Source organism: Streptomyces sp. NPDC003023, assembly GCF_042888225.1.
GTDB lineage: Bacteria > Actinomycetota > Actinomycetes > Streptomycetales > Streptomycetaceae > Streptomyces.
Genome location: NZ_JBIAPL010000009.1, coordinates 1 through 56,836 on the forward strand (window position 1 = coordinate 1; position 56,836 = coordinate 56,836).

Below are 56,836 nucleotides of genomic sequence, written 5' to 3' on the forward strand. Positions count from 1 at the left end.
CAGCGCGCACGCCAAGCCATGCACCCACCGGGACCGAGAGGTCACAACCCTACCCGTGAGGGCTGCAGAAGGGATGGTCCTCTAATGAGCACGCCCGTCATCCACGACCCGGCGACGCTGCCGAGCGACGACAACGTCAACGCGTACACCTTCTGCGTGGAGCTCAAGGGCTCCCAGTGGTTCCTGCAGAAGGGCAAGATGATCGCCTACTACGGGAACATCGACTTCAACGGAATCGGCCACGGACGGCTCGACCGGCTGATGCGGACCTCGTTCCACTCGCCGCTGCACGCGAGCGACTGGGTGGTGGCCGAGGGCAGCGGCAAGATGCTGCTGGCGGACCGCGCCTTCGACGTGAACTCGTTCGACCTCGAGGACGGCAATCTGACGATCCGGTCCGGCAACCTTCTGGCGTACCAGCCGACCCTCGCACTGAAGCAGTCGATCGTGCCGGGCTTTCTGACGCTGATCGGCACGGGCAAGTTCGTGGCCGCGTCGAACGGTCCCGTGGTGTTCATGGAGCCGCCGATCCGGGTGGATCCGCAGGCCCTGGTGGGCTGGGCGGACTGCCCGTCGCCCTGCCACCACTACGATCACAGCTACATGACCGGCGTCATGGGCGGGATGCGGGCGCTGACCGGGATCGGCGGGGCCTCCGGCGAGGAGCACCAGTTCGAGTTCGTCGGCGCCGGCACGGTGCTGCTGCAGTCGAGCGAGGCGCTGATGCCGGAGCAGCCCACCGGGACGGTGGGCGCGGAACCAGGGGTTCCGGGCGGTCACGGGCCGGCCGGGAGCGCCGGTCAGCACGGATCCGGACCGCGCCTTCCCGGCCAGCTGGGGGACCTCCAGCGTCGCTTCGGGCTGTGAGCGGTAGTCTGCGGAGTGTGACGTCGAACGTCTGCGCCCCTGTGCACCCCCGGGTGCGCCGGGTGCCAGACGTCACACTCCCCAACTTCGTCCGCTTTTCAACTTCTTAGGTAGAATCCATACATGGAGACCGAGACGGCCACTCGCTGGCTTACCGATGACGAGCAATGCACCTGGCGCACGCATCTGGAAGTCAACAAGCTGCTGATGCACCAGCTCGAGAAGGACCTCCAGCCGTTCGGCCTGACCAACAACGACTACGAGATCCTGGTCAACCTCTCCGAGTCCCCCGACCGGCGGATGCGGATGAGCGACCTCGCCGCGGCCACGTTGCAGTCCAAGAGCCGCCTCTCGCACCAGGTCACCCGCATGGAGAGCGCCGGGCTCGTCCGGCGCGAGAACTGCGAGTCCGACCGGCGCGGGCTGTACGCGGTCCTCACCGACGAGGGCGTCGTCACCATGCAGAAGGTGGCCCCGCACCACGTCGCCTCCGTGCGCAAGCACTTCATCGACCTGCTGTCGTCCGAAGCCCTCGCCGAACTGCGGGACTCGCTGACCCCGATCGCCGACCACCTGCGCGGGCGGCGCGGCAAGCTCTAACACCCAGGGCCCCGCCCCAGGGCGCCGCCGCGGGCCGCGTCGTCCGGCAGGGCCAGTTCGAACAGCGCCCCGCCGGACGCCGAACGGCCGACCGTGAGCGTCCCGCCGTGCCGCAGTGCCACGTCGCGGGCGATGGCCAGGCCCAGACCGACACCGCCCTCGTCCCTGGTGCGTGCGTCGTCGAGTCGTACAAACCTTTCGAAGATCCGCTCGCGCTCCTGCTCCGGTACGCCCGCACCGTCGTCCGCGACGGCCAGCACGATCCGGCCGCCCTCCGCGCGCACCGACGCGGTGACCGAAGTGGCCCCGTGCCGCTGGGCGTTGTCGAGCAGATTCCCGATGACACGGGCCAGCTGGCCGCGCGATCCGGACACCTCCGGCCCCTCGGCCGCGGCCACCTCGACCGGCAGACGGTCGCCGGCCCTCCGGGCCGCCTCCTCCGCCAGCAGCTGCGCGAGATCCACCCGCTCGGAACCGGGCCGCTCCCCCGCGTCCAACCGGGCCAGCAGCAGCAGGTCCGCCGCCAGCTGCTGCAGACGTACGGTGTCCTCCACCGCACCGGGAACGTCCAGCAACTCCGGATGCGCGGCGCCCACTTCGAGCTGGGTGCGCAGCGAGGCGATGGGACTGCGCAGCTCGTGCGACGCGTCCGCGACGAAGCGTCGCTGCCGTTCGACGGAGGCTTCCAGAGCGGCAAGCGTCTCGTTGGTCGTACGGGCGAGCCGGGCGACCTCGTCCCGTGAACCCGGTTCCGGCACCCGTCGGGACAGGTCCTCGGAGCGCGTGATCGCCGCCATCTCGCTCCTGATGCCCTCGACGGGCCGCAGCGCCCGCCGGGTGACCAGCCAGGTCACACCGCCGACCACCGCCAGCAGCAACGGCAGGCCGATGAGCATCGCGTCGCGCACAGTGGTGACCGCGTCCTGTTCGGTGGCAAGCGGGGCACCCGCGTGAACGGTCACCGTACGGTCGTCGTCGAAGCCGACCACCAGGGTCGCGAACCGGTAGTCGGCGCGGTCGCCGTCCACCGTGGCGGTACCGGAGACGAAACGGGGGTCGTCGGAGGAGACCTGGCCGCGGCCGGAGTCGTCGTCATCGTCGTCGTCGCGCGTGGGCGCGGGCCGCGGGCGGACACCCGTGCTGCCGGTGCCTTCGACCGCCTCCAGCCGCTCGCTGACCGCGAGGACACGCCCGTCGTCGCCGACGACCTGGACCGGGCGCTCGTCGTCCTCGTCGGGCAGCTCGAGCCCGTCGTACGGCACGCCGAGCGCGATCTGCGACGCCACGTCGCGCGCGGCGACCTCCGCCTGCAGATCGGTCTGGTCGATCAGGTTCGCACGCAGGGAGAGCAGTACGGCCGTGCCCGCAGCGATCAGCGCCACGGCGACCACGAGGGTGGCTCCGAGGGCCGCTCTGGCCCGTACGGATCTCATGGGGCCTCCGCCGAGATCGATTCGAGCCGGTAGCCGGCGCCGCGCACGGTCAGGATGCGGTCCGCGCCGAGTTTGCGGCGCAGAGCGCTGACGTAGACCTCGACGATGTTCGGGTCGCCCTCGTAGGCGAAGTCCCAGACGTGCTCGAGGATGTCGGGCTTGCCGACGACCTCGCCGGCGCGGATCGCGAGCTGCTCCAGCACCGCGAACTCCTTCGCGGTCAGGGTCACTTCCTCCTCACCGCGGTGGACACGGCGGGCGGCCGTGTCCACCCGCAGGTCGCCCGCCGTCAGCACCGGCGAGCCGCCGCCCCTGCCGCGGCGGCGCAGCAGCGCCTTCACCCGCGCGACGAGGACGACGTACGAGAACGGCTTGGTGAGGTAGTCGTCCGCCCCGGTGTCCAGGCCCTCGGCCTCGTCGTACTCACCGTCCTTGGCGGTCAGCATGAGGATCGGCATGTCGTGACCGGCGGCGCGCAGCGCGGCACAGACGCGGTAGCCGTTCATGCCGGGAAGCATGATGTCCAGCACGACGAGGTCGTGAACGCCCTCGCCCGCGCGGTGCAGGCCCTCGATCCCGTCGTGGACGACGTCCACGGCGTAACCCTCGGCGGACAGCCCCGCGGCGAGGGACCGGGCGAGCCGCTTCTCGTCCTCCACGATCAACAACCTCATGCGCTCAGGGTCGCAAACCGATGCTGAAGAACCCTTCAGGTCGCTTCAGGCTGCGTTCAGCATGGCGCGGCAAGAGTGGTTCCCGTTGCCGAACGAACAGCCCGAAGGGGAGGAACCATGATGAAGCGCAACCTGGTGATCGCGACGGTGGCGGCGGCGGTGCTGGTGGGAGGCGGTACGTACACGGCGGCGGCCCTGTCGTCCGACGACACGTCGCCGGCGCGCGTGTCGGCCCCGTTGGCCCGCGACGACGACCGCGACGACCGCGACGACCGCCAGGATCGGGCCGACGCCGCGCCCTCGGGGCCGATCACGGCCGCGCAGGCGGTGACCGCCGCCCTGAAGCACACGCCGGGCACGGTGGAGTCGGTGGATCTCGACGACGACGGCGCGGACCACTGGGAAGTGGACGTCATCGGCAAGGGCGGCGACCGCGAGCACGAGCTCGAAGTCGACGCGAAGACCGGTGCGGTGCGGGAGGACGCGGACGACGACAGGAACGACGACAGGAACGACGACGACCGGGACGACGACGACCGCGCCGCGCTGCGGGCCGCGTCGGTGGACGCCCGTGAGGCCGCGGAGACGGCGCTGAAGGCGCACCCCGGCACGACGGTGACGTCGGTCGACCTCGACGACGACGGAGCGGGCTGGGAGGTGGAACTCCGCGACGGCAAGGGGGCGGAGCGCGAGCTGACGGTCGACGCGAAGTCCGCGGCGGTCGCGGACGAGCGCGCGGACGACTGACGCGGCACCCCTCCGTACGGCCGCCCCGCCCCCGCGCCGGCAGACCGAACCTGGCCACCCGCCTGGCCGGCTGCCGCCACCCGCACAGCGGCGGTTCCGGTCAGGTCGGGGCCACGCGGCGTCGGCCGCCGTGGAGCTCGCTGCACCGCGTTGAGCACTGGAACGGGGCCGAGCGCAGCCGCGCACGCCCCGAGGGCGAACGGGGGCCGGACGGGCCCCTGGCCGACGCACCCAGCCGGCACGGGCCCCCGGCCAACGCACGCAGCGCAGCCCAGGCCCCCGGGACCGAAGGCGGAGGCACAACGTGAGCGACGAGTACCGGCCCACGCCCCGGGACACAGCACGCCGAGCGCACCACCGGAACGGGCCGAGCCCAGTGTCGCTGCCCTCGGCCGGGGCAGCGGCGGTTCCGGGATCGGCGTGCCCGGTCACGGGGACGGACGGCGGTGGGGGCGGCCCGCAATCGGGCGAGCCGTCCCGGCCGGTCCGGCCCCGGCTACGACTGCGTCAGGCCCGCGACCAGTTCGTCCGCCGCCCGGTACGGGTCCAGCTCGCCCGCGACGATGCGCTCCGCCAGGGCGCCCAGGCGCCGGTCGCCGTGCAGGTCGCCGATGCGTTCCCGCAGCGCCGTGACCGCGATCGTCTCGACCTCCGTCGCAGCACGCCGGGCCCGGCGCTCGGCGAGCACGCCGTGCTCCTCCATCCACGCCCGGTGCTTCTCCAGCGCCTCGACGACCTCGTCGATGCCCTCGGCCCGCGCGGCGACCGTCTTCACGATCGGCGGGCGCCAGTCGCCCGGCCCGCGGGCCTCGCCGAGGCCCAGCATGTGGTTGAGCTCGCGGGCGGTGGCGTCGGCCCCGTCCCGGTCGGCCTTGTTCACGACGTACACGTCGCCGATCTCGAGAATGCCCGCCTTCGCGGCCTGGATGCCGTCGCCCATGCCGGGCGCGAGGAGCACGACGGAGGTGTCGGCCTGCGAGGCGATCTCCACCTCGGACTGGCCGACGCCCACCGTCTCGACGAGGACCACGTCGCAGCCGGCCGCGTCGAGGACGCGGATGGCCTGCGGCGCGGACCAGGCCAGGCCGCCCAAGTGGCCGCGGGTGGCCATCGAGCGGATGTAGACGCCCGGATCGGAGGCGTGGTCCGACATGCGGACGCGGTCTCCGAGGAGCGCCCCGCCGGAGAACGGCGAGGACGGGTCGACGGCGAGCACACCGACCCGCTTCCCGGCCTTCCGGTAGGCGGTCACCAGCGCGGATGTCGACGTGGACTTGCCGACGCCCGGCGAACCCGTCAGGCCCACCACGTAGGCGCCGCCGGTCAGTGGCGCGAGCGCCGCCATGACCTCACGGAGCTGCGGCGACGCCCCCTCCACGAGTGAGATCAGCCGGGCCACGGCCCGCGGCCGGCCCTCCCTCGCCTGGGCGACCAGTTCGGGGACGTCCACCATCGTGCTGCTCCGATCCTCGTCAGACTGCTACTTGCCCGGGACGCGGACGATCAGTGCGTCGCCCTGACCGCCGCCGCCGCACAGCGCCGCCGCGCCGACGCCGCCGCCACGGCGCTTGAGCTCCAGCGCCAGGTGGAGCACCACGCGCGCGCCGGACATGCCGATCGGGTGGCCGAGGGCGATCGCGCCGCCGTTCACGTTCACCTTTTCCGGGGTAACGCCGAGGTCCTTCATTGACTGGTGCGCGACAGCCGCGAACGCCTCGTTGATCTCGATGAGGTCCAGGTCGGAGACGTCCAGGCCCTCCTTCTTCAGGGCGTGCCTGATGGCGCCGGACGGCTGCGACTGGAGCGAGTTGTCGGGGCCGGCCACGTTGCCGTGGGCGCCGATCTCGGCGATCCACTCCAGGCCCAGCTCCTCGGCCTTGGCCTTGCTCATCACGACGACGGCCGCGGCGCCGTCAGAGATCTGCGAGGACGTGCCCGCGGTGATCGTGCCGTCCTTCGCGAACGCGGGGCGCAGCTTGCCCAGCGACTCCGCGGTGGTCTCGGCGCGGATGCCCTCGTCCTTGGCGAACAGGATCGGGTCGCCCTTGCGCTGCGGGATCTCGACGGGCGTGATCTCCGCCTCGAAGAGGCCGTTCTTCTGGGCGGCCGCGGCGCGCTGGTGGGAGAGCGCGGCGATCTCGTCCTGGATCTCGCGCGCAATGCCGAGGCGGGTGTTGTGCTTCTCCGTCGACTCACCCATGGGGATGCTCTCGAAGGAGTCGGTCAGGCCGTCGTGGGCCATCGCGTCGAGCATCTCGATCGCACCGTACTTGTGGCCCTCACGGGACTTGGGCAGCAGGTGCGGCGCGTTGGTCATCGACTCCTGGCCGCCGGCGACGACGACGTCGAACTCGCCGGCGCGGATCAGCTGGTCGGCGAGCGCGATGGCGTCGAGGCCGGACAGGCAGACCTTGTTGATCGTGAGCGCGGGGACGTTCATCGGGATGCCCGCCTTGACGGCGGCCTGGCGTGCCGGGATCTGGCCCGCGCCGGCCTGGAGCACCTGGCCCATGATCACGTACTGGACCTGGTCGCCGCCGATGCCGGCCCGGTCGAGGGCGGCCTTGATGGCGAAGCCGCCGAGGTCGGCGCCGGAGAAGGACTTGAGCGAGCCGAGCAGGCGGCCCATGGGCGTACGGGCTCCCGCGACGATGACGGAGGTGTTACCGGTCGTTCCTGACATGAGGACGATCCCCTTTCAGCCGCGGCTGAGGAGTGAACGAGGGTTTACTTCAATGTACTGAGCGGTACTGCCCCGGGTCACCGGGCGAATGGTGTGATCGCGCGCACGTTGCGTAACCACCCCTGGTGGCGCTGCACTGGTCGCATGCTGACGCGAATCGACCACATCGGGATCGCCTGCTTCGACCTCGACACGACTGTCGAGTTCTACCGGGCCACATACGGCTTCGAGGTCTTCCACTCCGAGGTCAACGAGGAGCAGGGCGTGCGGGAAGCCATGCTCAAGATCAACGGGACGTCCGACGGCGGCGCCTCCTACCTCCAGCTGCTGGAGCCGACCCGCGAGGACTCCGCGGTCGGGAAGTGGCTGGCGAAGAACGGGGAGGGCGTCCACCACATCGCCTTCGGCACGGCCGACGTGGACGCGGACGCGCAGGACATCCGCGACAAGGGCGTACGAGTGCTGTACGACGAGCCGCGGATCGGCTCGATGGGCTCGCGGATCACCTTTCTCCACCCCAAGGACTGCCACGGTGTACTCACCGAACTCGTCACGTCCGCGACGGAGCACTGACCTCACGACCTGGGGAGCGACTGGGAGCGGATGGAGGAGCGGCGTCCGGCGCGGTCGACCGCAGGGCGCCGGAAGGTCCTCGCAGCAAAGCCGCCGGGGCGTTCCGGTGACGCCGCGAGCGGCAGTACCGGGCATCGCGACGCCGCTCTGTGTTGCTTCCCAGGTTGCAAGGATTCCCGGCCCGGTAGAGTGGGCCGCTCCGGGCCGGGGCCGGGTCGGGGCCGTGCCGCGTCTCCGTCGTTGATCTGTCACCATTCCCCGGGGGGCCGTTCGCCGGCGAACGGTGCTCGTTTGGAGACAGTTGCGACCAGGGGACGGATGGGACCGCGCAGTGCGGGGCTACGAACGCCAGGAGAGCCACCGAGCTGACGACGACCACCTCTCGCGGTTCGAAGCCGAGATGGACCGGCTGAAGACCGCGCGGGAGAAGGCCGTCCAGCATGCCGAGGACCTCGGCTACCAGGTCGAGGTATTGCGTGCCAAGCTCCACGAGGCACGCCGCAGCCTGGCCTCCCGTCCGGCGTACGACAGCGCCGACATCGGTTACCAGGCCGAGCAGTTGCTGCGCAACGCCCAGGTCCAGGCCGACCAGCTCCGCCAGGACGCGGAGCGCGAACTGCGCGAGGTCCGCGCGCAGACGCAGCGCATCCTTCAGGAGCACGCCGAGCACCAGGCCAGGCTCCAGGCGGAGCTGCACGCGGAGGCCGTCCAGCGCCGGCAGCGTCTCGACCAGGAACTCGCCGAGCGCCGCCAGACCGTCGAGTCGCACGTCAACGAGAACGTCGCGTGGGCCGAACAGCTGCGTGCGCGCAGCGAGTCGCAGGCCCACCGGCTTCTGGAGGAGTCCCGCGCCGAGGCCGAGCAGGCCCTCGCCGCCGCTCGCGCGGAGGCCGCCCGCATCGCGGAGGAGGCCCGCAGACGGCTCGGCTCCGAGGCGGAGACCGCCCGTGCGGAGGCGGAGGCGATCCTGCTCCGGGCCCGCAAGGACGCCGAGCGGCTGCTGAACGCCGCGTCCAGCCAGGCGCAGGAAGCCACCAGCCACGCCGAGCAGTTGCGCTCCTCCACCACCGCCGAGTCCGAGCAGGCCCGCCAGCAGGCCGCCGAGCTCAGCCGCTCGGCCGAGCAGCGGCTGCAGGAGGCGGAGGAGAGGCTCCGCGAGGCACGCACGGAGTCGGAGAAGCTGCTCTCGGAGGCCAAGGAGTCCGCGGCCAAGCAGCTCTCGTCCGCGGAGTCGGCGGGCGAGCAGCGCACCCGTACGGCCAAGGCGCAGGTCGCACGGCTCGTCGAGGAGGCGACCAAGGAGTCGGAGACCCTCAGGGCCGAGGCGGAGCAGGCGCTCGCCGATGCCCGCGCCGAGGCGGAGAAGCTGCTCGAGGCCGCGACGGAGAAGGCCAGGGCCGCGGTCGCGGAGGACTCCGCGGCGGCCCTCGCGAAGGCCGCCCGCACCGCGGAGGAGGTGCTGACCAAGGCGTCGGACGACGCCAAGGCCACCACCCGCGCGGCGAGCGAGGAGGCCGAGCGGATCAGGCGCGAGGCCGAGGCGGAGGCGGACCGGCTGCGCGGCGAGGCCGCGGAGCAGGCCGACCAGCTCAAGGGCGCGGCGAAGGACGACACCAAGGAGTACCGGGCCAAGACGGTCGAGCTCCAGGAGGAGGCCCGCCGGCTGCGCGGCGAGGCCGAACAGCTGCGCGCCGAGGCGGTCGCGGAGGGCGAGCGGATCCGCGGCGAGGCCCGCCGCGAGGCCGTCCAGCAGATCGAGGAGGCGGCGAGTACCGCTGAGGAGCTGCTGACCAAGGCGCGCACCGACGCCGACGAGCTGCGCTCGAAGGCGAGCGGTGACAGCGAGAAGGTCCGCACGGAGGCCATCGAACGGGCCACGTCCCTCCGTAAGCAGGCCGAGGAGACGCTGGAGCGCACCCGTGCCGAGGCCGAGCGGCTGCGCGCGGAGGCGGAGGAGCAGGCCGAGGGCGTACGGACGGCCGCCGAGGCGACAGCGGCCGAGCTGCGCGAGGAGAGCGAGCGCGCCATAGCGGCCCGTCAGGCCGAGGCCGCCGACGAGTTGACCCGTCTGCACACCGAGGCGGAGGCACGGCTCGCGGCCGCGGAGGAGCGGCTGACGGAGGCCCGCGCCGAGGGCGAGCGGATCCGCCGGGAGGCGGCGGAGGAGACCGAGCGGCTGCGCACGGAGGCCGGCGAACGGCTGCGCGCTCTGCAGGAGCAGGCCGAGCAGGAGACGGAGCGGCTGCGCGACGAAGCCGCGTCCGACGCGTCCGCGGCCCGCGCGGAGGCCGAGGCACTGGCCGTACGGCTGCACAGCGAGGCCGCCGCGGAGGCGGAGCGGCTGCGCAACGAGGCGCAGGAGACCGCCGACCGGGTACGGGCCGAGGCGGCCGCCGCGGCGGAACGTGTGGGCACGGAGGCCGCGGAGGCGCTGGCCGCCGCCCAGGAGGAGGCGGCCCGCCGCCGCAGGGAGGCCGAGGAGACCCTCGACGCCGCCCGCGCGGAGGCCGAGCAGGAGCGCGAGCGCGCCCGCGAACAGAGCGAGGAACTGCTCGCGTCGGCCCGCAAGCGGGTCGAGGAGGCGCAGACCGAGGCGCACCGGCTGGTCGAGGAGGCCGACCGGCGTGCCACCGAGATGGTGTCCTCCGCCGAGCAGACGGCTCAGCAGGTACGGGACTCCGTCAGCGGGCTCCAGGAGCAGGCCGAGCAGGAGATCGCCGGACTGCGCAGCGCCGCCGAGCACTCGGCCGAGCGCACCAGGACCGAGGCGCAGGAAGAGGCGGACCGGGTCCGCGCCGACGCCTACGCGGAGCGGGAACGCGCCGCGGAGGACGCCGGGCGGCTGCGGACCAGGGCGCAGGAGGAGACGGAGGCCGCGCAGGCCCTCGCCGAGCGGACCGTCGCCGAGGCGATCACGGAGGCGGACCGGCTGCGGACGGACACCGCCGAGTACGTGCAGCGGATGCGTACGGAGGCGTCGGACGCCGTCGCGTCCGCCGAGCAGGACGCGGCCCGCACCCGTGCGGAGGCCCGTGAGGACGCCAACCGGATCCGTTCGGAGGCGGCCGCGCAGGCGGACCTGCTGATCGGCGAGGCGACGGGCGAGAGCGAGCGGCTGCGGACGGAGGCCGCCGAACTGCGGGCCTCCGCCGACGCGGACGCCACACGGCTTCTCATGGAGGCCGAGCAGATCAAGGTCGACGGCGAGGCCGAGATCGAGCAGATGCGGGCGGCCGTGCGGGCCGACCGCGAGCAGGTGCTGGACGAGGCGAGGCAGGCGGCGGACAAGCGGCGTGCCGACGCCGCGTCCCAGGCCGACCAGCTGATCGGCGAGGCGAGGAGCGAGGCCGAGCGGATCGCCGCGGAGACGGCCGAGGAGGCCGAGCGGCTCCGGACGGAGGCCGGCAGCGACGCCGAGCGTCTGCGGACGGAGGCGAACAGCGAGGCCGAGCGGCTCCGGGCGGAGGCCGCGGAGACGGTGGGCTCCGCCCAGCAGGCGGCGGAGCGCATCCGGGCGGAGGCCGAGCGGCTGCGTGCGGAGACGGAGGCCGCGGCCGAGCAGCTGCGCGGCGAGGCCCGCGCGGAGGCGGACCGTCTGCTCGACGAGGCGCGCGAGGCGGCCGCCAAGCGCCGCGCGGACGCCGCGGAGCAGGCCGACCAGCTCATCCGCAAGGCCCAGGAGGAGGCGCTGCGCGCCGCCACAGAGGCCGAGGAGCAGGCCGACACGATGGTCGGCGCGGCCCGCAGCGAGGCGGAGCGGCTGGTGTCGGAGGCCACCGTCGAGGGCAACTCGCTGGTGGAGAAGGCCCGTACGGACGCGGACGAACTGCTCGTCGGGGCGCGGCGCGACGCGACGGCCATAAGGGAGCGCGGTGAGGAGCTGCGTACCCGTGTGGAGAGCGAGATCGAGGAGCTGCACGAGCGGGCCCGCAGGGAGACCTCGGAGCAGATGAAGACGGCCGGCGAGCGGGTCGACAATCTGGTCAGGGCCGCGGAGGAGCAGCGGGCCGAGGCGGAGGCGAAGGCCAAGCAGCTGCTGTCCGAGGCCAATTCGGAGGCGAGCAAGGTCAGGATCGCCGCCGTGAAGAAGGCGGAGGGGCTCCTCAAGGAGGCCGAGCAGAAGAAGGCCGAGTTGATCCGCGAGGGCGAGCGCGCGAAGGCCGAGGCCGACCAGCAGGCGGGCCGGACGGTCGACGAGGGGCAGCGGGAGCTGGACGTGCTGGTGCGCAGGCGCGAGGACATCCAGGCGGAGATCTCCCGTGTCCAGGACGTGCTCGAGGCCTTGGAGTCGTTCGAGGCGCCGTCCGGTGGGAAGGGCACGGCGAACGGCGGCTCAGCCGGAGGGGTGAAGGCCGCTGCGTCAGCAGGGGTGACACGTTCGGGTGGCAAGCCATCCGACGGCTAGCCACTCAAAAGGCTGGACATTCTCCAGATCAAACCGGCATCCGCTCGATGACACGCCGCTTCGGCCCCTAGGATTCCCTCTAACACCTCACCGGTCTCATTGACAGGAACCCCATGAGCGACACTTCCTCCCCCTTCGGCTTCGAGCTCGTGCGGCGTGGTTACGACCGCGGTCAGGTGGACGACCGCATTACCAAACTCGTCGCCGACCGTGATAGTGCTCTGGCCCGAATCACCTCTCTGGAAAAGCGCATCGAGGAGCTCCACCTCGAGACCCAGAACGCCCAGGCCCAGGTCAACGACGCCGAGCCGTCGTACGCGGGCCTCGGTGCCCGTGTCGAGAAGATCCTCCGTCTCGCCGAGGAGGAGGCGAAGGACCTGCGCGAGGAGGCCCGTCGCGCGGCCGAGCAGCACCGCGAGCTCGCCGAGTCCGCCGCCCAGCAGGTCCGCAACGACGCCGAGGCGTTCGCCGCCGAGCGCAAGGCGAAGGCGGAGGACGAGGGCGTCCGCATCGTCGAGAAGGCGCAGGGCGAGGCCCAGACGCTGCGCAGCGAGGCGCAGAAGGACGCCCAGTCCAAGCGCGAGGAGGCGGACGCGCTCTTCGAGGAGACCCGCGCCAAGGCCGCCCAGGCCGCCGCGGACTTCGAGACCAACCTGGCCAAGCGCCGGGAGCAGTCGGAGCGCGACCTGGCCTCGCGTCAGGCGAAGGCCGAGAAGCGTCTCGCGGAGATCGAGCACCGCGCGGAGCAGCTGCGCCTGGAGGCCGAGAAGCTGCGCACCGACGCGGAGCGTCGTGCCCGGCAGACGGTGGAGACCGCGCAGCGCCAGGCCGAGGACATCGTGGCCGACGCGAACGCCAAGGCCGACCGTATCCGCAGCGAATCGGAGCGCGAGCTGGCGGCGCTCACCAACCGCCGCGACTCGATCAACGCCCAGCTGACCAACGTCCGCGAGATGCTGGCGACGCTGACCGGTGCCGCGGTGGCCGCGGCGGGCTCGCCCGCCGACGACGAGCCGATCTCCCGCGGGGTCCCGGCGCAGCAGTCCCGCTGACGCTCCCTCGGACAACCGTCCACAGGTGCCCGGTGCCGTTCAGGCGCCGGGCACCTGCGCGTCCCAGGGCTCTTCGTGGTCCCGCCGCGACGCCGGCGGCGGGCGATGCGGAACGGGCCTGTTCCCTTGGTGGAACCCGGTGGCGAGAGCCTCCCGGCGCCCGTAGCGTGAACGCATGATCGAGCTCGAGGGTCTCACCAAACACTTCGGTACGAAGGTCGCCGTCGACCATCTCTCGTTCAAGGTCCGGCCGGGGGTGGTGACCGGTTTCCTCGGCCCCAACGGCGCGGGCAAGTCGACGACGATGCGCATGATGCTCGATCTGGACAACCCGACCAGCGGCACGGTCCGCATCGACGGCAGGCACTACCGGGACCTCGCGGAGCCGCTGAATCACATCGGCGCCCTGCTGGACGCGAAGGCGATGCACGGCGGCCGCAGCGCGTACAACAACCTGCTCTGCCTCGCGCAGTCCAACCGGATCCCGGAGCGACGCGTCGGCGAGGTGCTCGATCTGGTCGGTCTCGCGTCGGTGGCGAGGAAGAAGTCCAAGGGCTTCTCGATGGGTATGGGCCAGCGGCTGGGAATCGCTTCGGCGCTGCTGGGCGATCCGGAGATCCTGATGTTCGACGAACCGGTCAACGGCCTGGACCCGGAGGGAATTCACTGGATCCGCAATCTGATGAAAACCCTCGCGCAGGAAGGCCGGACGATCTTCGTCTCCTCGCACCTCATGAGTGAAATGGCCCTGACGGCGGATCACTTGATCGTGATCGGACAAGGCCGGCTGCTTGCCGACACGTCGATGGCCGATTTCATTCAGATGAACTCCCGGAGTTACGTGCGGCTGCGTTCACCGCAGCCGGAACAGCTGCGGGACGTGCTGCACGGGGCCGGGATGCCGGTCGTGGAGACGGGCGGCGGCACGCTGGAGGTCGACGGCGCGAGCACGGAGCAGCTCGGCGAACTGGCGGCCGAGCACCGGATCGTGCTGCACGAGCTCAGCGCGCAAAGGGCCTCGCTCGAGGAGGCGTTCATGCAGATGACCGCGGGCGCGGTGGAATACCACGCGCACTCCGCCGATGCCGCGCCGCCACCCGATGCCCTCGCCCCACCCACCGATGCCGTGGCCCCGCCCGCCGGCCGGGACGCACCGCGGTGGACCCCTCGTGACAAGGGAGCCTGACCGATGGCATCGACCCCCGCCGTCCTCCGCTCCGAGTGGACCAAGATCCGTACGGTCGCCTCGACGCGCTGGACGCTGATCTGCGCGCTCGCCGTGACGGTCGCGATCAGCGCCGCCCTGTGCGCCCTGATGAACGCGACCTTCGACGACCTGCCCGACGCGGAGCGTCTGACGTTCGACCCGACGCTCATCAGCTTCTCCGGGCTGGTGCTCGGGCAGCTGGCGATGGTCGTCTTCGGAGTCCTCGTCATCGGCACCGAGTACAGCTCCGGCATGATCCGCACCTCGCTCGCCGCCGTTCCGCAGCGCGCCACCTTCATGTTCAGCAAGATCGCCGTGGCCGGCCTGCTGGCGCTCGCCGTCGGCATGGCGACCAGCTTCCTGACCTTCTTCCTCGGGCAGGCGCTGCTCGGCGAGCACCGCACCACGATCGGCGAGGAGAACGTGCTCCGTGCCGTGGTCGGCGGCGGCCTCTACATGGGACTGATGGCCGTCTTCTCGATGGGTGTCGCCACGATGCTGCGCAGCTCGATCCTGGCGCTGGGCATCCTGATGCCGTTCTTCTTCCTGGTTTCGCAGATCCTCTCCGCGGTGCCGGGTGCGAAGGACGTCGCGCGCTACTTCCCCGACCAGGCCGGCGCGAAGATCATGCAGGTGGTGCCGAACGCGATGAACAGCGGTGACTCCCCGTACGGCCCCTGGGGCGGGCTGGGCATCATGCTGCTGTGGGTCGTGGCGGCGCTCCTGGGCGGCTACCTCGTGCTGAAGAAGCGGGACGCGTAGGACCCACCCGGCGCGGGCGCCTTCGCACCGGCCGCCACGGAGTCCGAGCCGTTACGGCTTGGCCGGAACCGACGCGGCACGGTTATCCTCCTAACACTTACGGGGGCGTACGGCTGGACCGCCTGTGCCCCGACGACCCGAAAGTCGATGGGGCTGGGCAATGATCGAGGCAGTCGGCCTGACGAAGCGCTACGGCGCCAAGACGGCCGTTCACAACCTTTCCTTCCAGGTGCGGCCCGGGGCCGTCACCGGGTTCCTCGGCCCCAACGGCGCCGGCAAGTCCACCACGATGCGCATGATCCTCGGCCTCGACCGGCCGACGTCGGGCCAGGTCACCATCGGCGGGAAGCCGTTCCGGCAGCTGCCGAACGCACCCCGGCAGGTCGGGGCCCTGCTCGACGCCAAGGCCGTGCACGGCGGCCGCAGCGCACGCAACCACCTGCTGTCCCTGGCGCAGCTCTCGGGCATCCCGGCGCGCCGGGTCGACGAGGTGCTCGGTGTCGTCGGTCTGCACGAGGTGGCCAAGAGGCGCTCCAAGGGCTTCTCGCTCGGCATGGGGCAGCGGCTCGGCATCGCCGCGGCACTGCTCGGCGACCCCCAGGTGCTGCTCTTCGACGAGCCGGTCAACGGCCTCGACCCCGAGGGCATCCTGTGGGTGCGCAACCTGATGAAGCAGCTGGCGTCCGAGGGCCGTACGGTCTTCGTCTCCTCGCACCTGATGAGCGAGATGGCGCTCACCGCCGACCACTTGATCGTGATCGGCCGCGGCCGGCTCATGGCGGACATGAGCGTGAAGGACTTCATCTCGCACAACTCGGCCGACTTCGCCCGGGTCCGCACCCCGCAGACGGAGCCCGAGCAGCGCGAGAAGCTGCTCGCCGCGCTGACCGAGGCGGGCGGGCAGGTCATGCCGGAGCCGGACGGCGCACTGCGCGTGACCGGTCTGGCGCTGCCGCGCATCAGCGACGTGGCGCACGGCGCGGACGTACGGCTGTGGGAGCTGTCGCCGCATCAGGCCTCTCTGGAGGAGGCGTACATGCGGATGACGCAGGGCGCGGTGGACTACCGCTCGACCGCGGACCAGAAGTCGGGGCTGATGCAGCAGCAGCCGATGGGACACGTCCCGCCGCAGCCGCACATCCAGGAGGTGCCGCAGCAGGGCTTCTACGCCCCGCCGCCGCCCCAGCCGGGCCAGAACCCGTACGCGGCCTTCGTGCCGCCTGCCGGGCCGGCAGCGCCCGCCGCCCCCGCCGCTCCCCCGGCGGCACCGCCCGCCGCCGCTCCCGCCGACCTGACCAAGCCCGAGGACGCACGATGAGCACCCCGTACCAGCAGCCCGGCGCCTACGCCTCCCCGATCCCGGTGCGCGGGGCCCATCTCGGTGACGCGCTCGCCTCCGAGTGGACGAAGATCCGTTCCGTGCGCTCCACGATGTGGACGCTGGGCGTGATGATCGTGCTCGTGCTCGGCATCGGTCTGGCGGTCGCCTCGCTCGTCTCCGCCGCCGGCGAACAGGCCGGCATGGGTGAGGCCTCCGCCCTGGGCATGGGCTTCTTCGGCATCCTGCCCGGCTCGATCTGTGTGATGACCCTGGGCGTGCTCACCATCGCGTCCGAGTACGGCACGGGCATGATCCGTACGACCCTCACCGCCTGCCCCAGCCGGGGCCGGGTCCTCGTGGCCAAGGCGATCGTCTTCTTCCTGCTGGTCCTCACCATCACGACCGTCGTGACCGGGCTGGTCGCCGTCATGCAGAACGCGATGGTGACGGCGGCCGCGGAGCCCACCGGTGACGAGTGGCTGCGCGCCACCGTCGGCGTCGGTCTCTACCTCGCCTCGCTCGGGCTGCTCTCGCTGGCCGTGGGCGCCATGATCCGGCACTCGGCCGGTGCGATCACCACCATGATCGGCCTGATGCTGCTGCCGCTCGTGGCCGCCATGTTCATGTTCTCGGACTCGCTGGAGGACGTGCAGCAGTTCCTGCTGGAGTGGGCGATCCCCAGCCAGCTCATCGGCATCTACGGCGAAGCCGCGGCGGGCGGGTCCTCCGGTCCGCTCGGCTGGGAGCCGGTGTGGATCATGCTCGGGGTCGCGGTCGTCGCGCTCGGCGGCGCGTACGCGACGATGAGCAGCCGGGACGTGTGACGCGGCTGCGCTCCGCGGCTCAGTGTCTCGGCGCGTTCCTGGACCGCTGCACCTTCGAGGTGCGGCGGTCCTTCGCGTTCCAGCACGCCTTGTGCCAGTGCCGGCGGTCCTCGACTCCCCCGTGCTCCGGCCAGGCCACCACATGCGGCATCCCCGAGGGGATCTCCTGGTCGCAGCCGGGGCAGCGGTACCTCTTGCCGACGGAACTCGCGCCCGCCACATGGCGCACCGACCACTCCTCGCCCTGCCAGGACTCGCTGCTGCCGAAGCCGCCGTACCGGTCGGAGGCGTCTCCTGCTCGCTCGGTCGGCTTCTCGCCGCCACGGGGGCGGTTGCGGCGCGGGGACACGTGACACCTCACGGGGCATGACCGGACAGTTGCCCGTCCAGCGTAAGGGGCCCGGAGCCGACGGCTGTCGCGCGGCGCCACGGAAGGGTCTGCTGCATCAGGGGCAGTTACCGGAAAATCGCAACAACTTCCCGATGGGCCGTGCCTTTGGCACGTGTCAGGCGTTGTTGCCTGTGGGGGAGACGCGTCGGCCGCAAGGAGGCAGAAGGCGATGCGCGTTGGAACTTTCGTACTCGCGGCACAGTTCCCCGGTCAGGGACAGGGGGAGGCGCTGCATCGCGCGGTGCGCTCCGCGGAGGTGGCGGAGGAAGCGGGCCTCGACGCCGTATGGCTGGCGGAGCACCACTTCGTCCCGTACGGCGTGTGCCCGTCCGCCGTGACCCTCGCCGCACTGCTCCTCGGCCGCACCCGCCGGATCCAGGTGGGGACGGCGGTGAGCGTACTGCCGAACGCCCACCCCGTGGCACTCGGCGAACAGGCGGCGCTGCTGCATCTCACCTCCGGTGGGCGTTTCGTCCTCGGTGTGGGCCGCGGCGGACCCTGGGTCGACCTGGAGGTCTTCGGGGCGGGCCTCGACTCCTACGACAGGGGTTTCCCCGAATCGCTCGACCTCCTGCTGCGCTGGCTGCGCGAGCCCCGCGTCGGCGCGGAGGGTGAACGGTTCGCCTTCCGGGAGGTCGCCGTCGTCCCCCGGCCGGACGAGCTCATCGACGGACCGCCGAACGGCCCCGAGGTCGTCGTCGCGTGCACGTCCCCCAAGAGCGTCGGGCTGGCGGCGGAGCGCGGTCTGCCCATGCTGCTCGGCATGCACTGCGGAGACGAGGAGAAGGCGGACATGATCACGCTCTGGCGCAGGCACGCGCTCGCCGCGGGCCACAGCCCCGAGCGGATCAGGGCAGCGGGGCACGTCTCCGCCGGCGTCGTCCAGATCGCCGACCGCACCGACGAGGCCACGGAGACCCTCGTCAAGGCGATGCCGGGCTGGCTGAAACAGGGACTCGACGCGCATGTGACCGTCGACGGACGGCACCGCGCCATGCGGGACCCCGTCGCGTACACGGAACTCCTGTGCTCCCTGCACCCGGTGGGGCCGCCGCGCTTGGCCGCGGACCGTCTGGCGGCGACCGCGGAGCGCACCGGGATCACCCGCTTCGCTCTGCTCGCCGAGGGCTCCGGCGACCTCGCCACCACCGAGGAGAACGTACGGCGGCTGGGCACCGAAGTGCTGCCCCGGCTCGGCTGAACCGTTCGTCGCCGAGGCCGGACCTGTCAGGTGCCGCCGCTCCGACACCGTGGAGATCACGGGTCGGGAGCGGCAGCAGAAGACTTCAGCAGTCGCGCATTTCGGGCGACTGATTGAGCAACTGGCCCCGGACCGAGGTGAAGCGGGCAAGCCGCTCGTCGACCGAGGCGTCCAGCGGGAACACCGCGACGCGGTGGCAGTTCTGGAATGCGAGGCGCACTCCGAAGTGCCGCTGAAGCGCTCCGCGAATCGCGTCACTCGCGAGCGCGCGCAGCAGCTGACCACGTGCCTGCTCGTCCGGCGGAGGCGTCTGGTTGTCGGCGAACTCGCCGCCGTCCACCTTCAGCTGAGCCACCAGAGAGCTGATCATCTCCCATGCGTAGGGCAGGGAGGTCCGGACGCAGTCGACGAAAGCAGCTTCATCGACCTCGCCTCGCTCGGCCTGTTCCAACAGCGCCGGTGAGACGTCGAGCGACATGGGTTCTCCTCTCGCGGCCCCACACAATGGGGCCTTACGGGCAGGGAGGGAGGAAGTGGACGATACGACGTCATACGTGTGCTGTACGGCGACGCAGAGTGCACGGCCGACGACCTCCCGTCTCCACGGTAAGTGCGGCGACTTGAGCGCACCAGGAGATTGGGAACACAACCGGCCAAATAACGAGGGGCGCTTCCGGGGCGAATCGCGCAGCGCGGTGTCCGTCGAGTAGCGTTGCCGACCATGCGTCTCGTCATCGCCCGCTGCTCCGTGGACTACGCCGGCCGGCTCACCGCCCACCTGCCCTCCGCCCCTCGTTTGATCCTGGTCAAGGCGGACGGAAGCGTCTCCATCCACGCCGACGACAGGGCGTACAAACCGCTGAACTGGATGTCGCCTCCCTGCACGTTGAAGGAGGGTGACGACAGCGTCTGGACCGTGGTGAACAAAGCGGGCGAGAAACTGATCATCACCATGGAGGAAATCCTCCACGACTCGTCGCACGAACTCGGCGTCGATCCGGGCCTCATCAAGGACGGCGTGGAAGCACACCTCCAGGAGCTCCTCGCCGACCGTATCGAGACACTTGGCGAGGGATACAGCCTCATCCGCCGCGAATACCCCACGGCCATCGGCCCGGTGGACATCCTCTGCCGCGACTCCGACGGCGCGACGGTGGCGGTGGAGATCAAGCGGCGCGGCGAGATCGACGGCGTGGAGCAGCTCACCCGCTACCTCGAACTGCTGAACCGCGACCCGCACCTCGCTCCGGTGAAGGGCCTCTTCGCGGCCCAGGAGATCAAGCCCCAGGCCCGCGTCCTCGCGACGGACAGGGGTATCGGCTGCGTCGTCCTCGACTACGACGCCCTCCGCGGCATCGAGGACGACAAGCTCCGCCTGTTCTGATCCCGGCACGGCCCGCGCGACGCGTACGGGGCGCGCACGCCCCCGACGGGGCCGCGGACACGGCGGAGCGGCCGAACGCACCCTCTGCCGGCCGCCCCACGCCCCCCGCCCCACGCCCCCCGCCGAACGCTCCACCGCCCGGACGGGTTGCGTCCGGGCCGCTCGGTGACCGCCGCCGCCGGCGCCGCCCCGCCCCACGTCGGCAAGCGCCCTGCTGGACGGTACGGACGTCACCGCACTGCCCGGACGTGATGTCGCCCGACGACTCGCGGTCGTGGCCCAGGATGTCGCGGCCGACGTCGAGATGGCGGTGTCGGACGTCGTCGAACTGGGCCGTGCCCCGTTCCGGGGAGACCCGTCGGGCAGCCGCGACGACGCGGGAGCCGTCGCTCGCGCCATGGCCACGATGCGTGTGTCGGCCCTCGCCCGGCGAAGCCGGTCCACGTTGTCCGGTGGCGAACGGCAGCGAGGGAACATCGCCCGGTCCCTCGCTCAGGAGACACCGGCCCTGTTCCTCGACGAACCGACCGACCATCCGGACGTCAGCCATCGTCTGGACCTCATGGAGATGCTGTCGCGGACCGGCGCCACCGTCGTCGCGGCCCTGCGGGACGGCGGACGTATACCTGGCCACCCTTCCGCCGCCAGTACTGGCGGCGCCACGCAGCGGGCCCCGGAGCCCACAAGTCGACGCGGCGCCGTCCTCTTCGACGCGCTCGAACTTCCCGGCACGGCAGCCTCGCCGCCGATGTCGCGGGTGTCGTCCCGCAGTTCGCCGAACTGCTCCGGCAGCCGAACACGACCTGTGGCCCTGAAGCGGTCCCCAGGACCCACAACGCACAGCGCCGCCGGGTGCCGAGGCGCGGGCCCCGGCTGCCGTCACGCCCCGGAGAGGGTGCGGACACCGTCCGACCCGGTGCGCGCTGGGCGCACCGGGAATCCGGCGCGTCAGATGACGCCGGTGCTCGACGAGTCGTCGGCAGGCGCGCTGTTCGTGGTGGGGGCCTCGGACGTCCCGGTGGGGGCCGCGGCGGAGTCGCTCTCCGACGGGGCCGAAGTGTCGCTCTCCGACGGAGACGGACTGGGGCTCGTGGTCGGCGTCGGGTCCGGCGAGGAGGACGGCGGCTTCGAGCTCGTCGGGGGCTTGGAACTCGTCGAGGGCTTGGGAGCTGTCGGCGGCTTCGGATCCGAAGGGTTCTGAGACTCCGACGCGCTCGGCGACGGCCTGCTCCCCGGCATCGACGGGCCGTCCGTCGCGGCGGGCCTGGTGTCCTGTGTCGAGGAGGTCGACGGCGTCGGCTTGTCGTCCTTCTCGCCGTCCTCCTCGTCCGAGGAGGCGTCGGCCGCCGGTTCCTCGTCCGGCCAGTCGTCGCCGAGTCCGTCCTCGTTCACCGGCTGACCGTTGCGCACGTCGTCGCCGGGCGGCTCTTCCTGGTCCGAGGTCATGCCGAGTGTGACCACGGTGCCGAGGACGGCCGCGAGCAGCGCACCCGCTCCCGCCGCGACGACGTTGCGGCGGGCTCCGCCGAGGAGGGCGGCGCGGCGGCTCGTCGGGCGGTCGGCAGGGGTGGTCGCGGCGGCCGCCCGCGTCGTGGAGAGGCCGCCCGTCGCCGCGAGGGTCGCGCCCTCGGGCTTGGTCCGCGGCAGTCGCTTCGTCAGCGCCGGCGCCGGTACGCCCCGCGCCGGCGACACGGGACCCGCCGAGGCGAGGGACAGGGCGGGCGCCGGCGCGGACTCGCGGTCGGCGACGAGCGCGAGGGCCCGCCGTCCCGCGACGGTGCCGCTCTTGTCGGCGAGCGCGCCGCGCATGCCGACGGACGTCTCGAGCTCGGCCCGGGCCCGGTCCAGGTTGCCGGTGATCAGCGCGAGGACGCCCAACTCGTGGTGGAAGTAGGCCTCTTCCGCGACCTCGCCGGCGATCCGGGCGGCCTCGGAGCCCACCCGCAGGACCCGCTCCCAGGCGGCCCACTGGCGGCCGGCCGCGAAGACGGGCGCGGCGCTGCGGGCCAGCAGCACGGCCGTGCTGGAGTGGCCGGTCTCCCTGCCGGGCACCAGCGCGCTCAGGGCGGCCAGGATGGCGTCCGCCTCGGCCGCGGCCCGCTCGGGCGTGACGGAGGGGTGCCCGGTCCACCAGGCGTAGTGCTGTGCGGCGGTGTGGGCGTGGCCGACGGCGTCCTCGTCGTAGCCCTTCTCGCGGAGCTGGGCCATCACGCCGGCGGCCAGCCGGTAGCGCGGGCCGGCCGGGGAGAGCAGGCCGCAGCTCATCAGTTCGCCGAGTGCGGCGTCGGCGTGGGTGTCGCCGACCATGGCCGGCAGGTGCGCCTGGTGCGGGACCTCACCGCCGAGGGCGACGGCGAAGCGCAGGGTCTGGCGGGCACAGTCGCCGAGCCGCGAGGCGAGCAGCGAGGCGGGTGCGGCTCCCTCGCCGAGCGTCGGCAGGGGTACGTCCTTGCCGCCGGCTGCCGCGAAGGGCGCGAACTCCTCGAACGCCTCCGGGTCGGCGCGCAGTTCGTCGCACTGGCGCAGCAGGGCCGCCGCCTGTACGAAGCGCAGGGGCAGGCCCTCGGACTCGAACCAGAGGTCGCCCGCCCAGTTGGACTCCTCCTCGGTCAGCGGCCGGTCCACCGACTGCTGCAGCAACTCGAGCGCGGCGGCGCGGCCGAGGCCGCCGAGGAAGACCTCTTCGAGGTGCGAGTCGGCGGTGGGCGCGGCGACGTCCGGGGTGGCGGCGACGAGGAAGGCGCATTCGGGAGCGGCGTCGAGCAGTTCGTCGAGGGACGAGCCGCCGAACTCGAGGTCGTCGAGGATGACGACGGCTCCGATGTCGCGCACGAATCCGGCGAGCGCGTTGCGGTCGGGGCGGTGTCCGGGAGCGTCGTAGACGACCGTGAACAGCTCGTGGAGCAGTTCGGCGGACGTGCGGTGGTGGCCGCCCAGCCGTACGACTCCGTCGGGAGCGAAGTCGCCGCACTCGGCGGCGACGGCGTCGAGCAGGGCGCTGCGGCCGGAGCCGGACGGTCCGGTGAGCCGGACGGAGCGGCCGCGGCCGAGCAGCCGTACGAGGCGCTCCCGCGTCTCGTCGCGTTCGAGGAGCGGCGGCCGGGGCGCGGCCGGGCCGGGCGGGAGCGGCGGCCGCGCGGCCCGCAGGAGTTCCGCGCGATCCGTCGCGCTGCGGCGGGCCGGGCGGCCCGGCTGCTCACCGGGCGGGCAGGGTTCGATCTCGCTGCCGTCGACGGGGTTGACGGTGAGGAGGAGATCGCCTGAGACGAGTTGGACCGTGCGCCGGGGCGGGGTCGGGGACTGTCCGAAGTCGGGCGTGATGGCGTCGCGCGGCGGCCGCTGCGGTCCGACGCCCTCGCCGAAACTGTCGTTGTCCATGGTCAAAGCTCCCAGTCAAGGTTCGCTCGGCCTTGCCGTCGCCAAGATCAGAGCTCTTGGTGCCGAAGCCGCGTGCGGTGCCCTCCCGGCCTTCCTGCACGCCATGTCGCCTCGGTCCGGAGCCCACCTCATGGGTCCGTCGAAAGGGCGGGCGATCGAACCCTAGACGTTCGCCACGCATCGCGAAACCTGCGGGGTGCCGCCCGGTCCCTGACGTCACGGTCTCAGGAGGATTGCACTGCTCGCCCCGTTCGTGCCCCCGTCGCACCTGACGGGGCGATTCATCCGGCGCGGGCACCGCCCGCCGTCGTCGCCGCCTTTGAGGACGGCGACCGATGTCACACCCGCGGAAGCGATTCGGCTGCGAGGCCGCCCTCGATGGCGAGGATGCGGTGGAGCCGGGTGGCCACGAGGAGGCGCTGCATCTGTGGCGGCACACCGCGCAGCACCAGCCGGCGTCCGCATCTGCCCGCCCGCCGGTGCGCGCCCATGATGACGCCGAGCCCGGTGGCGTCCCAGGAGTCGAGCTGGGTCAGGTCCAGCACCAGGTCGCCGGCTCCCTCGTCGACGGCCGAGTGCAGGACCGTACGGGCGTCCGCCGCGCTGCGGACGTCGAGGCGGCCCCCGACGACCAGCTCGGCGTGGTCGCCCCTGATGTGCATATGCGCTCCCCGAGTGTGCTGACAGTGCCCCGTGTCGACTGTGTCGCTGACTGTTCTTGTTCTGTTCTTCTCCGTCTTGCAACAACTGACTGCCGCACAGGCGGAGGGGTTGCTACTTGTAAGCGAACCGATACCGAATTCACCCCGGCGGGTGATACCGAACCGGTCGATACCGCCAGAGGCGCCGTCAGTGCTTGTAGAAGCCCTGCCCGCTCTTGCGGCCGATGTCACCGGCGTCCACCATCCGGCGCATCAGCTCCGGCGGGGCGAACTTCTCGTCCTGGGACTCGGTGTAGATGTTGCTCGTGGCGTGGAGCAGGATGTCGACGCCCGTCAGGTCGGCGGTGGCGAGCGGCCCCATGGCGTGCCCGAAGCCGAGCTTGCAGGCGATGTCGATGTCCTCGGCGGTCGCCACGCCCGATTCGTACAGCTTCGCGGCCTCGACGACGAGCGCCGAGATGAGGCGGGTGGTGACGAAGCCGGCGACGTCGCGGTTGACGACGATGCAGGTCTTGCCGACCGACTCGGCGAACTCCCGCGTGATGGCGAGCGTTTCGTCGCTGGTCTTGTAGCCGCGCACCAGCTCGCACAGCTGCATCATCGGCACGGGCGAGAAGAAGTGGGCGCCGACGACACGCTCCGGGTGCTCCGTCACGGCCGCGATCTTGGTGATCGGGATGGCGGAGGTGTTGGAGGCGAGGACGGCGTCGTCCCGTACGAGCTTGTCGAGCGCACGGAAGATCTCGTGCTTGACCTCGAGCTTCTCGAAGACGGCCTCGACGACGATGTCCGCGTCGGCGACGGCGTCCAGGTCGGTCGTGGTGGTGATGCGGGCCAACGCCGCCTCGGCGTCGGCCGCTTCGAGCCTGCCCTTGGAGACGAACTTGTCGTAGGACGCCTTGATGCCGTCGGTGCCGCGGGTCAGAGCCTCGTCGGTCACATCACGCAGTACGACGTCCCAGCCCGCCTGGGCGGAGACCTGCGCGATTCCGGAACCCATGAGTCCGGCACCGATGACGGCGAGCTTCCTGGCCACTGCGGCACTCCTTAACGGCCCCGAAGGCCTTAACGACTGTTTACATGTGCGCTCTCTGCCGGAGGTTAGCGTCCGTGAGGCACCCCTGTGACCGCGAAGAGATGCGCGTCACGTCCCACATGGCGGACATCACACCGGCAGGGGCCGTCAGGCGTCACGGACGGAGTACGTGAGCACCTTTTCGCCGAGCAGCGCCTCCATCTCGTCGATGAGGTCGAGGGCGTCACGTGAAACTTCGTCGGCTTTGCGCCCCTTGACCATTTCCGCACCGATCCATCCCATGACGGTGCCGTGCATCCAGGCGAGTTGCCCGGCGACGAGATCGGGCAGCACGTCACCCTCGGCGGCCCCGGCCTCCCTGCGCATGGTGGCCGTCAGGTCGAGCAGGCTCTCCTGCTGGATGGCCCACAGACGGGAGCGCAGGGTCTCCGCCTCGGTGATGACCTTCATGAAATCGGCGTAGCCGTCGAAGAGACCGACGACCGGGGAGCAGCCCTCGACCGCCTCGCGCAGCTCACGCAGCACGGCGTCCGCGGCCGACTCCCCCGCGCGCCGGCCGCGCACCCACCGGGAGAGCCGGTCGACCACGTCCTTGCCGCGGTCGAGGAAGAGGTCCTCCTTGGCCGGGAAGTAGTTGTAGACGGTGTTGACGGAGACGTCCGCGGCGTCCGCGACCTCGGCGATCGTCACGGTGACGAAGCCGTGCTCGACGAACAGCCGGGTGGCCACATCCGAGATGTGCTGCCTCGTCTGCCGCTTCTTGCGCTCACGCAGTCCCTCCGCCATGCCCTCATCGTAGCTTTCCTGCACTCTACGAAAGTTTGGGGTCATTGCAAAAATTAAGTGTCTCTGTTTTTCTTGGGCCATGGCAATCATCAGCACCGCCGGGCTCTCCCGGACGTTCCGCACCAAGAACGGTCAGGTCGAAGCCGTGCGCGGCATCGATCTGACCGTGCGACGCGGCGAGATCCTCGGTTTCCTCGGACCGAACGGAGCGGGCAAGACCACCACGCTCCGGATGCTCACCACCCTCCTCCCGCCCACCGGCGGCGCGGCCACGGTGGCCGGCTGCGACCTCGTCCGCGACCCGGCGGGGGTCCGCCGCAAGGCCGGTTACGTGGCACAGTCCGGCGGCGTCGACCCGACCGTGAGCGTGCGGGAGGAGCTCGTCACCCAGGGACGGCTGTACCGGCTCGACAAGGAGGAAGCGGCGGCCCGCACGGAGGAGTTGGCGAAGGACCTCGGCCTGACCGAACTCCTCGACCGCAGGGCCGGCGCGCTCTCCGGCGGACAGCGGCGCCGGCTGGACATCGCCATGGGGCTCATGCACCGGCCCGAGGTCCTCTTCCTCGACGAACCGACCACCGGCCTCGACCCCGGCAGCCGCGCCGACCTGTGGGACCTGATCCGCAGGCTGCGCGACGAGCACGGCACCACCGTCTTCCTCACCACGCACTACCTCGACGAGGCCGACGAGCTCTCCGACCGGCTGGTGATCGTCGACAAGGGCGTGGTCGTCGCGGAGGGGACCCCGGCAGCACTCAAGGAGCAGTACGCCGGCTCCGCCGACGCAACGCTCCAGGAGGCGTTCCTGGCCGTCACCGGGCGCGGCCCGGCTCCCGTCGACGCCGCTCCGGTCGCCGTCTGATCCGTAAGGACTCCGTGATGCGTGAATTCCTCTCCGACACCGCACTGATCTTCGGGCGGTACGCCCGGCAGACACTGCGCTCCCGTTTCCAGATCTTCTTCGGCACACTCATGCCGCTGCTCTACCTGCTCTTCTTCGGTCCGCTGCTCACCGACCTGACACTGTCCTCCCGAGGCGACTCCTGGCAGGTCCTCGTACCCGGACTGCTGCTGCAACTCGGCCTCTTCGGCGCGTCCTTCGCCGGCTTCGCCGTCATCATCGAGAAGAACCACGGCGTCGTGGAGCGAATGCGCGTCACACCCGTCAGCCGGCTCGCGCTGCTGCTCGGACGAGTGCTGCGGGACGCGGCGCTGTTCGTGTTCCAGGCCGTGCTGCTCGTACTGGCCGCGCTGGTGATGGGGCTGCGGGCGCCGCCGGCCGGTCTGCTGATCGGCTTCGCCTTCGTGGCGCTGCTGACCGTGTCGCTCGCGTCCCTGTCGTACGCGCTGGCGCTGAAGGTCCGCACCCCGCAGGAGTTCGGCCCGGCGATCAACGCGCTCGCGATGCCGTCGATGCTGCTGTCCGGGCTGATGCTGCCGATGACGCTCGCGCCGGGATGGCTGGACGCCCTGTCGCACCTGATGCCGTTCCGCTATCTGGTGGACGCGGTGCGGGACGCGTACGTCGGCGAGTACGCCACCGCGGCCATGCTGTACGGCGTGCTCGTCGCCGTCGGTTTCGCGGCGCTGGCCGTGACGGTCGGCACACGCGTCTTCCGGCGGGCCGGAGCGTAACTAGGCTGGCCACATGGTCAACCTCACGCGCATCTACACCCGTACCGGCGACCAGGGCACCACCGCCCTCGGCGACATGAGCCGCACCGCCAAGACCGATCTGCGGATCTCCGCGTACGCCGACGCCAACGAGGCCAACGCGGTCATCGGCACGGCCGTCGCACTGGGCCGGCTCGACGAGGAGGTCGTCAAGGTCCTCGTCCGCGTGCAGAACGACCTGTTCGACGTGGGCGCGGACCTCTCCACCCCGGTGGTCGAGAACCCGGAGTACCCGCCGCTGCGGGTCGAGCAGTCGTACATCGACAAGCTGGAGGCGGACTGCGACCGCTTCCTGGAGCAGTTGGAGAAGCTGCGCAGCTTCATCCTTCCGGGCGGTACTCCGGGCGCGGCGCTGCTGCATCAGGCGTGCACGGTCGTACGGCGGGCCGAGCGGTCCACCTGGGCGGCCATGGAGGTGCACGGCGAGACGATGAACGCGCTGACGGCGACGTACCTCAACCGCCTCTCCGACCTCCTGTTCATCCTCGCCAGGGTGGCGAACAAGGAGGTCGGGGACGTGCTGTGGGTGCCGGGCGGGGATCGCTGACCTCGTACTCCGCGGATCACCGACACGGCTGGACGGCGGGGCCGGGAAGGGCTGTCGCACGGCCCGATGATCGAGGGGTCGGCGGCCGACCGGGAGCTCGACAGGAGCTGCACGACGCGGCGATGAGTCTTCCCGGCCCGGCCGGTCTACCGTTCGTTCGTTCAAGTGATCAGAACGCGCGAAGCAGGAGGTGCGACATCAGCCAGTTGCTGAGGGTCCAGAACTTCACCGTCTCGAGCGACGGGTTCGGCGCCGGCGAGGGCCAGAGCCTCGAGAAACCGTTCGGTCATGCCGATCCCGGGACAATGTTCGCCTGGGCCATGGCCACCGACCACCCGCCCGTCAAGCGCTCCGAACCCGGTGGCAGCCGAGGTCTGGACGACTACATCACCCGGGACTACGCCCGTGACATCGGCGCCGAGATCATGGGCCGCAACAAGTTCGGGCCGCAGCGCGGGCCCTGGCAGGACCACGAGTGGCAGGGGTGGTGGGGTGACGAGCCCCCGTTCCACACGCCGGTGTTCGTCATGACGCACCACAAGCGCCCGTCGTTCACGCTCCTTGACACCACGTTCCACTTCGTCGACGGCACCCCGGCCGCGGTGCTCGCCCAGGCGAAGGAGGCGGCGCAGGGCCAGGACGTCCGGCTTGGCGGTGGGGCCACGATCATCCGGCAGTTCCTCGAGGCCGACCTCGTCGACACCCTCCATGTGGCGGTCGTGCCGACGAGGCTGGGCTCCGGGGCCCGGCTGTGGGAGTCCCCCGACGAGCTGCTCGACCGGTTCCACCAGGACGTCGTGCCCAGCCCGAGCGGCGTGACGCACCATCTGTTCTGGCGGAAGTGAGGCCGGACGGCCCCGCTCTCCAGCCGCATCAGCGACCTCGACACACCGGGCGGCACTCGACGCGGGTCAGCGCGCGACGCATCGGGTCAGCGCTCTACGCGGACCGGTTCGCGGTCGGGCTCCCCGGCCGGGGCCTTCTTCGGCCAGATCGCGTACGTGAGCGCGATCAGGCCGTGGATGCCGGCCACGCGCCAGGCGCCGTACATCCAGCTGCGCAGGGACTCGGTCCGACCGGCGTCGCCCACGTACCAGATCGCGATCTGCAGCAGTCCACTCGCGACGGCCGCCCCCACCAGCGTGCCGAGCCAGACCCTCCCCTCGTACCGGGCACGGGCCATGCCGTGGCGCGGCGGCTTCCGCGGGGGCGGGCCGCCGGCCAGGCGGTGCGCGGCGTGGCCGTCGAGCCATTTGACGGTGCGGTGGCCGTGGCCGACGGTGTAGCCGATGTACAGCGCGGCCAGCCCGTGCGTCCAGCTCGGCTCGGCGCCGTTCTTGAGGTCGATCGCCGTGACCACCAGCAGCAGCACTTCCAGCAACGGCTCGCACAGCAGCAGCGCCGCCCCCGTGCGGGGCATCTTCAACAGGTAGCGGACGCCGAGTCCGGCGGCGAGCAGCACCCAGAAGCCGACCTCGCAGATCACGATCAGCGTGACGATCACGGCAGTTTCTCCCTTCGTACGTCTCAAGCGTGTCGGCCGGCGGGCGCCGGCGCGTCGTCGGCTGTGAGGAACCGCCACTGCATCCTCCGATGTACCGCGGGCTCACCCCGTGCGGGGACGCCCGTCGGCACGGTGCCGTGTTTCATTGGACCGGTGACCTTCCCGCGCCCCCACCGTGACGACGTCCTCATCGCGGTCTTCGGCCTGATCGGCGGCCTCGTGATGTGGGCGCTCGGCCTCCACACCAACGGTCCGGAGGCGCCGCTGCCGTCCTGGGTGACGCCGGTGCCCCTCGTGGTGATGGCAGGGCTGGAGCTGTTGCGCCGCACGATGCCCCGCACGGCGCTGGCCGCCGGCACGGCCGCGGTCCTGGTCGACCCCCTGACGCCCGGCAGCCTGGCCACGCTCCTGATGTTCGCGGACCTCGTCTACGCGGCGGTGGTGTACGGGACCCCGGCCTCCGCCCGCCGTGTCCCGGTCACCACCGGCATGATCACGCTCGCTGTGACGATCGGCTTCCTGGCCTGGCTGCGGGATCCCGTCGCCCTGCTGATCGGCGTGGTCACCGGGCTGCTCTCCTTCGGCCCCGCCACCACCGGTGCGATCGTCCGCAACCACCGGGAGGCGGCGAACGCCGCGCGGCTGCGGGCCGAGCAGACCGCGCTGCTCGCCGAGATGGACCGCACTCAGGCGATCACGGCCGAACGCGCCCGGATGGCCCGTGAGCTGCACGATCTGGTGGCGGGCCACCTGTCGGCGATCGCGATCCACTCGACGGCCGCCCTCTCCCTCGACGACGACGCGACGACCAAGCAGGCGCTCGCCGTCATCCGGGAGAACAGCGTGGCCGGCCTGTCCGAGATGCGCCGGCTGATCGGGCTGCTGCGGGACAGCAGCGGCGACGCGCAGCCGGCCGCGGCTCCGACGCTGGCGGGGCTGGACGCCCTGGTGGCGCAGGCACGGACGAACGGCTCCCCGAGCGGGCTGACGTTCGCGCTGCACGACGACCGTGACACGGACCGGCGACTGCCGGCTCCGGTGGAGCTCGCCGCGTACCGCATCGTGCAGGAGTCGCTCACCAACGCGATCAAGCACGCGGAGGCCGGTGAGGTGCGGGTCGAGGTGTCCGGCGGGGCGGGCGGCGCCCTGCGCGTGACGGTGACCAGTCCCTTCGACGGGCGTCCGGGGCCCCGGGCTCCCGGGTCCGGGGCGGGACTGGTGGGGATGAGGGAACGGGCGGACCTGCTGGACGGCACCTTCGAGGCAGGCCCCGCCCGGGCCCGGGCGACCGGCCCCGAGAAGATCTGGCGCGTACGGGCGGTGCTGCCCGTCGTGGACGACGACAAGGAGCCCTCCGCATGACGGCGGAAGCGGAAACGGACGCTGCGCGGGACACATCCCGTATCCGGGTGCTGGTCGCGGAGGACCAGAGCGCGGTACGGGCGGGACTGGTGCTGATCCTGGGCAGCGCGCCGGACATCGAGGTGGCCGGCGAGGCCGGGGACGGCGAGGAGGCGGTGCGCCTCGCCCGCGAGCTCCGTCCGGACCTCGTGCTGATGGACATTCAGATGCCCCGGCTGGACGGGGTGTCCGCTACCCGGCAGGTGGTCGCTGAGGGGCTGGCCGACGTGCTGGTGCTGACCACGTTCGACCTCGACGAGTACGTCTTCGGGGCGCTGCGGGCGGGCGCGGCCGGTTTCCTGCTGAAGAACACCGAGGCCGCCGATCTGCTGCGGGCGGTGCGCACGGTGGCAGGCGGGGAGGGGCTGATCGCGCCGGCCGTCACACGGCGTCTGATCGCCGAGTTCGCCGCACCCGGCCATTCGCGGCCCGTGGACGGTCCGGACCCGGCGGTGCTGGAGGTGCTGACGAGGCGGGAGCGCGAGGTGCTGTCCTGCCTCGGGGAGGGTCTGTCGAACGCGGAGGTCGCGCAGCGGCTGTCGATGGCGGAAGCCACGGTGAAGACGCACGTCAGCAGGCTGCTGGGGAAGCTGGAACTGCGCAGCAGGGTGCAAGCGGCGGTCCTCGCTCAGGAGTTGGGGGTCTGACACCCCACCGCACCCCACCGGACAACAGGGTGAACACCTTTGGTCTGGACCTATTGACGATTGGTCCAGACCACCCTAATCTCCACCCAGCACGCTGCGGTGAGCCTCGCGGCGTGCGCCAGTGCATGGACCACCCCTGACATGTCCGCACTCAACTCGAGGAGCGTCCTTGAGCACTCAAGCGCTGCGAACCCCCCGCACGAGACCAAGATTCAGAGCCAGGGCAACCGCCGGCCTGACCGCGTTGCTGCTCCCCCTCGCCGCCATGGTCGGCCTCGCCTCCCCGGCGGAGGCGGCCACCTCGGCGACCGCGACGTACACCAAGAGCTCCGACTGGGGCACCGGCTTCGAGGGCAAGTGGACGGTGAAGAACACCGGCACCACGACGATCAACTCGTGGACCGTCGAGTGGGACTTCCCCTCCGGTACGAAGGTCACCTCCGCCTGGGACGCCACGGTCACCAACTCCGGTGACCACTGGACCGCCAAGAACGTCGGCTGGAACGGCACACTGGGCCCCGGCGCGTCCGTCTCCTTCGGCTTCAACGGCAGCGGTTCCGGCTCGCCGTCGAACTGCAAGCTGAACGGCGCCTCCTGCGACGGCGGCAGCGTCCCCGGTGACAACCCGCCCTCCGCCCCCGGCACCCCCACCGCCTCGGGCGTCACCGACACCTCCGTGAAGCTGAGCTGGAGCGCGGCCACCGACGACAACGGCGTCAAGAACTACGACGTCCTGCGCGACGGCGCCAAGGTCGCCACGGTCACCGGCACCACCTACACCAACACGGGCCTGACCGCCGGCACCGACTACTCGTACTCCGTCCAGGCGCGCGACACCGCCGACCAGACCGGACCGGCCAGCGGTGCCGTCGCCGTCCGCACCACCGGCGGTGGCGGTGGAGAGCCCGGCCCCGGCGACAAGGTCAAGCTGGGCTACTTCGCCAACTGGGGCGTCTACGGACGCAACTACCACGTGAAGAACCTGGTGACCTCCGGCTCCGCGTCGAAGATCACTCACATCAACTACGCCTTCGGCAACGTCACCGGCGGCAAGTGCACCATCGGTGACGCCTACGCCGACTACGACAAGGCGTACACCGCCGACCAGAGCGTCGACGGCGTCGCGGACACCTGGGACCAGCCGCTGCGCGGCAACTTCAACCAGCTCCGCAAGCTCAAGGCGAAGTACCCGCACATCAAGGTGCTGTGGTCCTTCGGCGGCTGGACCTGGTCCGGTGGCTTCGGCCAGGCCGTGCAGAACCCGGCTGCCTTCGCGCAGTCCTGCTACGACCTGGTGGAGGACCCGCGCTGGGCCGATGTCTTCGACGGCATCGACCTGGACTGGGAGTACCCGAACGCCTGTGGCCTGTCGTGCGACACGTCCGGCCCCGCGGCCTTCAAGAACATGATGCAGGCCATGCGCGCCAAGTTCGGTGCGAACAACCTGGTCACCGCGGCCACCACGGCGGACGCCTCGTCCGGCGGCAAGATCGACGCGGCCGACTACGGCGGCGCCGCGCAGTACATCGACTGGTACAACGTGATGACGTACGACTTCTTCGGCGCCTGGGCCGCCAAGGGCCCGACGGCTCCGCACTCCCCGCTCACCTCGTACTCGGGCATCCCGCAGGCCGGCTTCAACTCGGCCGAGGCGATCGCCAAGTTCAAGGCGAAGGGTGTGCCGTCCAAGAAGCTGCTGCTGGGCATCGGCTTCTACGGACGCGGCTGGACCGGTGTGACCCAGTCCGCCCCGGGCGGTACCGCGACCGGACCGGCCGCCGGCACGTACGAGCAGGGCATCGAGGACTACAAGGTCCTCAGGAACAGCTGCCCGGCCACCGGGACGATCGCGGGCACGGCGTACGCCCACTGCGGCACCAACTGGTGGAGCTACGACACCCCGGCGACCGTCACCTCGAAGATGAGCTGGGCGAACAACCAGGGGCTGGGCGGCGCCTTCTTCTGGGAGTTCAGCGGTGACACCGCGAACGGAGAGCTGGTCGGCGCGATCAACAGCGGCCTCGGATAGTTCACCGGGCCACTGACGAGGAACCGCTGACGAAGAGCCGTTGACGACGAAGCCCGGGAGAGTCGTCTCTCCCGGGCTTCGTCATGCACTGCCACGCGTTCTCACAGGCTCACGGGACGTGCCGGGTGCCGCCGGCGCTCCCCATGCGTCCGGGGGTCTCCCGCCGCATCGGGTCTCCCCAGGACTCGGACCGGACCGGACCGGACTGCACCGGACTGAACCGGACTGGACCGGACTGGACCGGACTGGACCGGGCGACGAGCAGCCCGCTTCACGCCACATTGACCCTCTGGCCGGGCGGGGCGGCCTCCAGCCAGGCCAGGAAGCCGGTCAAGGCGTCCTCGCTCATGGCCAGCTCCAGACGGATCCCCCGGTGCAGGCAGCCGAGCACCACCGCGTCGGACAGGAGCGCGAGCTCCTCCTCGCCCTCGGGCGTGCGGCGCGCGACCACCTCGATCGCCGAGCGCTCGAGGACCCGGCGAGGACGGGGAGCGTACGAGAAGATCCGGAACCACTCGATCCGGTCGCCGCTGTAGCGGGCGACCCCGTACACCCAGCCCTTGCCGGTGGGGTCCTGGCCCTCGGGGATGTTCCAGCGGAGACTGCAGTCGAAGGTGCCGCCGGACCGCTGGATCAGTCTCCTGCGCAGTCCGAAGACGAACAGTCCGATCACCACCAGTGCGACGACGCAGCCGCTCACAAGCAGAGCGAGGAACATGTCCACCGACCTCCTCGCATCGTCCCGTAACCGAATATCACGTGCACCTGCATCGCCTCAGCCGCGGCACGGCCCGGAGGAGATCCGGGCCGGCCGCGGCTGAGGGACAAACTCTTCGGCGGGGCGCGACTAGCGCACCGCCACCGCGCGCAGACGGACGTCGGCACGCCGCTCGGCGGCGGCGTCCGTGTCCGACTGGGCGCGCTCCAGCGCACGCTCGGCGCGCTGGACATCGATCTCGTCCGCCAGCTCGGCGATCTCCGCCAGCAGCGACAGCTTGTTGTCCGCGAACGAGATGAATCCGCCGTGCACCGCGGCGACGACGGTTCCACCCTCACTCGTACGGATGGTCACCGGGCCCGATTCCAGCACACCGAGCAGCGGCTGGTGACCGGGCATGACGCCGATGTCGCCGGACGTGGTGCGCGCGACGACCAGGGTGGCCCCGCCGGACCAGACACTGCGGTCCGCGGCGACCAGCTCGACGTGCAGCTCAGCAGCCAAGGTTGGCTCCTCGGGTCACCACCCGGCGGCTTCGCCGGGTGTTGGGTCAATTCTAGATGGCGTAACGAAGGGGGCGGGACGCACCCGCCCCCTTCAGCGAGTCAGGTGACTCAGGAGACGCCGAGCTCCTTGGCGTTGGCCTTGAGGTCCTCGATGCCACCGCACATGAAGAACGCCTGCTCGGGGAAGTGGTCGTACTCGCCGTCGCAGATCGCGTTGAACGCGGCGATCGACTCGTCGAGCGGCACGTCCGAGCCGTCCACGCCGGTGAACTGCTTGGCGACGTGGGTGTTCTGCGACAGGAAGCGCTCCACGCGACGGGCACGGTGGACAACCAGCTTGTCCTCCTCGCCCAGCTCGTCGATACCGAGAATCGCGATGATGTCCTGGAGGTCCTTGTACTTCTGCAGGATTCCCTTGACGCGCGTGGCGGCGTCGTAGTGCTCCTGCGCGATGTAGCGCGGGTCCAGGATGCGGGACGTGGAGTCCAGCGGGTCCACGGCCGGGTAGATGCCCTTCTCGGAGATCGGACGGGAGAGAACCGTCGTCGCGTCGAGGTGGGCGAAGGTGGTGGCCGGGGCCGGGTCGGTCAGGTCGTCCGCGGGAACGTAGATCGCCTGCATCGAGGTGATCGAGTGACCACGCGTCGAGGTGATGCGCTCCTGCAGCAGACCCATCTCGTCGGCCAGGTTCGGCTGGTAACCCACCGCGGACGGCATACGGCCGAGCAGGGTGGACACCTCGGAGCCGGCCTGGGTGTACCGGAAGATGTTGTCGATGAAGAAGAGCACGTCCTGCTTCTGAACATCGCGGAAGTACTCCGCCATGGTCAGACCGGCCAGGGCGACACGGAGACGGGTGCCCGGGGGCTCGTCCATCTGACCGAAGACCAGTGCGGTCTTGTCGATGACGCCCGACTCGCTCATCTCGTCGATGAGGTCGTTGCCCTCACGGGTACGCTCACCGACGCCCGCGAACACCGACACACCGTCGTGGTTGTTGGCGACGCGGTAGATCATTTCCTGGATCAGAACGGTCTTGCCGACACCGGCACCACCGAACAGACCGATCTTTCCACCCTTGACGTACGGGGTGAGAAGGTCGATGACCTTGACGCCGGTCTCGAACATCTCGGTCTTGGACTCGAGCTGGTCGAAGGTGGGCGCCTTGCGGTGGATCGCCCAGCGCTCGCCGATGTTGGCGTTCTCCTCGGGCTTGTTCAGCACCTCACCGAGGGTGTTGAACACCTTGCCCTTGGTGAAGTCGCCGACCGGCACCGTGATGCCGTTGCCCGTGTCGGTCACCGGGGCCTGGCGGACCAGACCGTCGGTGGGCTGCATCGAGATCGCGCGGACCAGGCCGTCACCCAGGTGCTGGGCGACCTCGAGGGTCAGCGTCTTGAGCGCGCCGTCCTCGGCCGGGTCGGCGACCTGGACGGTCAGCGCGTTGTAGATCTCCGGCATTGCGTCGACGGGGAACTCCACGTCGACGACCGGGCCGATGACCCGGGCGACGCGGCCCGTGGCAGCGGCCGTCTCAACTGTCGTCGTCATTACTTGTCACTCCCCGCGGTCGCGTCGGCCAGGGCGCTGGCGCCACCGACGATCTCGCTGATTTCCTGGGTGATTTCGGCCTGGCGGGCCGCGTTGGCAAGCCGCGAGAGGCTCTTGATGAGCTCTCCGGCGTTGTCGGTCGCCGACTTCATCGCGCGGCGGGTGGCTGCGTGCTTGGAGGCAGCGGCCTGGAGCAGCGCGTTGTAGATACGGCTCTCGACGTAGCGCGGCAGCAGGGCGTCGAGGACGTCCTCGGCCGACGGCTCGAAGTCGAACAGCGGAAGGATCTCGCCCTTCGTGTCCGTCTCCTCCTGAGCCTTCTCGAGGCTGAGGGGCAGCAACCGGTTCTGCACCGGCGTCTGCGTCAGCATCGAGACGAACTCGGTGAACACGATGTGGAGCTCGTCCACACCGCCCTCGGCCGTGTCCTTCTCGATAGCCGCGATCAGCGGGGCCGCGACCTGCTTGGCGTCCGCGTACGTCGGATTGTCGGTGAAGCCCGTCCACGACTCCGTGACCTTGCGCTCACGGAAGCCGTAGTACGACACACCCTTGCGGCCGACGATGTAGGCGTCGACCTCCTTGCCCTCGCCCTGGAGCCGCTGGGTCAGCTGCTCCGCCGCCTTGAGGGCGTTGGCGGAGTATCCGCCGGCCAGACCGCGGTCGCTCGTGATGAGCAGGATCGCGGCCCGGGTCGGGTTCTGGGCCTCTGTGGTCAGGGCGTGGTTCGTCGTCGACCCCGTCGCCACCGCGGTCACCGCACGGGTGAGCTCGGTCGCGTACGGCGTGGAGGCCGCCACCTGGCGCTGCGCCTTGACGATGCGCGAGGCGGCGATCATCTCCATCGCCTTGGTGATCTTCTTGGTCGCGGTGACGGATTTGATGCGACGCTTGTAGACCCGGAGCTGGGCTCCCATGAGTCAGGTCCCTTCCGTCGTCTACTTGGCGGTGCTGACCGGAGCGTCCTCGCCCAGAAGCTTGCCGTCCGAGGTCTCGAACTGCTTCTTGAACGCGGCGATGGCGTCAGCGACGGACTGGAGGGTGTCGTCCGACATCTTGCCGCCCTCGGCGATGCTGGTCAGAAGCTCCTTGCGCTCACGGCGCAGGTGCTCCAGCAGCTCGGCCTCGAAACGGCGGATGTCGGCGACCGGGACGTCGTCCATCTTGCCGGTGGTACCGGCCCAGACGGAGACGACCTGCTCCTCGACGGGCATCGGCTGGTACTGGCCCTGCTTGAGCAGCTCGACCATGCGCTTGCCGCGCTCCATCTGAGCCTTGGAGGCCGCGTCCAGGTCGGAACCGAAGGCGGCGAACGCCTCCAGCTCGCGGTACTGGGCGAGGTCCACGCGCAGACGGCCGGAGACCTGCTTCATGGCCTTGTGCTGGGCGGAACCACCCACACGGGAGACCGAGATACCGACGTTCAGGGCCGGACGCTGACCGGCGTTGAACAGGTCGGACTCCAGGAAGCACTGGCCGTCGGTGATGGAGATGACGTTGGTCGGGATGAACGCCGACACGTCGTTCGCCTTGGTCTCGACGATCGGCAGACCCGTCATCGAACCGGCGCCCATGTCGTCGGAGAGCTTGGCGCAGCGCTCCAGCAGACGCGAGTGCAGGTAGAAGACGTCACCCGGGTAGGCCTCACGGCCCGGCGGGCGGCGCAGCAGCAGGGACACGGCGCGGTAGGCGTCGGCCTGCTTCGAGAGGTCGTCGAAGATGATGAGGACGTGCTTGCCGTCGTACATCCAGTGCTGGCCGATGGCCGAGCCGGTGTACGGGGCGAGGTACTTGAAGCCGGCCGGGTCGGACGCCGGGGCGGCGACGATCGTCGTGTACTCGAGCGCGCCGGCCTCTTCCAGGGCGCCGCGAACGGACGCGATGGTCGAGCCCTTCTGGCCGATGGCGACGTAGATGCAGCGGACCTGCTTCTTCGGGTCGCCGGAACGCCAGTTGTCACGCTGGTTGATGATCGTGTCGACGGCCAGGGCGGTCTTGCCGGTCTGGCGGTCGCCGATGATCAGCTGACGCTGGCCACGGCCGATCGGCACCATCGCGTCGACGGCCTTGTAGCCGGTCTGCATCGGCTCGTGCACCGACTTACGGGCCATGACGCCCGGGGCCTGCAGCTCAAGGGCGCGGCGGCCCTCGGTCGCGATCTCGCCGAGGCCGTCGACCGGGTTGCCGAGGGGGTCGACGACGCGGCCGAGGTAGCCCTCGCCGACGCCGACCGAGAGGACCTCACCGGTGCGGGTGACCGGCTGACCCTCCTCGATACCACTGAACTCGCCGAGGACGATCGCACCGATCTCGCGCTCCTCGAGGTTGAGGGCGAGACCGAGGGTGCCGTCCTCGAACTTCAGCAGCTCGTTCGCCATGGCCGAGGGAAGACCCTCGACCTTCGCGATACCGTCGCCGGCCAGGCTGACCGTGCCGACCTCCTCGCGCGAGGCCGCGTCCGGCTGGTACGACTGGACAAAGTTCTCCAGCGCGTCCCGGATCTCCTCCGGCCGGATCGTGAGCTCCGCCATCTGGGTTCCCTGCTCTCCTTGTTGGGCCCGAAGTTTCTTTGGGGGTCTGGGGGCGACCCCCAGGAATCTTCTGCAATCTCTGCACGGCCCAACCGGGCCGCTGGTGATGCTTGTTCTGTTGCTGCGCTGCGCTGCGTGCCGTCAGCCGGCCATGCGGCGGGTCGCCTCGTCGAGACGCTCCGCGACGGTGCCGTTGATGATCTCGTCGCCGACTCGCACCGAGATCCCGCCGAGGACCGTCGGGTCCACTTCGAGGTTGAGGTGCATGTCACGGCCGTACACCCGCGCCAGGCCCGCGCCGAGACGCTGCTTCTGCGCCTCGGTGAGCGGCACCGCGGAGGTGACGACGGCGACCATCCGGTCCCGGCGCGCCGCGGCGAGCTTGGACAGGGAGTCGAGTCCCGTCTCCAGGCTACGTCCCCGCGGGTGCGTGACGAGACGGACGACCAGACGCTCGGTCACCGGGTCGGCCTTGCCGCCGAGCAGGCTGCCCAGCAGCTCGCCCTTGGCGGGCGCCGAGGCCGACCGGTTGGTCAGTGCCGACCGCAGTTCGGTGCTGGACGAAAGGATCCGGCCGAACCGGAACAGCTCGTCCTCGACGTTGTCGAGCACACCGGTCTTCTGCGCCGCCGTGAGGTCTGCGGTGTTCGCCAGCTCCTCGAGCGAGTCGACCAGGTCGCGCGACTGCGACCAGCGGGACCGGACCATGCCCTTGAGCAGGTCGGTGGTCTCGCCACCGACCTGACCGGCGAACACACGTCCGGCGAGCTCGGCCTTGGCCTCGGCGGCCTGCGCCGGGTCGGTGAGGACCCGACGCAGCGACACCTCACGGTCGAGCAGCACGGTTACGGCAGCCAGCTCGCCGGCGAGCTTCGCCGCGTCGACCGAGGTGTTGTCGGTCAGCGCGTCGAGCGACTCGTGCGCGGCGGCCAGCGCCTCGCGGCTGGCTCCGTTCATCGGGTGGCCTCGGCCTTCGAAGCGCCGTCCTCGAGCGAGTCGAGGAAGCGGTCGATGGTGCGGCTCTGGCGGGCGTGGTCCTCGAGGGACTCGCCGACCAGCTTGCCGGCCAGGTCGGTGGCGAGCTTGCCCACGTCCTGACGCAGCGCGGACGCCGCGGCCTTGCGGTCGGCCTCGATCTGGGCGTGACCGGCCGCGATGATCTCCTCGCGCTGCCGCTGGCCTTCCGCCTTCATCTCAGCGATGATCGCGGTGCCCTGCTCGGTGGCCTCCTGGCGCAGCCGAGCGGCCTCGTGACGGGCCTCGGCGAGCTGCGCCTTGTACTGCTCAAGTACGCTCTCGGCCTCGATCTTGGCCGCATCGGCCTTCTCGATGCCGCCTTCGATGGCCTCACGACGCTCTTCCAGAACCTTGTTGATGTTCGGGAGGAGCTTCTTCGCGAGGAAGAAGAAGACGATAGCGAAGGCGATCAGGCCGATGACGAGCTCGTCGAGGTGCGGAACGAGCGGGTTCTGCTCCTCCACAGCCGCGAGCTGCTGAACCAGAGGGTTCACATCAGTGCCTTCCGTAAAGTGTTGGGCTGCTCAGTCGATTAGGACTTGAAGACGAAGCCCATGACGATGCCGATGAGGGCAAGCGCCTCACAGAAGGCGAAACCCATGATCTGGTTGGTGCGGATCAGGCCGGCCGCCTCGGGCTGACGGGCGAGGGCCTGGGTGCCGTTACCGAAGATGATGCCGACGCCGACGCCGGGGCCGATCGCGGCAAGGCCGTAACCGATGGAGCCGAGGTTGCCGGTGACGGCGGCAAGGGTCTGGGACATGCCAGTTCTTCCTTCTCTTTCACGGACCGGTGGGGGTTGGCCACCGGACGTCTGTTGGTCGGGGGGTCGGGTCGCTCAGTGGCTCTTGGCGAGCGCGCCCTGGAGGTAGCTGCAGGCCAGGAGTACGAAGACGTAGGCCTGGACAGCCTGGATGAAGAGCTCGAAGGCGGTCATCGCGATGACCATGATGAACGAGGTACCGGCGTAGACGATGCCGATGCCGTTCAGCAGGTACCAGCTGGCGAGGGTGAACATCACCAGCAGCATGTGACCCGCGAACATGTTCGCGAAGAGCCGGACCGCGTGGGTGAACGGCCGGATGAGCAGGTTGGAGAACAGGTCGATGAACGCGACGAGCCACTTGACCGGGCCCAGCGAGTTGTCGTAGCCGGTGATGTTCTTCCAGCCGCCGACGAAACCGTGGGTCTTGAAGGTCAGGCTCACCCAGAGCACGTAGACCAGGATCGCCAGGGCCGCCGGGTACGCGATGATCGACGTCACCGGGAACTGGGCGAGCGGGATCACGGACCACATGTTCATGATCCAGATGAAGAAGAACAGCGAGACCATCAGCGGGACGTACTTCTCGCCGTCCTTCTTGCCCATGATCTCGTAGACGATCCCGCGGCGGACGAAGTCGTAACCGGCCTCGCCGACCATCTGAAGCTTGCCCGGGACCATCTTCGGCTTGCTGAACGCCGCCCAGAAGAACCCGACGACGACGAGCGTCGACAGAAATGCCAGCAGCATGGCCTTGTTGAACTCGAAGCCGCCGACGGTGAAGATGGGCTTGAACAGGAAGGAGTGGAGCCCGGGCGCCGGGAAGCCACAGTCCCTGAAGATCTGACAGCTTGCGTCGAAGGCGAGCATCTGGGGGTCAGCACTCACCGCGGGCTCCTTCAGCGTGGCGCATAGGTACGGCAACCTCGTTGTGTCGGCGCGGCACGCGGCCGCGGTTCGGCACTGGACTGGTGTTTCGGATGTGGGGGCGGCTGTCAGGCGTTGAGCCTCGCGATGGAACAGGCGTCAGCTCAGATGCCCGCGCCCGCAGTGCCGCAGTTGGCACCGGACGATAGCAGGATCGCGAACGACCGTTTATCCCGCCCCTACCTCTCACGCCGCCGGGCCCGTCTTCACGGGGTTCTCACCCTTGGCGGACTCGGGATCGACGTAGAGGATCTTCGTCTTCATGTAGGCACGTGCCTGCGCGGTGACCCAGACGACGGTCGCCGCGAGGAGCGTGAAGGCGAAGGCCTTGGCGTCGAACAGGGTGGTGTCCTGGAACGCCATCATGAAGACGAGAAGCAACAGCAGCTGCGCCGTGTAGAGCATCAGCCCCATCGCCTGGAACAAGTGCGGAAAGTTCTTCGCCGTCCGCTGCAGCACCAGCATGCCCATCCCCATGAAGAGGATCACCACCAGGGTGCCGACGACGGCGCCGATCGCCCCCTTGCCACCGGCGACCACGCCGCTGATCACAGCGGCGACGGCGCCGGCGACAGCGGTGGGTACGGCGGCGAGAAGGAGAGTGCGTGCGTCGTTGGACGGCATGGCGGCAGCTCCGCTTGCTGGTGGGGGCAGTGGTGTCGTCATGGACGAGCGTAAGCCCGGTCCGAGATAGGTCCTCGGGGCCAACGAACCGTCGCACTACGGTCCTTCGGCGCTGTCTCCGGGTCTCGTGAACGGTATCACAAACTATTTGATGAGGTCTTTACCCAGTGGTGTGCCAACTCTCACACATGAGAGTGAACGCGCCCGTGTGTGCACGACAACTGGTCGCTATGTCTGGTAATGAGGCCGAATGCCGACTGTTCGGTACCCGTGTCAGCCTCGCGTGCCGGCCTTCCGCCGGTCCGAGAAGCGCGAACGGGGGCCGATGGCGGTCGCTCCGTTGACGCCGCCCACGCCCACCCGGACGGGGATCCGCTCCTCGTCGTGCAGGCGGTCCACGTCGTCCTCGAACGACGTCGTCGCCGAACCCTCCGCGGCCGGGGCCACCGCCTGATGCGCCCGGCGGCTCCGCCGGCGGTAACGCGGCGGTACGAACGCCTCCGCCCAGCCAGGAGCCCGCGGCGTGAAACGCGGCAGCAGCAACAGCACCAGTCCGACCGCGCTCAGTACGACGACGACCAGCACGATCCAGATCACCGCGTGCACCGAGTACGCGACAACGCCGAAGGCGATCAGGGCGGACCAGAAGTACATGATCAGCACGGCCCTGCTGTGGGAGTGCCCGATCTCGAGGAGCCGGTGGTGCAGGTGGCCGCGGTCCGCGGCGAACGGCGACTGGCCCTTCCAGGTACGGCGGACGATCGCCAGCAGCAGGTCGGCGACCGGGATCGCGATGATCGTCAGCGGCAGCAGCAGCGGGATGAAGACCGGCAGCGCCGCGTGCGTCGCCTCGCGGGTTCCGCCCTCGTAGAGCTTCAGGGCGTCCATGTCGACCTGCCCCGTCACCGAGATCGCGGCCGCCGCGAGCACGAGCCCGATCAGCATCGAGCCCGAGTCGCCCATGAAGATCCGCGCGGGATGCATGTTGTGCGGCAGGAAGCCCAGGCACATTCCCATCAGGATCGCGGTGAACAGGCTGGCGGGCGCGGCGGCCTCGATGCCGTAGCTGACCCAGATCCGGTACGCGTAGACGAAGAACGCCGCCGCCGCGATGCACACCATGCCGGCCGCGAGGCCGTCGAGACCGTCGACGAAGTTCACCGCGTTGATGGTGATGACGACCAGGGCGACCGTCAGCAGGGTCCCCTGCCAGCTGGTCAGCGAGACGGTGCCCACACCGGGGACCGGGATCCACAGGATGGTCAGACCCTGTACGACCATGACGCCGGCGGCGATCATCTGGCCGCCCAGCTTGATCAGGGCGTCGATCTCGAACTTGTCGTCCAGGACGCCGATGATCCAGATCACGGCGGCACCGGACAGCAGGGCCCGTGGCTCGTTCGACAGCTCGAAGACGCCGTTCAGGTTCTCCAGATGGTCCGCGACCAGCAGCCCCGCGCACAGGCCGAAGAACATCGCGATGCCGCCGAGCCTCGGCGTCGGTTCGCGGTGCACGTCGCGGGCGCGAATCTCGGGCATCGCACCACTGGCGATGGCGAACTTCCTCACCGGACCGGTGAGGAGATACGTCACCGCGGCCGTGACACATAGCGTCAGCAGGTAATCACGCACGGGCTGCCCCACAGAAATCGCTGGCCATCTCAGCCCCACACCCTAGCTGTGGTAGCCACATGCTTGAGGACACACGGGGGCTTGCGATGGTTGCACAGCGACAGCACGGCAACGCCGCTACCCCGCGAACGGCGGATGCCCGGCGACGAGATCCCGCACCTTCGCGCGGATGTCGCGCGCCTCTCCCTCGTTCCGGAGCGCCGCCGTGAACAGGGCCGCGATCCGGCCCATCTCCGGGCGGCCCATGCCCTGGGTGGTGACGGCGGCGGTGCCCAACCGGATGCCGCGACCGTCGCCGTACGGGAGCGCACATGTGTCCAGCACGATCCCCGCGGCGGCGAGCCGGCCGCGGGCGGCCCGGCCCTCCACACCCAGGTGAACCGGGTCGGCGCCAACGATATGGGTGTCCGTACCGTCCGTCAGCACGGCGAAGCCCTCCGCGGCGAGCGCCGCCGCGAGCTCCCGTGCGTTGGCCACCACCTGATGCGCGTACGCGGTGAACGCGGGCGTCGCCGCCTCGCCGAACGCGACCGCCTTCGCGGCGATGGTGTGCATCTGGGCGCCGCCCTGTGTGAACGGGAAGACCGCCCGATCGACACGCTCCGCGAGCTCGGAACCGCAAAGGATCATCCCGCCGCGCGGCCCGCGCAGCACCTTGTGCGTGGTGGCGCACACCACATCCGCGTAAGGGACCGGATTGGGCGCGGCACCACCGGCGACCAGACCGATCGGATGCGCCGCGTCGGCGATCAGATACGCGCCGACCTCGTCCGCGATCTCGCGGAACTGCGCGTAGTCGAGGTGCCGGGGATACGAGATCGACCCGCAGACGATCGCCTTCGGCCGGTGCTGACGGGCCAGGTGGCGCACCTGGTGGTAGTCGACCAGACCGGTCTCCGCCTCCACGCCGTAGCCGACGAAGTCGAACCAGCGGCCGGAAAAGTTCGCGGGCGAGCCGTGGGTGAGGTGCCCGCCGTACGGGAGGCCCATGGCGAGCACGGTGTCGCCGGGGCGCAGCAGGGCCGCGTACGCGGCGAGAACGGCGGAGGAACCGGAGTGCGGTTGCACGTTCGCGTGCTCCGCCCCGAACAGCGCCTTGGCACGCTCGATCGCGATGCGCTCGGCCGCGTCGACGAGTTCGCATCCACCGTGGTGGCGGGCGCCGGGATAGCCCTCCGCGTACTTGTTCGCGAGCGGCGACCCGAGCGCGGCGAGCACCGCGGGCGAGGTGAAGTTCTCGGCGGCGATGAGCTGGAGCGTGGTCGACTGACGCTGCGCCTCACCGAGCAGGATGTCCGCGACCTGGGGGTCCTGGCGGCGCAACTCGGCGAACGAGGGGGCGCTGTGGGCGGGCGCTTCACGGGTGACGGACATGACGGCTCCGGTCCTCTGGCCTGTGCGGCCCCTCCACAGTAGAACCGGCGCGGATGCCCCGCGCGGTGTATGCGCCCCTGGAGACGGCCATCGGACTCCGCCCGGGCTCCTGCCCCGCCCGCGGGCGACGTACCGCGCTCGCGCTCCGCGCGGGGGCCGCGGCCTCCCCCTACGGCCTGGCGGCCGAGGCGGAGGCAACGCGGGGGCAGCGCCCCAGCCGAGCCTCATCCCGCCCAGCAAACCAGCCCGCTCGGCAGCGGCAACTCCAGCCTCGCCGGCGTTTGAGGCGCGGAGATCCGGACGAACGCACCACACACGCCGCCAGACGCAGGGGCAGCGCCCCCAGCTGAACTGCATCCCGCTCCCCGAACCAGCCCACACGGCAGCGGCAACTCCAGCCTCACGGGCGTTCGAGGCGCGGGGTACGGACGAACGCACCACACACGCCGCCACACGTACGGGCAGGCCCCCGGCCGAGCCGCATCCGCCGCGCAAACGAACCCGCTCGGCAGCGGCAACTCCAGCCTCGCCGGCGTTTGAGGCGCGGGGTACGGGGCGGAGCCCCGGAAACACCGCGCGCAGCGCGGGGGACGGGTCCGGGCGGGGGACGGGTCCGGGCGGAGCCCGGTTGTGGGAGGGGGCGGGGAGGGGAACAGGCCCGCCGTAGGCGCTACCGCGCCGGAACCCCCGTCAGCGCCGTGACCACCGGATCCAGCGCCTGATGAATCTCGTCGCCGATCGACCGGAAGAACGTGATCGGCGCCCCGTATGGGTCGAAGACCTCATCCGCGTCAGGGCTCGGTGCCAGCAGCCACCCGCGTAGAGCCGCCGCCGCCCGCACCAGCGCGCGCGCACGTTCCACCACGCCCTCCTCCCTCGGGTCGGGAAGGGTCGCCGGGTCTATGGCGCGCACCAGCCGGGTGAACTCCTTGAGCGTGAAGGTCCGCAGCCCGGCCGAGTGGCCCATGGAGATGACCTGCGCCCGGTGGTCCCGCGTCGCCGTCAGCACCAGGTCCGCCCGGATGACGTGCTCGTCGAGCAGCTCACGGCCCACGAAACCGCTCGCGTCCGCGCCGAAGTCCGCGAGGACGATCTCGGCGTTGGCCTCCATCGGGGCTCCCTCGTGGCCCCAGGTGCCCGCGCTCTCCACGATCAGGCCGCCCGTGAGGGGATCGCCGAGGCGGTCGCTCAGGGCATGGCGGGTCAGCCGCTCGGTGATGGGCGAGCGGCAGACGTTGCCGGTGCTGACGTGGAGGATGCGGAAGGTCGAAACCGCGTTGCCGGTACCGCCCGTACTGCCCGTACGGCTGGTCTCCGCTATGCCACGCCCCTCAGGGGCGGTCAATTGGCCACCTCGAGGTCTGGTACCACCTTGCGCAGCTCTTCCGCGGAGACGGCTCCCTCGCGCAGCAGCACCGGGACCTTCCCCGTCACGTCGACGATCGAGGACGGCACGATGCCCGGGGTGGGGCCGCCGTCGAGGTAGACGGAGACGGAGTCGCCGAGCATCTCCTGCGCGGCGTCGCAGTCCTCGGGCGAGGGGTGTCCCGTGAGGTTGGCGCTGGAGACGGCCATCGGGCCGACCTCGGTGAGCAGTTCGATCGCGACGGGGTGCAGGGGCATCCGGATCGCGACGGTGCCGCGGGTGTCGCCCAGGTCCCACTGCAGGGACGGCTGGTGCTTGGTGACGAGGGTCAGCGCACCGGGCCAGAAGGCGTCGACGAGTTCCCAGGCCTGCTCGGAGAAGTCGGTGACCAGGCCGTGCAGGGTGTTCGGGGAGCCGATGAGGACCGGGGTGGGCATGTTGCGGCCGCGGCCCTTGGCGTCGAGCAGGTCGGCGACCGCCTCTGAGGTGAAGGCGTCCGCACCGATCCCGTACACGGTGTCGGTGGGCAGCACGACGAGCTCGCCGCGGCGGACGGCCGATGCGGCCTCACGCAGGCCGGTGATGCGGTCCGTCGCGTCGTTGCAGTCGTATCGCCGAGCCATCAGCGGGCCTCCTGGTACACGTGCTTGGTCATCTGCTTGGTCATGGCGTGGCCTTGCGGGCGGTGGCGAACCGCGGCCGCTTGTTCAGGTCGGGGTGGTCGGCGGCGTCGGCCCAGCCGGATTCCTCGTTGAAGATCCACGGCACCTGGCCGCCCTGGGTGTCGGCGTGCTCGATGACGACGAGTCCGCCGGGCCGCAGCAGCCGGTGCGCGGTGCGTTCGATGCCGCGGATGGTGTCCAGGCCGTCCTCGCCGGAGAACAGAGCCATCTGCGGGTCGTGGTCGCGGGCCTCCGGCGCGACGTACTCCCACTCGGTGAGGGGGATGTACGGCGGGTTGGAGATGACCAGGTCGACCTGCCCGTCGAGCTCGGGCAGCGCGGTGAGGGCGTCGCCGTGGTGGACGGTGACCCTGGACCCCTCCGCGTTCGTCCGGGTCCACTTCAGGGCGTCCTCCGACAGCTCCACGGCGTGCACGCGCGAGCGCGGCACCTCCTGCGCCATGGCGAGCGCGATGGCGCCGGAGCCGGAGCACAGGTCGACGATGAGCGGTTCGACGACGTCCATGGCCCGTACGGCGTCTATGGCCCAGCCCACGACCGACTCGGTCTCCGGACGGGGCACGAAGACGCCAGGGCCCACCTGGAGCTCCAGGTAGCGGAAGAAGGCGCGCCCGGTGATGTGCTGGAGCGGCTCCCTGGCCTCGCGGCGGGCGACGGCCTCCCAGTAGCGGGCGTCGAAGTCCGCGTCCTTGACGTTGTGGAGCTCCCCCCGCTTCACGCCGTGCACGAACGCGGCCAGTTCCTCCGCGTCGAAGCGCGGCGACGGCACGCCGGCGTCGGCCAGCCGCTGGGTGGCCTGAGCCACCTCGGCAAGCAGCAGATTCACGCGCCTACCCTTCCTGTGACGCTCGTGCGGACCGCCCGCGAACCCGTTCGGGGTTACTGCGCGGCCGCGAGTTTGGCGGCGGAGTCCGCGTCGACGCATGCCTGGATCACGGGGTCCAGCTCTCCGTCGAGCACCTGGTCCAAGTTGTACGCCTTGAAACCGACACGGTGGTCCGAGATCCGGTTTTCCGGGAAGTTGTACGTACGGATCTTCTCGGACCGGTCAACCGTGCGGACCTGGCTGCGGCGGGCGTCCGCGGCTTCCTTCTCGGCCTCCTCCTGGGCTGCGGCGAGCAGCCTGGAGCGCAGGATACGCATGGCCTGCTCCTTGTTCTGGAGCTGGCTCTTCTCGTTCTGGCAGGAGGCGACGATGCCGGTCGGCAGGTGCGTGATGCGCACCGCGGAGTCGGTGGTGTTGACGGACTGGCCGCCGGGACCCGACGAGCGGTAGACGTCGACGCGCAGATCGTTGGCGTGGATCTCGACGTCGATCTCCTCGGCCTCCGGCGTGACGAGCACACCGGCGGCGGAGGTGTGGATACGGCCCTGCGACTCGGTGGCGGGGACGCGCTGCACGCGGTGCACACCGCCCTCGTACTTGAGCCGCGCCCACACGCCCTGGCCGGGCTCCGTGGCTCCCTGGCCGCCCTTGGTCTTGACCGCGACCTGGACGTCCTTGTAGCCGCCGAGCTCGGACTCGGTGGCGTCGATGATCTCGGTCTTCCAGCCGACGCGCTCGGCGTAGCGCAGATACATCCGCAGCAGGTCGCCGGCGAACAGGGCCGACTCGTCGCCGCCCGCGCCGGCCTTGACCTCGAGGATGACGTCCTTGTCGTCGCTGGGGTCGCGCGGGACGAGCAGCAGCCGGAGCTTCTCGGTGAGCGCCTCGCGCTGCTTCTCCAGCTCCTTCACCTCGGCGGCGAAGTCCGGGTCGTCGGCGGCGAATTCGCGCGCCGTGGCGACGTCGTCACCGGTCTGCTTCCAGGAGCGGTACGTGCCGACGATCGGGGTGAGCTCGGCGTAGCGCTTGCTGAGCCTGCGCGCGCCTGCCTGGTCGGCGTGGACCGACGGGTCGGCGAGCTTCTTCTCGAGATCGGCGTGTTCGCCGATCAGTTCCTCGACCGCCTCGAACATCGGGGGCTCCTGGTTTCGTACGCGAAGGGTGGCTGCGGTGGCTGCTCGGAGTGCTTGCGCGGTCTCCGGCTGCCTGCCCGGGCCCGGGGTGCTCGACCGGGCCCGCGGTGCCTGGTGGGTCCCGGTACCGGAGAGGACCCGGTGGCCGGTGGGACCCGGTGCCGGACAGGATCCGGTGCCTGATGGGCCCCGGAGCGCCCGCTCGGACTCGGAGCGCTGCTCAGAACGGACAAAGCGCCGGTCTCGGCCACCCGGGAAATGGGCGGCCAAGGACCGGCGCAGTGGCTCGCTACTTCTTGGCGGAGCCGGCCTTGCCGAAGCGGGCCTCGAAGCGGGCCACGCGGCCACCGGTGTCGAGGATCTTCTGCTTGCCCGTGTAGAACGGGTGGCACTCGGAGCAGACCTCGGCGCGGATGCTGCCGCTCTCGATCGTGCTGTGAGTGGTGAACGACGCGCCACAGGTGCAGCTGACCTGGGTCTCGACGTACTGGGGGTGGATGTCGCGCTTCAAGGTGTCTCCTAGTTTCGGGAGGGCACCGGGTCGCACGGGCGGGATGCTCGTACGTGAACCGGGGCCGACGTACCAGTCTGCCAGGACAGGCCGTATCTCCCAAAACCGGGGTGGTGACGGAAGTATTCCTGGCGCTCCGGGTGGGTATTACTGGCTCTTCACCACGACGGCGGCCTCGCCCTTGTCGCCGGCCGAGTCCTCGACCGCGGAGGCCGGGATCGGCCTGTCCTGCTTGAGCGCGCTCCACACCTGCCGGGCGCCTGCCTCGACCGGGACGACACGGTTGGGGTCGTTCGGGTCGTACTCCACCGGCATTGTGATCATGTGGACGTCCTCGGGGCCCAGGGCGCTGAGCCCCCTGGCGAAGCCCATCAGCTCGTTCACGGAGTCCAGCCCCGCATCGGGCGTGATCGCCTGCGTGCCGGCGTCGGCGAGGTCCAGCAGCTTCTTGGGGTTGCCGAAGACCCCGACGTCCTTGACCTGCTCGATGAACGCCTTCATGAACGCCTGCTGGAGCTGGATGCGCCCCAGGTCGCTGCCGTCGCCGACGCTCTTGCGGGTACGGACCAGGCCGAGGGCCTGCTCGCCGTCCAGGCTGTGGGTGCCGGGCGGGAGGTTCAGATGGCTCTTGCTGTCGTTGATCGGCTGCGTGGTGGTGATGTCGACGCCGCCGAGTTCGTCGATGAGCTTCTTGAAACCGGTGAAGTCGACCTCGATGTAGTGGTCCATGCGGATGCCGGACATCGCCTCGACGGTCTTCACGGCGCAGGCGGGGCCGCCGACCTCGTACGCGGTGTTGAACATCGCCCGCTGCGCGCCGGGGACCGCGGTGCCGTCGCCGGCCGTGCAGGCGGGCCGCTCGACGAGGGTGTCACGCGGTACGGAGACGACGCTCGCCGTCTTGCGGCCCTGGTAGACGTGCACCACCATCGCGGTGTCCGAGCGGGCGGCGCCCTCATCGACGCCGTACTCGGCGTTGCTGCCGGAACGGGAGTCGGAGCCGAGGACCAGGATGTCCATGGAGCCGTTGTCGACGTTCTTGGGGCGGTCCTCCCCCAGTGCCTGGTCGATGTCGACGCCCTGGAGGTTTCCGTTGAGCTTGAAGTAGAGCAGCCCGAGCCCGGAGCCGCCGACGAACACGAGGGCCGCCGCGACCCATGCCGCGACCGTCCACACCCGGCGTGCCGTGGCGTGCTGCCCGCGGCGACTGCCGCCACGGCCGCCGCGGCCGCCTATTCGGCTGCTGCCGCTCTGCTCGCTCATGCTCTCCTCGGCTCTCGGCCCGTCCACCCGGGGTTCGGTGTCGGGCACTGTTTGTCGGTAGTCGTTCAGACGTCGAAGCAGCGAGAAGCGTTGCACGGCGGGATGAGAACTCCTTGAGAACGCGTCGGGCCCACCGCGCGACGCACGGTGGGCCCGACGGACCGTTCCTCGGGCCCGCACTCCGCCCTCACCAGCGCTTTCGGCCGGTGCGGGCGGAGCTTTGAAGGCCCTGCGCCGGACCCTCGCGGGGTCCGGCGGCTGTGGCGAATCTCTTAGTCGTTGCCGTTGCCGGCGGACGGAGTCGTCTTCTGGATCTGCAGCAGGAACTCGCCGTTCGACTTCGTCTGCTTCATCTTGTCGAGCAGCAGCTCGATCGCCTGCTGCTGGTCCAGCGCGTGCAGCACACGACGCAGCTTCCAGGTGACGGCGAGCTCGTCGCTGCCGAGCAGGATCTCTTCCTTACGGGTGCTGGACGCGTCCACGTCCACCGCCGGGAAGATGCGCTTGTCCGAGAGCTTCCGGTCGAGCTTGAGCTCCATGTTGCCGGTGCCCTTGAACTCCTCGAAGATCACCTCGTCCATGCGCGAACCGGTGTCCACCAGCGCCGTCGCGAGGATGGTCAGCGATCCGCCGTCCTCGATGTTGCGCGCGGCACCGAAGAAGCGCTTCGGCGGGTAGAGCGCGGTCGAGTCGACACCACCGGACAGGATGCGCCCGGAGGCCGGGGCCGCGAGGTTGTACGCACGGCCCAGACGGGTGATCGAGTCCAGCAGGACGACCACGTCGTGACCGAGCTCGACGAGACGCTTGGCGCGCTCGATGGCCAGCTCCGCGACCGTGGTGTGGTCCTCCGCGGGGCGGTCGAAGGTCGAGGAGATGACCTCGCCCTTCACCGACCGCTGCATGTCGGTGACCTCTTCCGGACGCTCGTCGACCAGGACGACCATCAGGTGGCACTCGGGGCTGTTGACGGTGATCGCGTTGGCGATCGCCTGCAGGATCATGGTCTTGCCGGTCTTCGGCGGGGCCACGATCAGGCCTCGCTGGCCCTTTCCGATCGGCGACACGAGGTCGATGATCCGGGTCGTCAGGACGCCCGGGTCGGTCTCGAGGCGCAGCCGGTCCTGCGGGTACAGCGGGGTCAGCTTGTTGAACTCCGGCCGTCCGCGCCCGGATTCGGGCGCCATGCCGTTCTGGGAGTCCAGACGGACCAGCGCGTTGAACTTCTCGCGGCGCTCGCCGTCCTTGGGCTGGCGCACGGCACCGGTGACGTGGTCACCCTTGCGCAGGCCGTTCTTGCGGACCTGGGCGAGGGAGACGTACACGTCGTTCGGGCCCGGCAGGTAGCCGGAGGTCCGGATGAACGCGTAGTTGTCGAGGATGTCCAGGATGCCCGCGACGGGGATCAGGACGTCGTCGTCCGCGACCTGCGGCTCGCCGGCCTGGAAGTCGTCACGGCCACGGCGGCCACGGCGGTCGCGGTAGCGGCCGCGGCGTCCACGACGGCCGCCGGCCTCGTCGTCGAAGTCGTCCTGGGGGCCGGTGTTCTGCTGGCCGCCGCCCTGACGCTGCTGGCGCTGGCCACCGCTCTGCTGCTGGTCGTCGCCCTTGCCACGGCGGTCGCGCTGACGCTCACGGCGGTCACCGCGCTCGCCACGCTCACCGCGGTCCCCACGCTCGGCGCGGTCTCCACGCTCCCCGCGCTCGCCACGCTCGCCGCGCTCCCCGCGCTGACCGCGGTCACGACGGCCTTCGGCGGTGTCGGTGGCGGCCTCGGCCTTGGAGTCGGGCTGCGCCTCGGTCCTGACCTCGGCCTTGACCTCGACGGCGGTGTCGCCCCGGCCCTCGGTACGGGTGTCGGGGCTGCCCGCCTGCGCGGTGGCACGACGACGGCGGCGCTCACCGGCCGGCTGGTCCTCGCCCCCGGAGCCCGCGGCCTGGGCGGTGCCCCCGGCGGGCTGTCCCGGGATCTCGATCTGCTGCTGGGCGACGGCCTTCTCGGCCTGGTCCGCCTTCTCGGCCTTCGCCGTCTTCTCGGCGGCCGGAGCGGCGGCGTCATCACCCGTACGGGCCTTGGAGGTGGCGCGGCGCTTCGGCTTGGCCGTGGCCTCGCCGGTACCCGTCTCGGCGCTCTTCGCCGTGGAGGTCCCTCCGGCCTGCGCCTCCTTGATGACCTCGATCAGCTGGCTCTTGCGCATACGCGCGGTGCCCCTGATGCCGAGGCCGGACGCGACCTGCTGCAGCTCGGCCAGGACCATGCCCTCGAGGCCGGTGCCGGAGCGGCGGCGCCGTGAGGTGGTGCCGGAGGCAGCACCTGTGGCGGGCGCGGCGTTGTCGACGTTGTTGTCGGCACTCACGCCCATCAGATCGGTGGTGTCGCTCACGAAGGGTCCTTCCCTGGAGCGGACGTCGGCCTTCTGGCTCGGCGACCGGTTGTGCTGTCCGGCTGCGGTCCTGGGTTGTGGACCGATCCGGAGCGGTGGTCCCGCCGGGAAATTGACGGCGGAGAGAGATACATGCATACGTGCGAGGTCCGGCTCGAGGTCCCCCTGCTCGGCCCACTCCTGGAAAAAGCGAGGGGTGTCGTGCCGGTTCCGGAGCGTGCTCGAAACTGCTCAGGCGGGCTGCTCAAAGCAGTTTGGGGAGGCTCCCGGAAGAATGTGGTCCCGATGGGGGACACAAAGCACCGCGTCGTACAGACGACGGCTGCTGACTTGAGGTTAACACTACCGGCTCCAACAAACATTCCCCCTCTCTCTCACCGGCAATCGTGTGGCGATCGTGTGCCCCTAGGGTGCGAGCGGCAGGACGCTCGCACCGGCGGCGTCGAAGGCGAGCCGGTTGGCCGCCCAGCCCTCGCCCGCCAGGCGTGCGACCTTGTCGGCCGCACTGTCCTCGGCCAGTGCGAGCACCGTGGGGCCCGCACCGGAGATGACTGCGGGGACGCCGTCGGCGCGCAGTCGGTTCACAAGCTCGACGCTCTGCGGCATCGCCGGGGCCCGGTACTCCTGGTGGAGACGGTCCTCCGTGGCGGGAAGCAGCAGTTCGGGACGCCTGGTCAGGGCCTCGACGAGGAGGGCGGCCCGGCCGGCGTTGGTGGCGGCGTCGACATGGGGAACGGTGCGCGGCAGAAGGCCGCGGGCCGTCTCGGTGAGCACGGGATTGCCGGGGACGAAAACCACTGGAACGACGGAATCGGCGGGATCCATCCTGATCGCGCGCGCCGCTCCCGACTCGGTCCAGGCGAGGGTGAATCCGCCGAGGAGGCAGGCCGCGACGTTGTCGGGGTGCCCCTCGATCTCGGTGGCGAGCTCGAGCAGCGCCGCGTCGTCGAGCTTCGCGTCGCCCCCTATCGTCACGGCGCGCGCCGCGACGATGCCGGCGCAGATCGCGGCGGAGGACGAGCCGAGGCCGCGGCCGTGCGGGATGCGGTTGGCGCAGACGACCTCGAGGCCGCGCGGCTGCCCGCCCAGCAGGTCGAAGGCCGTGCGCAGCGCCCGTACGAGCAGGTGGTTCTCGTCGCGGGGCAGGGTCGACGCGCCTTCACCGGCGATGTCGATGTGCAGACCGGAGTCCGCGACCCGGACGACCACGTCGTCGTACAGACCGAGCGACAGCCCGAGGGCATCGAAGCCCGGACCGAGATTGGCGCTGGTTGCGGGGACGCGCACCCGGACGGCGGCGGCGCGGAACGCTGGACCGGCCATCGCTCGACGACTCTCCTTGGTTCTGAACTGCGGGATGTACAAGATGGGTTCGAGAGGCAGGAATACCCGTGGGCCTCGGTGGCGGAAACACCGCGACGGCAAGGACGCCGCGCATATGCGGCCGGGCCGGGTTCGGGTACAGCCTATCGAAGGAAGGTTCACCTGCGACATAGGGCGCACAGGAGGCGCACGATGCGTGTCGCGAGCCTCCTGTGCCTCTACGTGTGGCGTTGTCCGGGTTGCCGTACTTTCCAGTAGCCGACCGGACGGGCAGAAACGTCACGCCTGGGAGAGTCCGGCTTGCGGGCCGAAGCGCTCCCGGGCTTCGTGCCTAAGCGTGCCGGGGCTTCGTGCCGAAGCGTGCCGGGCTTGACGCCGAAGCGCTCCGAGACCTCATGCGCAGGCCCTCCCGGGCCTCACGCCGAAGCCCTCCCAGGCCTCACGCCCCAGGCGTGCGGAAACGTCACGCCAGGCCGAGGCGCTCCGCGGCCGCGACCGCGTCGACCGGGACGGTGACCGGCTGGGGCGCTCCGGCGACCGCCCAGTCGGGGTCCTTGAGGCCGTTGCCCGTGACCGTGCACACGATCTTCTGGCCCCGGTCGACCTTGCCCTGCTCGGCGGCCTTCAGCAGACCGGCGACCGAAGCGGCCGACGCCGGCTCGACGAAGACACCCTCCTGGGACGCCAACAGCCGGTAGGCACGCAGGATCTCACGGTCCGTCACCTCGTCGATGAAGCCGCCGGACTCCTCGCGCGCGGCCAGCGCCTGCGTCCAGGAGGCGGGGTTGCCGATCCGGATCGCGGTCGCGATCGTCGACGGGTCCTTGACGATCTCGCCCCGCACGATCGGCGCGGAACCGGACGCCTGGAAGCCCCACATACGGGGGGTGCGGGAGGACACGGAGTCCGCCGCGTACTCCTTGTACCCCTTCCAGTACGCCGTGATGTTGCCGGCGTTGCCGACGGGCAGCACATGGATGTCGGGGGCGTCACCGAGCGCGTCGACGATCTCGAACGACGCGGTCTTCTGGCCCTCGATCCGGTACGGGTTGACCGAATTGACCAGCGCCACCGGGTAGTTCTCCGAGAGGCCGCGGGCCAGGCTGAGGCAGTCGTCGAAGTTGCCGTCGACCTGAAGGATCTTCGAGCCGTAGACCAGCGCCTGGCCCATCTTGCCGAGCGCGATCTTGCCCTGCGGCACGAGGACCGCGCAGACCATCCCGGCGCGCACCGCGTACGCGGCGGCGGAGGCGGACGTGTTACCGGTGGAGGCGCAGATGACGGCCTGCGCGCCCTCCTCCTTGGCCTTGGTGATCGCCATGGTCATTCCGCGGTCCTTGAAGGACCCGGTGGGGTTGGCGCCCTCGACCTTGAGGTGCACCTCGCAGCCCGTGCGCTCGGAGAGGACCTGCGCCGGGACGAGCGGCGTGCCACCCTCGCGGAGCGTGACGACCGGCGTCGTGTCCGTGACCGGAAGACGGTCCCGGTACTCCTCGATGATGCCGCGCCACTGGTGGGTGCCGTTGGTGGTCATGGGTCCCTTACTCCCCTTCAACACGCATGATGCTGGCGACACCGCGCACGGTGTCGAGCTTGCGCAGCGCCTCGACGGTCCCGGAGAGGGCGGCGTCGGGCGCGCGGTGGGTGACGACGACGAGGGACGCCTCGCCGTCCTTTCCCTGCTGACGGACGGTGTCGATCGACACCCCGTGTTCGGCGAAGACCGTCGCGACCTGGGCGAGGACGCCCGGCTTGTCGGCAACGTCGAGACTGATGTGGTACCGCGTCACCACGTCGCCCATGGGGCTCACCGGCAGCTGGGTGTACGCGGACTCCCCGGGCCCCGTCGCCTCGGCGAGCTTGTTGCGGCACACGGCGACGAGGTCGCCGAGGACGGCCGACGCGGTCGGCGAGCC

The 56,836-nt window shown here is 70.6% G+C and carries 52 protein-coding genes and 1 pseudogene (1 of these 53 cut by a window edge); 20 read left to right on the forward strand and 33 right to left on the reverse strand.

Annotation, left to right across the window (positions count from 1 at the left end; translation table 11 throughout):
* Positions 1–84 precede the first annotated feature (84 nt).
* Both ACFYV1_RS26065 and ACFYV1_RS26070 read left to right on the forward strand, forming a co-directional pair.
* The gene (locus tag ACFYV1_RS26065; protein ID WP_389398014.1) at positions 85–867 is read left to right on the forward strand and encodes an AIM24 family protein; all 783 of its coding nucleotides are present in this window, start codon (positions 85–87) and stop codon (positions 865–867) included.
* A gap of 123 nt (positions 868–990) precedes the next feature.
* Positions 991–1,467 (forward strand): MarR family winged helix-turn-helix transcriptional regulator, encoded by a 477-nt coding sequence (locus tag ACFYV1_RS26070; RefSeq protein ID WP_389398015.1) that lies wholly within the window; start codon positions 991–993, stop codon positions 1,465–1,467.
* Here ACFYV1_RS26070 and ACFYV1_RS26075 read toward each other — a convergent pair.
* Positions 1,464–2,900, reverse strand: a complete 1,437-nt coding sequence (locus ACFYV1_RS26075) for an ATP-binding protein (protein ID WP_389398016.1) — start codon at positions 2,898–2,900, stop codon at positions 1,464–1,466. The genes ACFYV1_RS26070 and ACFYV1_RS26075 overlap by 4 nt on opposite strands.
* Positions 2,897–3,574 carry a response regulator transcription factor gene (locus ACFYV1_RS26080; RefSeq protein WP_389398017.1) on the reverse strand — a complete coding sequence of 226 codons (678 nt, stop codon included), beginning with the start codon at positions 3,572–3,574 and terminating at the stop codon, positions 2,897–2,899. The genes ACFYV1_RS26075 and ACFYV1_RS26080 overlap by 4 nt, the downstream gene beginning before the upstream one ends.
* Before the next feature lie 117 nt (positions 3,575–3,691).
* Between ACFYV1_RS26080 and ACFYV1_RS26085 the strand changes: the two genes are divergently transcribed.
* Positions 3,692–4,321, forward strand: a complete 630-nt coding sequence (locus tag ACFYV1_RS26085; protein WP_389398018.1) for a PepSY domain-containing protein — start codon at positions 3,692–3,694, stop codon at positions 4,319–4,321.
* 496 nt (positions 4,322–4,817) lie between these two features.
* On the opposite strand, the gene meaB is transcribed toward ACFYV1_RS26085, so the two are convergent.
* Positions 4,818–5,774: a methylmalonyl Co-A mutase-associated GTPase MeaB gene (gene meaB / locus ACFYV1_RS26090; protein WP_389398019.1), complete on the reverse strand. Its 957-nt coding sequence runs from the start codon at positions 5,772–5,774 to the stop codon at positions 4,818–4,820.
* A 27-nt stretch (positions 5,775–5,801) separates the two neighbouring features.
* Positions 5,802–7,004, reverse strand: coding sequence for an acetyl-CoA C-acetyltransferase (locus ACFYV1_RS26095; RefSeq protein ID WP_389398020.1), 1,203 nt, complete (start codon positions 7,002–7,004; stop codon positions 5,802–5,804).
* Positions 7,005–7,148: 144 nt separating this feature from the next.
* Here ACFYV1_RS26095 and mce point away from each other — a divergent pair, with 144 nt between their 5' ends.
* The 7 genes from mce to ACFYV1_RS26130 all read left to right on the forward strand — a co-directional run bounded on the left by mce (position 7,149) and on the right by ACFYV1_RS26130 (position 17,148).
* Positions 7,149–7,577 (forward strand): methylmalonyl-CoA epimerase, encoded by a 429-nt coding sequence (gene mce / locus ACFYV1_RS26100; RefSeq protein WP_389398021.1) that lies wholly within the window; start codon positions 7,149–7,151, stop codon positions 7,575–7,577.
* 331 nt (positions 7,578–7,908) lie between these two features.
* On the forward strand, positions 7,909–11,982 hold the full coding sequence (gene scy, locus ACFYV1_RS26105; protein ID WP_389398022.1) for a polarized growth protein Scy: 4,074 nt from the start codon (positions 7,909–7,911) through the stop codon (positions 11,980–11,982).
* A 113-nt stretch (positions 11,983–12,095) separates the two neighbouring features.
* Positions 12,096–13,034: a cellulose-binding protein gene (locus ACFYV1_RS26110; RefSeq protein ID WP_389398023.1), complete on the forward strand. Its 939-nt coding sequence runs from the start codon at positions 12,096–12,098 to the stop codon at positions 13,032–13,034.
* A 175-nt stretch (positions 13,035–13,209) separates the two neighbouring features.
* A complete protein-coding gene (locus tag ACFYV1_RS26115) occupies positions 13,210–14,220 on the forward strand; it encodes an ABC transporter ATP-binding protein (protein WP_389398024.1) in 1,011 nt (336 codons plus the stop codon).
* Between the two features lie 3 nt (positions 14,221–14,223).
* Positions 14,224–15,003 (forward strand): ABC transporter permease, encoded by a 780-nt coding sequence (locus tag ACFYV1_RS26120; protein WP_389398025.1) that lies wholly within the window; start codon positions 14,224–14,226, stop codon positions 15,001–15,003.
* A gap of 160 nt (positions 15,004–15,163) precedes the next feature.
* Positions 15,164–16,321, forward strand: coding sequence for an ABC transporter ATP-binding protein (locus ACFYV1_RS26125; RefSeq protein ID WP_389398026.1), 1,158 nt, complete (start codon positions 15,164–15,166; stop codon positions 16,319–16,321).
* Positions 16,318–17,148 (forward strand): ABC transporter permease, encoded by an 831-nt coding sequence (locus tag ACFYV1_RS26130; RefSeq protein ID WP_389398027.1) that lies wholly within the window; start codon positions 16,318–16,320, stop codon positions 17,146–17,148. Before ACFYV1_RS26125 ends, ACFYV1_RS26130 begins: the two co-directional genes overlap by 4 nt.
* Positions 17,149–17,167: 19 nt before the next feature.
* Here the strand turns inward: ACFYV1_RS26130 and ACFYV1_RS26135 are convergent, their stop codons facing one another.
* Entirely contained in the window at positions 17,168–17,497 is a 330-nt protein-coding gene (locus ACFYV1_RS26135) for an ATP/GTP-binding protein (RefSeq protein WP_389398028.1), read from the reverse strand.
* Between the two features lie 211 nt (positions 17,498–17,708).
* On the opposite strand from ACFYV1_RS26135, the gene ACFYV1_RS26140 reads away from it, so the two are divergent.
* On the forward strand, positions 17,709–18,740 hold the full coding sequence (locus ACFYV1_RS26140; protein WP_389398029.1) for an LLM class flavin-dependent oxidoreductase: 1,032 nt from the start codon (positions 17,709–17,711) through the stop codon (positions 18,738–18,740).
* 85 nt (positions 18,741–18,825) lie between these two features.
* Here ACFYV1_RS26140 and ACFYV1_RS26145 read toward each other — a convergent pair whose 3' ends face one another.
* A complete protein-coding gene (locus tag ACFYV1_RS26145; protein ID WP_389398030.1) occupies positions 18,826–19,218 on the reverse strand; it encodes an SCO5389 family protein in 393 nt (130 codons plus the stop codon).
* Positions 19,219–19,461: 243 nt separating this feature from the next.
* On the opposite strand from ACFYV1_RS26145, the gene nucS reads away from it, so the two are divergent.
* The gene (gene nucS / locus ACFYV1_RS26150; RefSeq protein ID WP_389398031.1) at positions 19,462–20,124 is read left to right on the forward strand and encodes an endonuclease NucS; all 663 of its coding nucleotides are present in this window, start codon (positions 19,462–19,464) and stop codon (positions 20,122–20,124) included.
* Positions 20,125–20,326: 202 nt separating this feature from the next.
* Positions 20,327–20,641 (forward strand): annotated as a pseudogene (locus ACFYV1_RS26155) (ATP-binding cassette domain-containing protein); the annotation flags it as partial.
* Positions 20,642–21,072: 431 nt separating this feature from the next.
* On the opposite strand, the gene ACFYV1_RS26160 reads toward ACFYV1_RS26155, so the two are convergent.
* From ACFYV1_RS26160 to ACFYV1_RS26175, 4 genes are all read right to left on the reverse strand, one after another.
* Entirely contained in the window at positions 21,073–23,502 is a 2,430-nt protein-coding gene (locus ACFYV1_RS26160) for an ATP-binding protein (protein WP_389398032.1), read from the reverse strand.
* 338 nt (positions 23,503–23,840) lie between these two features.
* Positions 23,841–24,164 carry an STAS domain-containing protein gene (locus ACFYV1_RS26165; protein ID WP_389398033.1) on the reverse strand — a complete coding sequence of 108 codons (324 nt, stop codon included), beginning with the start codon at positions 24,162–24,164 and terminating at the stop codon, positions 23,841–23,843.
* 187 nt (positions 24,165–24,351) lie between these two features.
* A complete protein-coding gene (locus ACFYV1_RS26170; RefSeq protein ID WP_389398034.1) occupies positions 24,352–25,200 on the reverse strand; it encodes a 3-hydroxyacyl-CoA dehydrogenase family protein in 849 nt (282 codons plus the stop codon).
* A gap of 147 nt (positions 25,201–25,347) precedes the next feature.
* Positions 25,348–25,986 carry a TetR/AcrR family transcriptional regulator gene (locus ACFYV1_RS26175; protein WP_389398035.1) on the reverse strand — a complete coding sequence of 213 codons (639 nt, stop codon included), beginning with the start codon at positions 25,984–25,986 and terminating at the stop codon, positions 25,348–25,350.
* Positions 25,987–26,065: 79 nt separating this feature from the next.
* Between ACFYV1_RS26175 and ACFYV1_RS26180 the strand changes: the two genes are divergently transcribed.
* From ACFYV1_RS26180 to ACFYV1_RS26195, 4 genes are all read left to right on the forward strand, one after another.
* Entirely contained in the window at positions 26,066–26,848 is a 783-nt protein-coding gene (locus tag ACFYV1_RS26180; RefSeq protein ID WP_389398036.1) for an ABC transporter ATP-binding protein, read from the forward strand.
* 17 nt (positions 26,849–26,865) lie between these two features.
* Positions 26,866–27,621 carry an ABC transporter permease gene (locus tag ACFYV1_RS26185; RefSeq protein WP_389398037.1) on the forward strand — a complete coding sequence of 252 codons (756 nt, stop codon included), beginning with the start codon at positions 26,866–26,868 and terminating at the stop codon, positions 27,619–27,621.
* A 13-nt stretch (positions 27,622–27,634) separates the two neighbouring features.
* Positions 27,635–28,207: a cob(I)yrinic acid a,c-diamide adenosyltransferase gene (locus ACFYV1_RS26190; RefSeq protein WP_389398038.1), complete on the forward strand. Its 573-nt coding sequence runs from the start codon at positions 27,635–27,637 to the stop codon at positions 28,205–28,207.
* 197 nt (positions 28,208–28,404) lie between these two features.
* Positions 28,405–29,052 carry a dihydrofolate reductase family protein gene (locus tag ACFYV1_RS26195; RefSeq protein ID WP_389398233.1) on the forward strand — a complete coding sequence of 216 codons (648 nt, stop codon included), beginning with the start codon at positions 28,405–28,407 and terminating at the stop codon, positions 29,050–29,052.
* 86 nt (positions 29,053–29,138) lie between these two features.
* On the opposite strand, the gene ACFYV1_RS26200 is transcribed toward ACFYV1_RS26195, so the two are convergent.
* Positions 29,139–29,711, reverse strand: a complete 573-nt coding sequence (locus ACFYV1_RS26200; protein ID WP_389398039.1) for a hypothetical protein — start codon at positions 29,709–29,711, stop codon at positions 29,139–29,141.
* Positions 29,712–29,864: 153 nt separating this feature from the next.
* Between ACFYV1_RS26200 and ACFYV1_RS26205 the strand changes: the two genes are divergently transcribed.
* The 3 genes from ACFYV1_RS26205 (at position 29,865) to ACFYV1_RS26215 (ending at position 33,788) form a co-directional block, all read left to right on the forward strand.
* Complete coding sequence (locus tag ACFYV1_RS26205; protein WP_389398040.1) at positions 29,865–31,073, forward strand: sensor histidine kinase; 1,209 nt, start codon at positions 29,865–29,867, stop codon at positions 31,071–31,073.
* Positions 31,070–31,759 (forward strand): response regulator, encoded by a 690-nt coding sequence (locus ACFYV1_RS26210; RefSeq protein WP_389398041.1) that lies wholly within the window; start codon positions 31,070–31,072, stop codon positions 31,757–31,759. The genes ACFYV1_RS26205 and ACFYV1_RS26210 overlap by 4 nt, the downstream gene beginning before the upstream one ends.
* Positions 31,760–32,024: 265 nt before the next feature.
* Positions 32,025–33,788, forward strand: a complete 1,764-nt coding sequence (locus ACFYV1_RS26215; RefSeq protein WP_389398234.1) for a glycosyl hydrolase family 18 protein — start codon at positions 32,025–32,027, stop codon at positions 33,786–33,788.
* A gap of 271 nt (positions 33,789–34,059) precedes the next feature.
* Here ACFYV1_RS26215 and ACFYV1_RS26220 read toward each other — a convergent pair whose 3' ends face one another.
* The 22 genes from ACFYV1_RS26220 to ACFYV1_RS26325 form a co-directional block, all read right to left on the reverse strand.
* Positions 34,060–34,506 carry a DUF2550 domain-containing protein gene (locus ACFYV1_RS26220; RefSeq protein WP_389398042.1) on the reverse strand — a complete coding sequence of 149 codons (447 nt, stop codon included), beginning with the start codon at positions 34,504–34,506 and terminating at the stop codon, positions 34,060–34,062.
* A gap of 129 nt (positions 34,507–34,635) precedes the next feature.
* Positions 34,636–35,010, reverse strand: a complete 375-nt coding sequence (locus ACFYV1_RS26225) for a F0F1 ATP synthase subunit epsilon (protein ID WP_389398043.1) — start codon at positions 35,008–35,010, stop codon at positions 34,636–34,638.
* Between the two features lie 110 nt (positions 35,011–35,120).
* On the reverse strand, positions 35,121–36,563 hold the full coding sequence (gene atpD, locus ACFYV1_RS26230; RefSeq protein WP_389398044.1) for a F0F1 ATP synthase subunit beta: 1,443 nt from the start codon (positions 36,561–36,563) through the stop codon (positions 35,121–35,123).
* Positions 36,563–37,480: a F0F1 ATP synthase subunit gamma gene (locus ACFYV1_RS26235; protein WP_389398045.1), complete on the reverse strand. Its 918-nt coding sequence runs from the start codon at positions 37,478–37,480 to the stop codon at positions 36,563–36,565. Before ACFYV1_RS26235 ends, atpD begins: the two co-directional genes overlap by 1 nt.
* Before the next feature lie 21 nt (positions 37,481–37,501).
* Entirely contained in the window at positions 37,502–39,094 is a 1,593-nt protein-coding gene (gene atpA, locus ACFYV1_RS26240; protein ID WP_389398046.1) for a F0F1 ATP synthase subunit alpha, read from the reverse strand.
* A 141-nt stretch (positions 39,095–39,235) separates the two neighbouring features.
* Complete coding sequence (locus ACFYV1_RS26245; RefSeq protein ID WP_389398047.1) at positions 39,236–40,051, reverse strand: F0F1 ATP synthase subunit delta; 816 nt, start codon at positions 40,049–40,051, stop codon at positions 39,236–39,238.
* Complete coding sequence (locus ACFYV1_RS26250) at positions 40,048–40,605, reverse strand: F0F1 ATP synthase subunit B (RefSeq protein WP_389398048.1); 558 nt, start codon at positions 40,603–40,605, stop codon at positions 40,048–40,050. Before ACFYV1_RS26250 ends, ACFYV1_RS26245 begins: the two co-directional genes overlap by 4 nt.
* Before the next feature lie 38 nt (positions 40,606–40,643).
* Positions 40,644–40,874 carry an ATP synthase F0 subunit C gene (gene atpE, locus ACFYV1_RS26255; protein WP_389398049.1) on the reverse strand — a complete coding sequence of 77 codons (231 nt, stop codon included), beginning with the start codon at positions 40,872–40,874 and terminating at the stop codon, positions 40,644–40,646.
* A 75-nt stretch (positions 40,875–40,949) separates the two neighbouring features.
* On the reverse strand, positions 40,950–41,762 hold the full coding sequence (atpB, locus tag ACFYV1_RS26260) for a F0F1 ATP synthase subunit A (RefSeq protein WP_389398050.1): 813 nt from the start codon (positions 41,760–41,762) through the stop codon (positions 40,950–40,952).
* Positions 41,763–41,987: 225 nt separating this feature from the next.
* Complete coding sequence (locus ACFYV1_RS26265; RefSeq protein ID WP_389398051.1) at positions 41,988–42,425, reverse strand: hypothetical protein; 438 nt, start codon at positions 42,423–42,425, stop codon at positions 41,988–41,990.
* Between the two features lie 273 nt (positions 42,426–42,698).
* Complete coding sequence (locus ACFYV1_RS26270) at positions 42,699–44,057, reverse strand: MraY family glycosyltransferase (protein ID WP_389398052.1); 1,359 nt, start codon at positions 44,055–44,057, stop codon at positions 42,699–42,701.
* A gap of 117 nt (positions 44,058–44,174) precedes the next feature.
* The gene (gene glyA / locus ACFYV1_RS26275) at positions 44,175–45,431 is read right to left on the reverse strand and encodes a serine hydroxymethyltransferase (RefSeq protein WP_389398053.1); all 1,257 of its coding nucleotides are present in this window, start codon (positions 45,429–45,431) and stop codon (positions 44,175–44,177) included.
* A gap of 670 nt (positions 45,432–46,101) precedes the next feature.
* Positions 46,102–46,776, reverse strand: a complete 675-nt coding sequence (locus ACFYV1_RS26280) for a protein-tyrosine-phosphatase (protein WP_389398054.1) — start codon at positions 46,774–46,776, stop codon at positions 46,102–46,104.
* On the reverse strand, positions 46,773–47,420 hold the full coding sequence (locus ACFYV1_RS26285; RefSeq protein WP_389398055.1) for an L-threonylcarbamoyladenylate synthase: 648 nt from the start codon (positions 47,418–47,420) through the stop codon (positions 46,773–46,775). Before ACFYV1_RS26285 ends, ACFYV1_RS26280 begins: the two co-directional genes overlap by 4 nt.
* A gap of 40 nt (positions 47,421–47,460) precedes the next feature.
* Complete coding sequence (gene prmC, locus ACFYV1_RS26290; RefSeq protein WP_389398056.1) at positions 47,461–48,306, reverse strand: peptide chain release factor N(5)-glutamine methyltransferase; 846 nt, start codon at positions 48,304–48,306, stop codon at positions 47,461–47,463.
* Between the two features lie 53 nt (positions 48,307–48,359).
* Complete coding sequence (gene prfA / locus ACFYV1_RS26295; RefSeq protein WP_389398057.1) at positions 48,360–49,439, reverse strand: peptide chain release factor 1; 1,080 nt, start codon at positions 49,437–49,439, stop codon at positions 48,360–48,362.
* A 289-nt stretch (positions 49,440–49,728) separates the two neighbouring features.
* Complete coding sequence (gene rpmE, locus ACFYV1_RS26300) at positions 49,729–49,950, reverse strand: 50S ribosomal protein L31 (protein WP_389398058.1); 222 nt, start codon at positions 49,948–49,950, stop codon at positions 49,729–49,731.
* A gap of 147 nt (positions 49,951–50,097) precedes the next feature.
* Positions 50,098–51,213, reverse strand: a complete 1,116-nt coding sequence (locus tag ACFYV1_RS26305; RefSeq protein ID WP_389398059.1) for an LCP family protein — start codon at positions 51,211–51,213, stop codon at positions 50,098–50,100.
* 272 nt (positions 51,214–51,485) lie between these two features.
* Complete coding sequence (gene rho, locus ACFYV1_RS26310; protein WP_389398060.1) at positions 51,486–53,597, reverse strand: transcription termination factor Rho; 2,112 nt, start codon at positions 53,595–53,597, stop codon at positions 51,486–51,488.
* A gap of 405 nt (positions 53,598–54,002) precedes the next feature.
* Positions 54,003–54,920: a homoserine kinase gene (thrB, locus tag ACFYV1_RS26315; RefSeq protein ID WP_389398061.1), complete on the reverse strand. Its 918-nt coding sequence runs from the start codon at positions 54,918–54,920 to the stop codon at positions 54,003–54,005.
* Between the two features lie 463 nt (positions 54,921–55,383).
* Positions 55,384–56,454: a threonine synthase gene (thrC, locus tag ACFYV1_RS26320; protein WP_389398062.1), complete on the reverse strand. Its 1,071-nt coding sequence runs from the start codon at positions 56,452–56,454 to the stop codon at positions 55,384–55,386.
* Between the two features lie 7 nt (positions 56,455–56,461).
* A protein-coding gene (locus ACFYV1_RS26325) for a homoserine dehydrogenase (RefSeq protein ID WP_389398235.1) crosses the window boundary here: on the reverse strand, positions 56,462–56,836 show its final stretch. Its footprint extends 915 nt past the window's final position; 375 of the gene's 1,290 nt are visible here — the last part of the coding sequence; its start codon lies beyond the right edge, outside the window; the stop codon is at positions 56,462–56,464.

Coding starts and splice junctions, on each gene's coding strand:
- ACFYV1_RS26065 (WP_389398014.1), top strand. CDS start 85: ATGAGCACGCCCGTCATCCACGACCCGGCGACGCTGCCGAGCGACGAC.
- ACFYV1_RS26070 (WP_389398015.1), top strand. CDS start 991: ATGGAGACCGAGACGGCCACTCGCTGGCTTACCGATGACGAGCAATGC.
- ACFYV1_RS26075 (WP_389398016.1), bottom strand. CDS start 2,900: ATGAGATCCGTACGGGCCAGAGCGGCCCTCGGAGCCACCCTCGTGGTC.
- ACFYV1_RS26080 (WP_389398017.1), bottom strand. CDS start 3,574: ATGAGGTTGTTGATCGTGGAGGACGAGAAGCGGCTCGCCCGGTCCCTC.
- ACFYV1_RS26085 (WP_389398018.1), top strand. CDS start 3,692: ATGATGAAGCGCAACCTGGTGATCGCGACGGTGGCGGCGGCGGTGCTG.
- meaB (WP_389398019.1), bottom strand. CDS start 5,774: ATGGTGGACGTCCCCGAACTGGTCGCCCAGGCGAGGGAGGGCCGGCCG.
- ACFYV1_RS26095 (WP_389398020.1), bottom strand. CDS start 7,004: ATGTCAGGAACGACCGGTAACACCTCCGTCATCGTCGCGGGAGCCCGT.
- mce (WP_389398021.1), top strand. CDS start 7,149: ATGCTGACGCGAATCGACCACATCGGGATCGCCTGCTTCGACCTCGAC.
- ACFYV1_RS26110 (WP_389398023.1), top strand. CDS start 12,096: ATGAGCGACACTTCCTCCCCCTTCGGCTTCGAGCTCGTGCGGCGTGGT.
- ACFYV1_RS26115 (WP_389398024.1), top strand. CDS start 13,210: ATGATCGAGCTCGAGGGTCTCACCAAACACTTCGGTACGAAGGTCGCC.
- ACFYV1_RS26120 (WP_389398025.1), top strand. CDS start 14,224: ATGGCATCGACCCCCGCCGTCCTCCGCTCCGAGTGGACCAAGATCCGT.
- ACFYV1_RS26125 (WP_389398026.1), top strand. CDS start 15,164: ATGATCGAGGCAGTCGGCCTGACGAAGCGCTACGGCGCCAAGACGGCC.
- ACFYV1_RS26130 (WP_389398027.1), top strand. CDS start 16,318: ATGAGCACCCCGTACCAGCAGCCCGGCGCCTACGCCTCCCCGATCCCG.
- ACFYV1_RS26140 (WP_389398029.1), top strand. CDS start 17,709: ATGCGCGTTGGAACTTTCGTACTCGCGGCACAGTTCCCCGGTCAGGGA.
- ACFYV1_RS26145 (WP_389398030.1), bottom strand. CDS start 19,218: ATGTCGCTCGACGTCTCACCGGCGCTGTTGGAACAGGCCGAGCGAGGC.
- nucS (WP_389398031.1), top strand. CDS start 19,462: ATGCGTCTCGTCATCGCCCGCTGCTCCGTGGACTACGCCGGCCGGCTC.
- ACFYV1_RS26160 (WP_389398032.1), bottom strand. CDS start 23,502: ATGGACAACGACAGTTTCGGCGAGGGCGTCGGACCGCAGCGGCCGCCG.
- ACFYV1_RS26165 (WP_389398033.1), bottom strand. CDS start 24,164: ATGCACATCAGGGGCGACCACGCCGAGCTGGTCGTCGGGGGCCGCCTC.
- ACFYV1_RS26175 (WP_389398035.1), bottom strand. CDS start 25,986: ATGGCGGAGGGACTGCGTGAGCGCAAGAAGCGGCAGACGAGGCAGCAC.
- ACFYV1_RS26180 (WP_389398036.1), top strand. CDS start 26,066: ATGGCAATCATCAGCACCGCCGGGCTCTCCCGGACGTTCCGCACCAAG.
- ACFYV1_RS26185 (WP_389398037.1), top strand. CDS start 26,866: ATGCGTGAATTCCTCTCCGACACCGCACTGATCTTCGGGCGGTACGCC.
- ACFYV1_RS26190 (WP_389398038.1), top strand. CDS start 27,635: ATGGTCAACCTCACGCGCATCTACACCCGTACCGGCGACCAGGGCACC.
- ACFYV1_RS26210 (WP_389398041.1), top strand. CDS start 31,070: ATGACGGCGGAAGCGGAAACGGACGCTGCGCGGGACACATCCCGTATC.
- ACFYV1_RS26215 (WP_389398234.1), top strand. CDS start 32,025: ATGGTCGGCCTCGCCTCCCCGGCGGAGGCGGCCACCTCGGCGACCGCG.
- ACFYV1_RS26220 (WP_389398042.1), bottom strand. CDS start 34,506: ATGTTCCTCGCTCTGCTTGTGAGCGGCTGCGTCGTCGCACTGGTGGTG.
- atpD (WP_389398044.1), bottom strand. CDS start 36,563: ATGACGACGACAGTTGAGACGGCCGCTGCCACGGGCCGCGTCGCCCGG.
- ACFYV1_RS26235 (WP_389398045.1), bottom strand. CDS start 37,480: ATGGGAGCCCAGCTCCGGGTCTACAAGCGTCGCATCAAATCCGTCACC.
- atpA (WP_389398046.1), bottom strand. CDS start 39,094: ATGGCGGAGCTCACGATCCGGCCGGAGGAGATCCGGGACGCGCTGGAG.
- ACFYV1_RS26245 (WP_389398047.1), bottom strand. CDS start 40,051: ATGAACGGAGCCAGCCGCGAGGCGCTGGCCGCCGCGCACGAGTCGCTC.
- atpE (WP_389398049.1), bottom strand. CDS start 40,874: ATGTCCCAGACCCTTGCCGCCGTCACCGGCAACCTCGGCTCCATCGGT.
- ACFYV1_RS26265 (WP_389398051.1), bottom strand. CDS start 42,425: ATGCCGTCCAACGACGCACGCACTCTCCTTCTCGCCGCCGTACCCACC.
- glyA (WP_389398053.1), bottom strand. CDS start 45,431: ATGTCCGTCACCCGTGAAGCGCCCGCCCACAGCGCCCCCTCGTTCGCC.
- ACFYV1_RS26285 (WP_389398055.1), bottom strand. CDS start 47,420: ATGGCTCGGCGATACGACTGCAACGACGCGACGGACCGCATCACCGGC.
- prfA (WP_389398057.1), bottom strand. CDS start 49,439: ATGTTCGAGGCGGTCGAGGAACTGATCGGCGAACACGCCGATCTCGAG.
- ACFYV1_RS26305 (WP_389398059.1), bottom strand. CDS start 51,213: ATGAGCGAGCAGAGCGGCAGCAGCCGAATAGGCGGCCGCGGCGGCCGT.
- thrB (WP_389398061.1), bottom strand. CDS start 54,920: ATGGCCGGTCCAGCGTTCCGCGCCGCCGCCGTCCGGGTGCGCGTCCCC.
- thrC (WP_389398062.1), bottom strand. CDS start 56,454: ATGACCACCAACGGCACCCACCAGTGGCGCGGCATCATCGAGGAGTAC.